General features: G+C 55.9%; 53 protein-coding genes and 5 pseudogenes. 21 read left to right on the top strand and 37 right to left on the bottom strand.

What is annotated here, in order from left to right; all coding sequences use genetic code 11:
• The first annotated feature begins 81 nt into the window (after positions 1-81).
• Both RQI55_RS20990 and RQI55_RS20985 read left to right on the top strand, forming a co-directional pair.
• Positions 82-1,183, top strand: a pseudogene (locus RQI55_RS20990) (RHE_PE00001 family protein).
• 214 nt (positions 1,184-1,397) lie between these two features.
• Positions 1,398-2,090 (top strand): hypothetical protein, encoded by a 693-nt coding sequence (locus tag RQI55_RS20985; RefSeq protein WP_311273485.1) that lies wholly within the window; start codon positions 1,398-1,400, stop codon positions 2,088-2,090.
• Here RQI55_RS20985 and RQI55_RS20980 read toward each other — a convergent pair.
• The 6 genes from RQI55_RS20980 to RQI55_RS20955 form a co-directional block, all read right to left on the bottom strand.
• Positions 2,087-4,360, bottom strand: coding sequence for a Mov34/MPN/PAD-1 family protein (locus RQI55_RS20980; protein WP_311273486.1), 2,274 nt, complete (start codon positions 4,358-4,360; stop codon positions 2,087-2,089). The two genes, RQI55_RS20985 and RQI55_RS20980, sit on opposite strands and share 4 nt — an antisense overlap.
• Entirely contained in the window at positions 4,360-5,586 is a 1,227-nt protein-coding gene (locus RQI55_RS20975; RefSeq protein ID WP_311273487.1) for a metallohydrolase, read from the bottom strand. The genes RQI55_RS20980 and RQI55_RS20975 overlap by 1 nt, the downstream gene beginning before the upstream one ends.
• 883 nt (positions 5,587-6,469) lie before the next feature.
• Positions 6,470-10,039: an ATP-binding protein gene (locus RQI55_RS20970; protein WP_311273488.1), complete on the bottom strand. Its 3,570-nt coding sequence runs from the start codon at positions 10,037-10,039 to the stop codon at positions 6,470-6,472.
• A 780-nt stretch (positions 10,040-10,819) separates the two neighbouring features.
• Entirely contained in the window at positions 10,820-11,296 is a 477-nt protein-coding gene (locus RQI55_RS20965) for a helix-turn-helix transcriptional regulator (RefSeq protein ID WP_311273489.1), read from the bottom strand.
• A gap of 611 nt (positions 11,297-11,907) precedes the next feature.
• Positions 11,908-12,387 carry a hypothetical protein gene (locus RQI55_RS20960; protein ID WP_311273490.1) on the bottom strand — a complete coding sequence of 160 codons (480 nt, stop codon included), beginning with the start codon at positions 12,385-12,387 and terminating at the stop codon, positions 11,908-11,910.
• Between the two features lie 4 nt (positions 12,388-12,391).
• On the bottom strand, positions 12,392-13,081 hold the full coding sequence (locus RQI55_RS20955) for a ParA family protein (protein WP_407026706.1): 690 nt from the start codon (positions 13,079-13,081) through the stop codon (positions 12,392-12,394).
• Positions 13,082-13,789: 708 nt separating this feature from the next.
• Between RQI55_RS20955 and RQI55_RS20950 the strand changes: the two genes are divergently transcribed.
• On the top strand, positions 13,790-14,191 hold the full coding sequence (locus RQI55_RS20950) for a plasmid mobilization protein (RefSeq protein ID WP_311273506.1): 402 nt from the start codon (positions 13,790-13,792) through the stop codon (positions 14,189-14,191).
• Position 14,192: 1 nt separating this feature from the next.
• Positions 14,193-16,724 (top strand): conjugal transfer protein TraA, encoded by a 2,532-nt coding sequence (locus RQI55_RS20945; RefSeq protein ID WP_311273491.1) that lies wholly within the window; start codon positions 14,193-14,195, stop codon positions 16,722-16,724.
• Positions 16,725-16,996: 272 nt separating this feature from the next.
• Here RQI55_RS20945 and RQI55_RS20940 read toward each other — a convergent pair whose 3' ends face one another.
• Genes RQI55_RS20940 through RQI55_RS20880 form a run of 13 tightly spaced genes read right to left on the bottom strand, consistent with a single transcriptional unit; the run spans position 16,997 to position 29,995 of the window.
• Positions 16,997-19,093: a type IV secretory system conjugative DNA transfer family protein gene (locus tag RQI55_RS20940; protein ID WP_311273492.1), complete on the bottom strand. Its 2,097-nt coding sequence runs from the start codon at positions 19,091-19,093 to the stop codon at positions 16,997-16,999.
• Positions 19,090-20,112, bottom strand: a complete 1,023-nt coding sequence (gene virB11 / locus RQI55_RS20935; RefSeq protein WP_311273493.1) for a P-type DNA transfer ATPase VirB11 — start codon at positions 20,110-20,112, stop codon at positions 19,090-19,092. The genes RQI55_RS20940 and virB11 overlap by 4 nt, the downstream gene beginning before the upstream one ends.
• Complete coding sequence (gene virB10, locus RQI55_RS20930) at positions 20,093-21,310, bottom strand: type IV secretion system protein VirB10 (RefSeq protein ID WP_311273494.1); 1,218 nt, start codon at positions 21,308-21,310, stop codon at positions 20,093-20,095. Before virB10 ends, virB11 begins: the two co-directional genes overlap by 20 nt.
• The gene (locus tag RQI55_RS20925; protein ID WP_311273495.1) at positions 21,310-22,119 is read right to left on the bottom strand and encodes a TrbG/VirB9 family P-type conjugative transfer protein; all 810 of its coding nucleotides are present in this window, start codon (positions 22,117-22,119) and stop codon (positions 21,310-21,312) included. The genes virB10 and RQI55_RS20925 overlap by 1 nt, the downstream gene beginning before the upstream one ends.
• Entirely contained in the window at positions 22,116-22,808 is a 693-nt protein-coding gene (locus RQI55_RS20920) for a virB8 family protein (RefSeq protein ID WP_132665713.1), read from the bottom strand. The genes RQI55_RS20925 and RQI55_RS20920 overlap by 4 nt, the downstream gene beginning before the upstream one ends.
• A 35-nt stretch (positions 22,809-22,843) precedes the next feature.
• Entirely contained in the window at positions 22,844-23,872 is a 1,029-nt protein-coding gene (locus RQI55_RS20915) for a type IV secretion system protein (protein ID WP_174010459.1), read from the bottom strand.
• 12 nt (positions 23,873-23,884) lie between these two features.
• Positions 23,885-24,112, bottom strand: coding sequence for a hypothetical protein (locus RQI55_RS20910; protein ID WP_235678674.1), 228 nt, complete (start codon positions 24,110-24,112; stop codon positions 23,885-23,887).
• Positions 24,105-24,803, bottom strand: a complete 699-nt coding sequence (locus RQI55_RS20905) for a type IV secretion system protein (protein WP_311273496.1) — start codon at positions 24,801-24,803, stop codon at positions 24,105-24,107. Before RQI55_RS20905 ends, RQI55_RS20910 begins: the two co-directional genes overlap by 8 nt.
• 12 nt (positions 24,804-24,815) lie before the next feature.
• Complete coding sequence (locus tag RQI55_RS20900; protein WP_180575708.1) at positions 24,816-25,904, bottom strand: lytic transglycosylase domain-containing protein; 1,089 nt, start codon at positions 25,902-25,904, stop codon at positions 24,816-24,818.
• On the bottom strand, positions 25,901-28,360 hold the full coding sequence (locus tag RQI55_RS20895) for a VirB4 family type IV secretion/conjugal transfer ATPase (protein WP_311273497.1): 2,460 nt from the start codon (positions 28,358-28,360) through the stop codon (positions 25,901-25,903). The genes RQI55_RS20900 and RQI55_RS20895 overlap by 4 nt, the downstream gene beginning before the upstream one ends.
• A gap of 2 nt (positions 28,361-28,362) precedes the next feature.
• Positions 28,363-28,662: a type IV secretion system protein VirB3 gene (locus RQI55_RS20890; RefSeq protein WP_174025985.1), complete on the bottom strand. Its 300-nt coding sequence runs from the start codon at positions 28,660-28,662 to the stop codon at positions 28,363-28,365.
• Between the two features lies 1 nt (position 28,663).
• Positions 28,664-29,014, bottom strand: a complete 351-nt coding sequence (locus RQI55_RS20885) for a TrbC/VirB2 family protein (RefSeq protein WP_132665707.1) — start codon at positions 29,012-29,014, stop codon at positions 28,664-28,666.
• A 12-nt stretch (positions 29,015-29,026) separates the two neighbouring features.
• On the bottom strand, positions 29,027-29,995 hold the full coding sequence (locus tag RQI55_RS20880) for a lytic transglycosylase domain-containing protein (RefSeq protein WP_180575680.1): 969 nt from the start codon (positions 29,993-29,995) through the stop codon (positions 29,027-29,029).
• Positions 29,996-30,152: 157 nt separating this feature from the next.
• Between RQI55_RS20880 and RQI55_RS20875 the strand changes: the two genes are divergently transcribed.
• The 5 genes from RQI55_RS20875 (at position 30,153) to RQI55_RS20855 (ending at position 32,989) form a co-directional block, all read left to right on the top strand.
• Positions 30,153-30,761: a hypothetical protein gene (locus tag RQI55_RS20875; protein WP_174025987.1), complete on the top strand. Its 609-nt coding sequence runs from the start codon at positions 30,153-30,155 to the stop codon at positions 30,759-30,761.
• Entirely contained in the window at positions 30,758-31,297 is a 540-nt protein-coding gene (locus tag RQI55_RS20870; protein ID WP_174010445.1) for a thermonuclease family protein, read from the top strand. The genes RQI55_RS20875 and RQI55_RS20870 overlap by 4 nt, the downstream gene beginning before the upstream one ends.
• Positions 31,294-31,998, top strand: a complete 705-nt coding sequence (locus RQI55_RS20865; RefSeq protein WP_180575681.1) for a thermonuclease family protein — start codon at positions 31,294-31,296, stop codon at positions 31,996-31,998. Before RQI55_RS20870 ends, RQI55_RS20865 begins: the two co-directional genes overlap by 4 nt.
• Complete coding sequence (locus RQI55_RS20860) at positions 31,999-32,379, top strand: hypothetical protein (RefSeq protein WP_174010441.1); 381 nt, start codon at positions 31,999-32,001, stop codon at positions 32,377-32,379.
• 175 nt (positions 32,380-32,554) lie between these two features.
• Positions 32,555-32,989, top strand: a complete 435-nt coding sequence (locus RQI55_RS20855) for a hypothetical protein (protein WP_311273498.1) — start codon at positions 32,555-32,557, stop codon at positions 32,987-32,989.
• Between the two features lie 69 nt (positions 32,990-33,058).
• Here RQI55_RS20855 and RQI55_RS20850 read toward each other — a convergent pair.
• Positions 33,059-33,375: pseudogene (locus RQI55_RS20850) on the bottom strand (PRC-barrel domain containing protein).
• Positions 33,376-33,938: 563 nt separating this feature from the next.
• On the opposite strand from RQI55_RS20850, the gene RQI55_RS20845 reads away from it, so the two are divergent.
• Entirely contained in the window at positions 33,939-34,445 is a 507-nt protein-coding gene (locus RQI55_RS20845) for a copper chaperone PCu(A)C (RefSeq protein ID WP_180575684.1), read from the top strand.
• A 264-nt stretch (positions 34,446-34,709) separates the two neighbouring features.
• Here the strand turns inward: RQI55_RS20845 and RQI55_RS20840 are convergent, their stop codons facing one another.
• Positions 34,710-36,470, bottom strand: coding sequence for a penicillin-binding protein 2 (locus tag RQI55_RS20840; protein WP_180575685.1), 1,761 nt, complete (start codon positions 36,468-36,470; stop codon positions 34,710-34,712).
• Between the two features lie 424 nt (positions 36,471-36,894).
• Between RQI55_RS20840 and RQI55_RS20835 the strand changes: the two genes are divergently transcribed.
• Entirely contained in the window at positions 36,895-38,220 is a 1,326-nt protein-coding gene (locus RQI55_RS20835) for an Nramp family divalent metal transporter (protein WP_180575686.1), read from the top strand.
• Between the two features lie 71 nt (positions 38,221-38,291).
• Here RQI55_RS20835 and RQI55_RS20830 read toward each other — a convergent pair whose 3' ends face one another.
• The gene (locus RQI55_RS20830; protein ID WP_113493521.1) at positions 38,292-38,708 is read right to left on the bottom strand and encodes a helix-turn-helix domain-containing protein; all 417 of its coding nucleotides are present in this window, start codon (positions 38,706-38,708) and stop codon (positions 38,292-38,294) included.
• A gap of 129 nt (positions 38,709-38,837) precedes the next feature.
• Positions 38,838-39,062, bottom strand: coding sequence for a hypothetical protein (locus RQI55_RS20825; protein ID WP_311273499.1), 225 nt, complete (start codon positions 39,060-39,062; stop codon positions 38,838-38,840).
• Between the two features lie 278 nt (positions 39,063-39,340).
• Here RQI55_RS20825 and RQI55_RS20820 point away from each other — a divergent pair, with 278 nt between their 5' ends.
• Genes RQI55_RS20820 through RQI55_RS20810 form a run of 3 tightly spaced genes read left to right on the top strand, consistent with a single transcriptional unit; the run spans position 39,341 to position 41,685 of the window.
• Positions 39,341-40,423, top strand: coding sequence for a murein L,D-transpeptidase family protein (locus tag RQI55_RS20820; protein WP_311273507.1), 1,083 nt, complete (start codon positions 39,341-39,343; stop codon positions 40,421-40,423).
• 2 nt (positions 40,424-40,425) lie between these two features.
• Positions 40,426-40,590 carry a hypothetical protein gene (locus tag RQI55_RS20815; protein WP_311273500.1) on the top strand — a complete coding sequence of 55 codons (165 nt, stop codon included), beginning with the start codon at positions 40,426-40,428 and terminating at the stop codon, positions 40,588-40,590.
• Between the two features lie 18 nt (positions 40,591-40,608).
• Positions 40,609-41,685 carry an NAD(P)/FAD-dependent oxidoreductase gene (locus RQI55_RS20810; RefSeq protein ID WP_311273501.1) on the top strand — a complete coding sequence of 359 codons (1,077 nt, stop codon included), beginning with the start codon at positions 40,609-40,611 and terminating at the stop codon, positions 41,683-41,685.
• A 6-nt stretch (positions 41,686-41,691) separates the two neighbouring features.
• On the opposite strand, the gene RQI55_RS20805 is transcribed toward RQI55_RS20810, so the two are convergent.
• From RQI55_RS20805 to RQI55_RS20795, 3 genes are read right to left on the bottom strand one after another with little or no spacing between them, the layout of a single operon-like run.
• On the bottom strand, positions 41,692-42,615 hold the full coding sequence (locus RQI55_RS20805; protein ID WP_311273502.1) for a cation diffusion facilitator family transporter: 924 nt from the start codon (positions 42,613-42,615) through the stop codon (positions 41,692-41,694).
• Positions 42,616-42,646: 31 nt separating this feature from the next.
• Complete coding sequence (locus tag RQI55_RS20800; protein WP_174010515.1) at positions 42,647-43,315, bottom strand: thioredoxin domain-containing protein; 669 nt, start codon at positions 43,313-43,315, stop codon at positions 42,647-42,649.
• Positions 43,312-43,752, bottom strand: coding sequence for a disulfide bond formation protein B (locus RQI55_RS20795; RefSeq protein ID WP_173994588.1), 441 nt, complete (start codon positions 43,750-43,752; stop codon positions 43,312-43,314). Before RQI55_RS20795 ends, RQI55_RS20800 begins: the two co-directional genes overlap by 4 nt.
• Before the next feature lie 231 nt (positions 43,753-43,983).
• Between RQI55_RS20795 and RQI55_RS20790 the strand changes: the two genes are divergently transcribed.
• From RQI55_RS20790 to RQI55_RS20770, 5 genes are all read left to right on the top strand, one after another.
• Positions 43,984-44,604 carry an SCO family protein gene (locus RQI55_RS20790; RefSeq protein ID WP_174010513.1) on the top strand — a complete coding sequence of 207 codons (621 nt, stop codon included), beginning with the start codon at positions 43,984-43,986 and terminating at the stop codon, positions 44,602-44,604.
• A gap of 83 nt (positions 44,605-44,687) precedes the next feature.
• The gene (locus tag RQI55_RS20785; RefSeq protein ID WP_173994586.1) at positions 44,688-45,356 is read left to right on the top strand and encodes a L,D-transpeptidase; all 669 of its coding nucleotides are present in this window, start codon (positions 44,688-44,690) and stop codon (positions 45,354-45,356) included.
• Positions 45,357-45,458: 102 nt separating this feature from the next.
• Complete coding sequence (locus RQI55_RS20780; protein WP_173994623.1) at positions 45,459-45,839, top strand: helix-turn-helix transcriptional regulator; 381 nt, start codon at positions 45,459-45,461, stop codon at positions 45,837-45,839.
• Positions 45,840-45,843: 4 nt separating this feature from the next.
• Positions 45,844-46,818 (top strand): arsenic resistance protein, encoded by a 975-nt coding sequence (locus tag RQI55_RS20775; RefSeq protein ID WP_173994585.1) that lies wholly within the window; start codon positions 45,844-45,846, stop codon positions 46,816-46,818.
• 3 nt (positions 46,819-46,821) lie between these two features.
• Complete coding sequence (locus RQI55_RS20770; protein ID WP_256438158.1) at positions 46,822-46,944, top strand: hypothetical protein; 123 nt, start codon at positions 46,822-46,824, stop codon at positions 46,942-46,944.
• Between the two features lie 52 nt (positions 46,945-46,996).
• Here the strand turns inward: RQI55_RS20770 and arsK are convergent.
• From arsK to RQI55_RS20725, 9 genes and pseudogenes are all read right to left on the bottom strand, one after another.
• A pseudogene (arsK, locus tag RQI55_RS20765) lies at positions 46,997-48,199 on the bottom strand (arsenite efflux MFS transporter ArsK).
• On the bottom strand, positions 48,196-48,957 hold the full coding sequence (arsH, locus tag RQI55_RS20760) for an arsenical resistance protein ArsH (protein WP_173994583.1): 762 nt from the start codon (positions 48,955-48,957) through the stop codon (positions 48,196-48,198). Before arsH ends, arsK begins: the two are co-directional and overlap by 4 nt.
• Entirely contained in the window at positions 48,896-49,324 is a 429-nt protein-coding gene (arsC, locus tag RQI55_RS20755) for an arsenate reductase (glutaredoxin) (protein WP_173994622.1), read from the bottom strand. Before arsC ends, arsH begins: the two co-directional genes overlap by 62 nt.
• A complete protein-coding gene (arsB, locus tag RQI55_RS20750) occupies positions 49,321-50,394 on the bottom strand; it encodes an ACR3 family arsenite efflux transporter (protein ID WP_173994582.1) in 1,074 nt (357 codons plus the stop codon). The genes arsC and arsB overlap by 4 nt, the downstream gene beginning before the upstream one ends.
• Before the next feature lie 5 nt (positions 50,395-50,399).
• Positions 50,400-50,789: pseudogene (gene arsN2, locus RQI55_RS20745) on the bottom strand (arsenic resistance N-acetyltransferase ArsN2); the annotation flags it as partial.
• A 42-nt stretch (positions 50,790-50,831) separates the two neighbouring features.
• Positions 50,832-51,341 (bottom strand): annotated as a pseudogene (locus RQI55_RS20740) (arsenate reductase ArsC); the annotation flags it as partial.
• Positions 51,338-51,694: a helix-turn-helix transcriptional regulator gene (locus RQI55_RS20735; protein ID WP_173994581.1), complete on the bottom strand. Its 357-nt coding sequence runs from the start codon at positions 51,692-51,694 to the stop codon at positions 51,338-51,340. The gene RQI55_RS20735 and the pseudogene RQI55_RS20740, both read right to left, overlap by 4 nt.
• 82 nt (positions 51,695-51,776) lie before the next feature.
• Positions 51,777-52,523, bottom strand: coding sequence for a hypothetical protein (locus RQI55_RS20730; RefSeq protein ID WP_311273508.1), 747 nt, complete (start codon positions 52,521-52,523; stop codon positions 51,777-51,779).
• Positions 52,510-54,729 (bottom strand): N-6 DNA methylase, encoded by a 2,220-nt coding sequence (locus RQI55_RS20725; protein WP_311273503.1) that lies wholly within the window; start codon positions 54,727-54,729, stop codon positions 52,510-52,512. The genes RQI55_RS20730 and RQI55_RS20725 overlap by 14 nt, the downstream gene beginning before the upstream one ends.
• 101 nt (positions 54,730-54,830) lie before the next feature.
• Here RQI55_RS20725 and RQI55_RS20720 point away from each other — a divergent pair, with 101 nt between their 5' ends.
• Positions 54,831-55,163: a hypothetical protein gene (locus tag RQI55_RS20720; RefSeq protein WP_071207509.1), complete on the top strand. Its 333-nt coding sequence runs from the start codon at positions 54,831-54,833 to the stop codon at positions 55,161-55,163.
• 63 nt (positions 55,164-55,226) lie between these two features.
• Entirely contained in the window at positions 55,227-55,607 is a 381-nt protein-coding gene (locus RQI55_RS20715; protein WP_234689410.1) for a hypothetical protein, read from the top strand.
• On the opposite strand, the gene RQI55_RS20710 is transcribed toward RQI55_RS20715, so the two are convergent.
• Positions 55,526-56,875 (bottom strand): adenylate/guanylate cyclase domain-containing protein, encoded by a 1,350-nt coding sequence (locus RQI55_RS20710; protein ID WP_012653038.1) that lies wholly within the window; start codon positions 56,873-56,875, stop codon positions 55,526-55,528. The two genes, RQI55_RS20715 and RQI55_RS20710, sit on opposite strands and share 82 nt — an antisense overlap.
• Before the next feature lie 85 nt (positions 56,876-56,960).
• Positions 56,961-57,106 (bottom strand): copper-binding protein (locus RQI55_RS20705; protein ID WP_311276928.1); only part of this gene is annotated, 146 nt, incomplete at its 5' end.

Below are 57,106 nucleotides of genomic sequence, written 5' to 3'. Positions count from 1 at the left end.
CTCGCTGAAATCCTTAGCGAAAAATCTACTGAAATTTATCGCCTAACCCTTACGTCCGTATGACAATTTCCGAGTTGAAAAATTAAACTAAAACCCACAGCCGGCATCGCTTTGGCCCGTCTCGATGAGCGTATCGCCCGCTCGCCGGTGGGAAGCGGGTGGATCGAACGCCAAAATTTTGCCGATGCCTGCGCCTCGCTTTGGATCGACGGCGAACTCGTCCATCTCGAAGACCTCGTCCTTCATGATGCCACCCGCGACATTCGCACCCCAACCCACGAACTCACCATCGCCTGCGACGTGCTGCGCACCCGCCGACGCATTGCCGCGCAGTTGCCGGATTGGGCTTTGTCCACAGAGGGTATCCGAAATCTACGACAGATGTCGGACATTAACTCGGTGGGCGTCGAGGCGGCGGAACCGGCCGGCGCTATTCGGCCCGCAGGCACCGTCGAGCGGGAAGGGGAGGGGAACGATGGTGATCATGCGGACAATCTACCCGGTGTCGACTATGCCGCCATCGATGCGCTGCTGGCCCGATCCGAAGCGGCGATTGAACAAGCCAGGAAGCCGGGTCGCGTCACGGGCAGCCTTTGGGGCCGAAAAAGATCCGATGATCTATGATCTCGATTGGGACGAGGACGCGCGGCTCGACGAATGGCGCGGGGTGCTACGGCGGGCGGAAAATCTGCCGGCGGTGCTGCAGGCGATCGTCGCTCTCGATGCCTGGAATGAGCTCTCGGTCCTTCAGCACGCCCCTTGGCTTGGCCGGCTGTTGACCGCGTCGATCCTGCGGGAAGCCGGCGTCACGACCGGCACCCATCTCGCTGCCATCAACCTCGGCCTCAAAACCATTCCGGTCGATCGGCGCCGACATCGCGACCGGGAAACCCGGTTGCTCGCGATTGCTAACGGCTTGATCGCGACCGCCGAGATCGGGCTAAAAGAACATGACCGGCTGGTGCTGGCGCGCACCCTGTTCGAGCGGAAGCTGGAAGGGCGCCGGGCGTCGTCGAAACTGCCGGAACTGGTCGAGCTGGTGATGGCGAAGCCGCTGGTATCGGCAGGGATGGTGGCGAAGACGCTGGATGTGACGCCGCAGGCGGCGCGGCGAATTGTTCTGGAGCTGGGGCTGCGCGAGATGACGGGGAGAGGGAGGTTTCGGGCATGGGGATTGATGTGAGTACCACCGCGACAATTTTAGTTGTAGCGTTTGCCGTCAACTGACACAACGGTTTGGTCGGATGATCATCCATGGGCGTTGCAAAAGACCAAAATTACTGCAAATTATTGCTGATATCCTTAAGCTGCCTCGCCATAAGAGTTAACTAGCTATATGAATAATACCTTGAAGGGCTCGTCGTTCTTACCTGTGTGTGCTGGTCTGGATGCTGAAAATGCGTGACTGGTTCCCGCTCACCAACTATGAGTTCTACGCCTTCGTGGCGTCAGGTATGCTGTTGGTAGCCAGTATCGACTATTGCTTTGCTGATGCAGTCTTGGTCAACAGGACTGAGTGGACCGTAGTTCAGATTATTTTCTGGACTGTCGTCTCATACGTTGCCGGCCAGATCTGCGCCGCTCCATCATCAGGTCTCATTGAATTCTTGTTTGCCCGCGTAATCTTCCATTCGCCCACAGAAATCGCTCTTGGTTTGGGGAAACGCCGTTGGCGCGAGCATGTGGCGGCCTGGGTCTTCGCCAATCGCGAATACAGTCCGCTTGCGCCGAAGGTTCGAGACCGTATTAAGGCGGGAGCGGCCGACAAGCTCGGTCTCGCTGTGGCAAACCTGGACGGTGAGCATATCTTCCAAGTTGCTTTCCCAGCCGCGCGGGCGAGTGCTGACACCGTGGCAAGACTCGAGAGCTTTCAGAACAATTACGGCTTTTGTCGAAATATCTGTTTCGTAGCCCTACTGGCTGCCGGCATGCTGACTTATAAATACTGGCAAGGGTCTGCGCAAAAGGACGGATGGCTGGCCCTCGGTGCTTCGGCTGTCGCTATCGGGATGTACGGTCGCTTCCTCAAGTATTACGCCGCTTATGGCCGTCAGGTGCTTACAAGTTATCACCACTCGTTGCCCTCCTAAACATTCGGGTTGACTAGAGCGTGATAACGGTTCGGAGTAATGATTAGCAACACGCTGGGAGGGGGGCGTTCGGCTGCCAGTTGCGCCGCGGTCTTTCTGTCGAGGCTAGAGGGACCCATATCAGCAAGGTGGCTGTGCCACGTTCCAACGTCAAACAGGCTTCCGCCACTGGCACGATGACGGGACCTAATCGCGGTTTTCAAGCCTTTAGTCCCAAGTTCGAATAGGCCTACTTTGCGTCGGCTGTCTTCAGGCGCGGGAAGAATGTCGACCACTGTAATCGTTTGGCAACGGGCGCTTGTCGTCCCGATGAGAAGTCCGCCCGTTTCGACATGCGGGTATGTGGCGACCTCTTCACGGATCCGACGGTCTACCGATGGAGATATCCTTACTTGCCAACCGTCACTGCCTTCGACCGCAACCTCAACGAACGGCTCCACCTCGACGGTACGCCAGTGCGTACTGGGATCATCGGCAAGTCGGTGACCAATCGCGTAGGTTCCCGACGATTGACCCGGCTTTTGGTCTAGAAGGATCTCGGTGGCCGCGGCTGTCATCGTGGACAACCGCGCGTCTGTCATGATCATTGTTAGAGAGCCGCATCCTTGCCCGATCTGGACTTCGGTCAACCCGTGTTCAGGGTTGAAAAGCAGGTTGCGCTCGGCGGGTGTTGCGTGCGCGCTCATCTCGGTCAGAAGATCAGCGAGGGTAGGGTTCCTAGCAGCGCCTTCTTGAAGCAAGAACGCTCCTCGTCCCCGCCCGAACAGCGCGATTTCTGAGATCCGCGGCGGGAATGCATCCTTGGGCACGATTGATAATGCCTCGCGCACCAGCAAAGAGGCAGTGGAGTTAAGTACACGTTCAGTATTTTCAGGTGCGAGTGCCAGCCGACCGTCAGGAGTGCGTAGTTGTTCAACTGCGTCCTCAAAACACACAGCCGGTGTCTGGCCCAATCCTTTGAGTTCGGTCGCGAGCTCTTCCGCTTTGCCCGATGTTAAAGCGGGCCTCACCAAGGCATGGCGGGCCATATTATGGGGCATTAGAACCAGAGTGTCCGTGATCGCGGTGACAGACACGCCTGCTCGCGCAAGATGAAGCGCAACCTTCGATCCAACACTCCCGGCCCCGATCAGTGCCGTCGGCGCCGGGGATGTAATGGGCGATAGCTTGCTAAGAAGTTTAGGGGTTGCCTTGGAGAGCAGACGAGTGGGTTTGACGATATCATCTCCCGGTTCGTCCCAAAGAGTCTTCCGGCCGGGTCGCGGGTAGATTTCGAAGAGATACGGCAAATGCTCGAAGTTTGAGACTGAGCCTATAAGATGGAAAGGTCGGCGAGCAGCGAAGATCACCATGATTGGGACTGAGGTCTCGTATCGATAGTTTGTCCAATTCTTCACCAGCGTTTCCATAAACTCGCGGAAGTGGCGGCCGCAACCAAGCGCTTTAGCGCGAGCATGCAGCTGAGTTAGATTGGTCACGGTCTCGGGCAAATATCGATTGTTAATCCGAGCGGTGCCGTCGTCATTGGGGTCGGGTGTGATAAATGCCATAACCGAAGTACCCGAAATGCCGTTGATTTCCTGCAGCCGTCGACCCTGAAACAGCGTCTTATCGGTTTTCGAAGAGAGGCTCGCGAGCTCTGTACCAGCTTCCAGAAACGTCGATACGCCGGGTCCTTTTTTTGAACCAAATGAGCGGAGAAAATAGGTGCGGTAGCTCGTCCAGGCACCGTCCGCGGAGGTATTTTCCTCAAGAAATTCACTGTCCACGATGAGCGTGTCGGAGAGACCACCTCGAAGGGCCGGCTCCCAACCCTGGGCAGGATTGATAAGGGAGTCCACTGCGGCATTCGCGAGCCAGGACGCAAGCTGTTCGAGCAAGCCTATGATCCCTGATTCGATCAGGGCGAAATGGCTAAAGAACTCATCCTGTGACCCATCGACCAAGCAAGGACGGGGCAATGTATCCGCTGAGGACGGCTGAAGATGCGGAAGATCCCGCGGGAAATCCTGACGGAGATAAATCGTCGGACTTCTCCATGGGTAACCCGCACGGATGACAATCTCGACGGCCTCGAAAGCGCAAACGCCCGTCGCAGAAAGACCCCGCGCTTTCACGTCAAATGGCATTTCCACTTCGAACACGACGGCAACGCGACACTCATCCGCTTCGGAAACCGCAAGCTCCGCGCCGCGGACCTGAGGGTGTAGTCGAACCACGCGCAGCAGATGCTCTGCGTGTTGCACAAGCTCCAACTTACCAGCTGACATTAACCGTGTCCGCGGGCACTCGAAGCTACTGCTGATACCCCTACAGTTGCTGCCGCCGCTGCTGCTGCCCGCAGTTTTTTGGACACGCCTGAGAAAGTTATATTAAACTCAAGAGCTCGGTCATTGGCGTTTGTGTATTCTGATGTGCATATGAACTCACCTTTGACAGCGTCGGGCTTGAGAATCGAGACGTATTCCCGTTTCGCACGCTCGTGCGGAGGGTCACTGTCGTCCTTGAGAATCGGTTTGCAGCTGGCCACAATAGTCGCGCCAAACTTGCCTTGCCCAAGAGCACTGCGAGCGTCTTCACAGACTTTTACCTTCTCGCCCATCTCTGACCAGCGATCATAACTCAAGGTACGCCATGAGCAATGGTGCGGCGCCTGCATAATATGGTATGTAAACCAATCGGGATCACTGTCTTTATGGTTCTGCCAGAGCCTCTCCCAAATTGCGACACCAGCGTCACCGCCCGTCAGAAACCGGCATTTGTCGGCATTTCCTCCACCAGTGAGTGAGAAATTGATGATGACTGAGGAGTTGTTTTTCTCGAGCAAGGCGACCAACTCATCGTCTTCAGCCACCAACATGGGTGCGAGCAGGCGGCCGGTGAACTGACCGGAGCTGCAACGATTCGCGGCTGTTAGCAGCTCTCCCTGCTCAACCACGATGTCCATGATCTCGTCAGTCTTGCCGTCTTTGTCCTTACCCATAATCAGGATGCGATCACCATCTATGGTATCGAATTTGTCGTCCTTGAACCTTTGGACCCGGCGGCGGGCCTCTTTCGCCCAGGCTTTGGCATCCGCGCACAGGACGTGCTGCGTGCTGGCGCGGCGGAAAACAAGTGGGGATGACCACATTTCCCGAATGAAAATTAGGCCGCTGTCTTTGGGATAGTCAGCCGGCGGTCCGAGATAGAAGTGGTTTTCAAGGCCGGTGATGTGATCCTGATCCGGGTGAGAGAGCAAGAACGAGTCAACGTAGGGGCGCCCGTCGTTGTCCGTCTTTAGACGATCCTTAAGGTCAGAAGCGACATCATAGGTATCGTCGTCTTCGTCGTCGGCCGCAGCGCGGATTTTGATGTCGATCAGGATCGTCTGACCGTTGTCTAAAGTCATCAATGTCATATCCCCGTTTGCCACGGGAAAGAATACAAGCGATGCGGCCATGACGATCTCCACTTCAATCAGCGGTGATATTGGGGCGTAGTCGGAAATATTCAAGGACATTCGAATGAATAAATTAAAGTATTAACAAAATTTTGTAGTTTATCGCATGCTTGAACTTTTTGACCACTCTAGCATTTGGCGGACTGATCGTTAGCCAGCAACAGCTAGCCCAATGAGCGTCAGGAACATGGTTAGTTGTTAGTGGCGATCAACAGAAATACTCGTTGGGTCAGAAGATAGTTTTGAACTTAGCCTTGTAGATAATCATCATCGAATAACGGCTGCTTGCTGATGAGTTACGTGTCAGAGCGTTTCTGAAGAAGATTAGTATGCGCAGTATCAAAGCCGCTGTCATGCTAGATGGGCAGGAAGGGCCCATTGCCGGGTCGATAAAAGGCGCGAGATCATTTCTGATTTAGGATGAGGCGTCAAAGTGAATGTCAACTGGCGTCGCCGGGGGACGGTCGAGTCTGCAGATTTAACTATTCAGCGCCCATAGGACTGCTCGTTCACATCCCTTGTTATCTGTCCGGGCTCGCATGTACCCACCAAAACGTCATGAACATCCTACGTGGTCGGCAAGGCACTGGCTAATTAGCTTGTGGACTGGGATTTCTAACTCTTTGACGTCCCTAACCGTTCGGATGAGATCGATGCGAAACAACAGCGCGGTGGTGCGTTCGATTGCGCTCAAGGCGAAGTACGCCAATGACAAGGCTGACAAAGATAGTTTTCCCAGTGTGCGATCAAGTACACTTCCGTCCATATAGCAAAATAACCGAGGGAGCGGCTGACGACTGTGGAACAACTCTGTCAGAATTAAAACAATATTCGCGGAATACTATACTGATGATGCCTTCCCAGATGGCGGAGACCAGCCGGGGGTTATCCACACACGATATCGCTCTCACGCACTGACCTGGTAGTATTCTAGTTTTTAATTTTCCTTCTTGAACGTGTTGATCTGAATGAGGTCGCCTAACACGGTGGCTTTGAACGAGGAGATCAAATTTCGCTCCTTGAGCCAAGAGGCGAAGTGCGCGTTCGTTTCACTTTTTTCGATTTTCGGGTAGCGCCCCAGGATGCCTACGTCGCCGTATGGAGAGGGGAGCGCTCGGATTATTGCGCGCACTTGTATTACTGAAAGTTCTCCATGCAGTTTGTTGAGCAACGATATCTGCGGTTCACCGGACCGCGAGTTCAGAATTACGGCCTTGATGAAATCCGCTCCATAGTTGCTGGGCGTGATCGGCACGCGGTTCAAAATTGGTGCGATAGAGGCCGCCACTGGCGGGTTGCTGGAGACGAATAATGGATCTATATCGGAGATAAGTTTAAGTTTTTGCGCATCGGAAATGCTGGTATTTAAAAGCTTTCCGCGAAATGCGTTGTCGATCACATACTCTTCTCGTTTGCTCCAATAGGTTTCGAAATTTGTCGCGATGAAAAGCACTTGGAGACTTTCGTGCTCGATCTTCTCATAATTCTCTTTAGAGAAAATGACCTTCTGCTCTTTGATCAATATTTCAATTTTGCCGAGGCTTAATGTTGGGAGAGAAGTAAAGGGCCTGGGGAGGTTGCGGACGTAAGACCTGTAGACGTTGTCCCCGAGGTCATCATTTTCTATCAAAAACTGACGAAGGTTAAACCAGTCTTTTCCGTCCGGTATTTGAGTTTTGGAAAGGATGTCAGCTGATTCGCCTCCCTGTAAGTAGGTGGTAAGGACCTCCGTGTCGAACACTTCGCTCGACAAGTAGGTCATGCAGTTATGCCAATTGCCTTCGATCTTCTGGTCTTTCAGCAGCAACGCATGAAACGCGGTCGGAATGCCTTCGAAGGACTGGAAAGTCGCAGACTGCATCGCAAGAAATTCGGCGCGGCGCTCGAAGTCCACCTCTTCGTGGCACAACACACTAATTATCGCGGACGTCTCCTCCTCCGTATTCGAAGCTAATAGTAGCAGAACGTTGTTCACATACGTTTCGAAGTTGGCATCGACGTAACTGAGCAGGACCTTATCGTCTGATTCTCTAAGCGAAGTGAAGTGACGGGTTCGAAGGTTGTCGATCGCAGGGTAGCGGACAACGTGCTCCATTAAGTGTCGAATATTGTCGATGGAAATATCAAAAAGACGTTCGGCTGCAATGAATGACACGACTTCCCTAAAGTTGGCGATAGTCGAAATCTCGGCAACTCGAAGCTCAATTTTCTTCAGCCGCTTCAAATCGAAATCGACACTCTCATGAAGAACTAGACCCAGATTTGTAGAAATGTACCGCGACAACACGAGAGCGGACGGGTTCTTTGTAACAAAAAATGCGTCAGGGGCATGTGCAAGGATACGCGCCGCGTGCGGCGCACCGTGCGCGGATTTTAGCGCTGTAATGGGAAAGGAAGACCATTTGGCGATCAACGTCGGAACTAGGAGCTCGATATGACTGCCTCTTAAATAATAGCTCGAGAAGAAATCGTCACAGTCGCTGAAATGAGTGGAAATGAATTCTACCGCCGCCGCGATGCGCGTGAAGTTCTCATGCGCGTCTTGAAACAGGTGATCAATGATGTGACGGTTCAGCACGTATTTGCGCCCGAAATCGTCCTCGCGCATTGAGGCGATCACTTCAGAAACGTTGTCTAATGGGAAGTCCGGATCGGGATTGTTGTAGCTGCGGATCTGGATAAGGAACTTGTTGTCGTTCGGAGATAGACGTTCTCCGTGGAAAAGCGAAATGTACTGGTAATAGGTGTCGTCAAGGTAGCCTTCCAGAATCAGAAATTTAAGAAGATCCTTGTTTTCCCCAACCTCCGCAAAAACCTCCTCTATGAGCTCCGCACTTTCTCTGACAACCTCGTTGAACTTTCTCGCTCGCAAAGAAGACAGTTCCCGCTTCAGCAATTGAGTTTCCTTCGAAAACTTCTCTCTGCCTTCGATAGACTTACGCTCGATTGCAGATTTACGTGCGGCGAATGTCATCGTGGGATCTACAGCAGCCTCCACCCCATTGATCTGTACTCCGTCTTGATAACCGTGTCGGTCGCTGACTGTCGCCGAACTCATTGAAAGGATTTTCTCGAATTCGGGGTGCGCTGCTATTTCTCCGAGTGTGACCCGGCCAAACTCAGTTCTCAGATTTGTAAAGTTCGCGGGAACGCGTTCTATTATAGCCATCGCGTAAATTCTGCGCAGATCGATGACATCCCTTATGGACTGCGCTTCGGCATTTTCGAGGTCGGCCTGTAGGATAGCAAGTTGTGACTCGATGTTGCCTACTGCCTTTGCCACGAATTCGTCATAACGGCCCAGGATCTTGGTTAGAGCTCCTTCTTGCCGATGAAGTGCAGCGAAGTCTTTTGGCATGACGTTCTTGTAGATCAAGATGGCGAACAGCTTGTTCGGATCGAGGATGCCGTCCCCATCTGAATTTAAATTGGACGAATAGATTACGTACTCATTGAAGATGTTTCCAATGAGCCTCAAATCGCTGAGATATCGGGAGACATCACGCACGAAGCCACGGTCAAGCCGGTCGTCAAGTTTAATACGTTGTATATGGGCTAGAACTTTGTCGACCGAATTCGAGTGATTGATTATTGGAATAACCGGAATGATGAACTCGAAAAATTTGGTCCGGTCGGTATTGACGAAGATGTCGTCTCGCAGTGCGTACAGGAATCGAATACGCCGATGTATCCCACCGTTGGCGTTCAACAATCCATTTATCTCTCTCAGGGTTACAAAGATATCCGGGTTTTCGAATCGATCCAGATCCTCGATCACCACGAGATCGTATTTCGTTGATTGGAAAAAATAGATGATTTCGTCGAGGTGCCTGTTGAGAATGGACTCCTGGTCGGCCACGGTAGGCGCGATTTGGATGTCCTTGAGAGATACGCTCTTCAAAGAAACGCCGAAGCTTTTCACATAGACGCTATAGACCAAGCGCCATACGCAAATCGTTCCCACCAAAAATGCGAGAAGGTTGGCCCAGTTAGATACCTCAAGAGGTTTGAAGAATTCTCCCGACAACACGTCGGATTGCTTCGTAAAAAGATACCAAACGCAAAATATTCCAATGCAGATCGCTAAGGAATTGAAAGCGGACCACCTGCTTGGTGTCTGTATCCTTTTAAAGCGCGAGTGCGGCAACCTGTCAGCATCGGCACCGTATAAAATCTGCTGGAGTATGCTCCTTTCAATTTCCTGCTTGCTTACGGGCTTTCCTGATGCCTCGCCCTCTGGGAGGAAGGATGCCAGTGATAGTTGGAGTGGCGTGCCGCGATATTTCAGAAGGAAGGACTTTATGACACTGCTTTTTCCCGATCCGTAAGGCCCAGTCAGCGCGATGTTTAGGACGCTGTCTTTGCCCATAGCGGCATTAAGTGCTGCTGAATAAATTCCGGTCTCATCCGCGTCGCTTGTTGGAGCCAGATCAACGAACCGGTTGTCTGGTTGAATTGGGGATGTTGAGCAGAAAATCTCGGCCCATGCTGTTTTAAAAAAACTCAATGGAAGTACATCCGTGCTAGATAGCCTGACCTCTTCGTTCGATGCGCGTTTCACTATCGATTAAGGGAAGGCGATTGGATAATTGAGTTATATACTAGCTAACCCATAAAGTGCTTCAATACCGAGACACTACGTTATCCCGCACTATTATATAGATTGGTCTGAATTCGTTTTGTCTATCTATTGCGCATTAGTTTAATCGACTTTTGCGTCTGGCACTGACCCAGTACGAAATATTTGGTATGTCGAAGTCGTCCGGAGAGCTTTCGAGGGGGTAACAGCTCCACTCCGCAATCGCCGATCGTGAATGGATGCGACACCATCCAGAATTTACCTGAACGGGTATTCTCCTGCGCGTTAAAAGGGCAGATAGATCGTGTTGGCAATCTCGGTTTCGAGCGCTCCTTCGGCAACCTGCTCATCGAGCCGCCGCTAGTTACCTGCTCGTCCGACGCATGGATCTCGCTTGACCTTAAGTTGCCCGGCTTCCGCATCCCTAAGACGCGCCTAAACCCATGCACGGATTGTGTGCGGAATGGCGAGCAGAGCATTTGTACGATGAGCGCTGCTCTGCGCGTGATTTGCGTTATGCTCCCAATCCGATTGGCGGAGTCCGCTGAAGCGCAAATGCTGGTGATTGGGCCTCGCTGATTGCGGCGGGAAAAATTGTGCTGGTGTCGGCGGGATCGGATTTTAACAAAGTTAGAGTCATATCGATTTGATTTCAGGTGGTTATGTTAAATTTTGGGTGAGCCGAAGGTTCACATCCCATCAAGGCGATCACTTTTTTTCCGGCCGGTCTTCTGGGGTCATCCGCGCGACGATTGCGATTAGGTTTTTCACCGCTTCGTGCGGAAGACCTCGCGTGAGGTGCGAGAGCTCGAGGTGATCCTTCGCTTCCTCAGGTGTTCGTCCATAAAGATGAGGAGCGACTGCAAAAAGCACGTCGATCGGTTGGAAACCTAAAAGCTCGCAGAGGTGAATCATCCGCGTAACGGTCATCCGCGAAAACGCGCGCTCGTAGCGACCGTACACGGCTGTCGAAAGACCGACGATTGAGGCGAAGTCCGCCCTGGTCAGCTTTTCGTCTTCGCGAGCCTTGCGCAAGAACGCGGCAAGTCTCTCGTCCATTTCTTTGAAAGACACGATGCCTTCGAAGCCTGGGCGGCGATGAAGCGGCCGGTCTACTTCATCGTCGGTCGTCTCAACGAGGCCCTTCGAACTCTTGTATTTGATTAGGTCCCGCGTTTCCGACATCACCCTCAGCCTCAATCCGCTCTTCGCGCGGTATTATGTACCAAGCTGAACCAACTTGGTACCAGTCTGTTCATATGAATCAACAAACCGTGCTTCTACCAATTTGGGGATAAGATGCACAATCGGCGAAAAGTTGCAAAGTTAGCCAAACTGGCGAACTAGATTTTGGTCCCTTCACCGTAGTCAATAAGCGGAATAGCGCTTCTTTAGGAATATAGAGCTATTCTGTTCTAACCGAAACTAGAAACCAGGTCCCATCTTTTCGTTCGAAAATCCCTTCCAACTGGGTATCTTCTTTGATCCATCCCAGTTTCGCAGTCATCTCGCACGCAACAGCGTTTCGATTTAAACTAATACAGCGATCAACGTGAACTGACGACTGAGTGCCGAAGTTTTTTATATCCCATTTGGATAAGATGAACAGTTGCTCCTTGGCCGCTTGGTCAGTGGGCCAGTCGCCCTTATCGGTTACATCGGTATCATTCAGGATTCTCGCCAAGATGGACTGTTTGAGTGCGGGAAGATCTATACCGAGCAATGCCGCTTGCGGCGCGAGGATAACTCCGGCACCCCGCCCAAAGCAACTCCAACAAGGAATTTGAGGTCTAGGATCAATATCCGTTGTCCCGCAAATACTGGTCTATAGCCGTCTTGATAATGACGGTCATTTTTATTTCATTCTCAACAGCGGCGCGGGCAAGTCGCTGCTTCGTGTCGAAGTCCAAGGGGCAGTTCACGAAGTGCTTGCTTTCCCTCGCCTTCGTCTGCTTCAGGTCCTGCAGGCGGACACGCGATGCCTCCTGACGGAGCGCCCGCGTCGTGGTGCGCTCCCGGCGAACCTCCTCATCGGGCGAAATCAAATTTCCGGCGCGTTGTACCGGCGCCGACTTGATCTGTGCCCGATCGGGGGCATGGATGGCTTCCCTGCCTGCCGGGACGGTGTTGGTGGCTACTTCTGTTGACGGAGGCTCGGATGTGGCAGGCGCGTCCTGTAGGGCTTGTGGCGGCATAGCCTGAGCGGCTGGTAACTCCTGACGCGGCTTGCGAGGAGCCACCGCGAAATCTGTAACGCTTGTATCGCGTTTCACCATTGCATTAACTCCTTGCGTTGGTCTGCAGGAAGCCTTCGACTTCCTGCTTAAGGGCAAGAACCTCTGCCCTGGCCTTTTTTACGGGTCCCGTCAGCTCGAGCATCTGGAGGGTGCCATAGCCAGTTCGTATCTCTCGATAGGGATTGCGTTCGACAAGTTCAGTTTCGAGCAGATGCGAATTGTAGCCGCCCGAGCGAAGGTTGGCGACGAACGGGCGGATCAATCGATATTCCTCGAGGGCGCGGTTCGGCATGCTTATCCGCGTCCGGTAAATGAGGTGGGGAATGTCTCGGCCTACCCGATCACTCATTTCCGCCACGTCGTTTGCGGCTTGCCCTGCGGCAAGAATCTCGTCCTGCGATGGCTGGACCGGCGTAACCACAACATGGGAGCCCGCGATGATCGTATCCCTCGTGACGGTGTCTTGACCGGGGGAGTCCATGATCACCACATCATATTTTTCGGCGTCCCGGTTGAGTATATGCCGAATACCAGCGTCCTGGGCTGCCGTAACAAGAGTTATGCCGTCTGGCTGGTAGTCCTTATCAATCGACCGCTGGAACCACGTCGAGAGATTCTGCCTACCGTCTGCATCAATGAGGAGGACAGTCTTGCCTTCCAGAGCAAATTCTCCGGCCAGCAGGATGACAGCAGTCGTTTTTCCTGCGCCGCCTTTGCCGCTCACTGCGGACATACAAATCGCCATAGCTATCCCTTTGTCTTCCCGAAGAGAATGGTGGCCTTGAGCCTCGAAGAAGTCGGAGCACCCCTTCTGTCTCGCGTTCTTTTGAATGAGCCCAGGCAACACGCACGGTTGTTGTGATCTAAACAACGGCAGTGAAACACGGTGCTTTCTTACAACGGATAAGTGAACCACGAACCTATTATGGAAAAATAGGGTGCTGACGTGCAGTTCGTCAACACACTTGTTGAGATTTGAACCACGCTACATCCACATGACATGCGATAGCGCAGTGCCTTTGACGCACGACTTACTCATGTTGCGAGAGGTATGGAAAAGGCCAACTGGGCAACCACACGACCTATCGTGTGGTTTTCTCGTGTGACCTGTTGGATTGGTGAACCCCGGAGCCGCGTGAAGGCCGACTTTGGCAGCCGTACTCATCCGCAAGGGCGTAGAGCGGAGCGTCCCTTGCGGATGAGTACGGCTGCCATACCAAGGGCTTCTTAGCGGTTTTGGCGGTGAACCCTGGTGAGCGTTCAATGCTTTGAAGCCGATGCGTAAGCGTCGGTATCAGTGGGGCGGAGTTGGGTGGAGGAGTTTAGTATTTTTCTATTCTTAAGGGTGGCAGGATACGCAAAAATGTTTTACATTTTGATTGCTGCTATCGAGGGACTGGCCCTCGATGTCTTCGCCTTGCTCTGGAAAGGCCTTCGGCTGATGAGTGAAAACAGTTTGGTGACGTCTGCGACTAAGGCCCGTAAAGACCGGCTTGTAAACGTGCGCTTGACGGATGCCGAACATGGAAAGATCGAAGAGGCGGCCAAAGCGGCTAATATGAGCGTGTCCGCATTTTTCCGTTCGCTGTTGCTTGAGGGCGCGGGCGTCCGGCCGATCTTGACGCGTGATGACCGGCTTATCATGGCGGCATTGCTGGAAGATATGCGCAAGATCGGTGTGAACTTGAATCAGGTCGCGCGAGCCCTGAACAGCGGGAAGGCTGTTCATCCGAGCGAACTGGATATCAACCTTGCTAACGTTCAGTCGATTCAGGCCGCTGTCATGCTTGAACTCCGATCGCTTTCAAGACGCGCTGGCTACCAGCGCCGGGGGGAGGAATAGGGTGGAGTTCTTCTTTGGAGCGTTCACAAGTGAGTGGGAGCAGAAGCGCGCAGCGCTACTGCATGAGATGTCACTTGGGGGGAAGGCGCAGCAATCTGAGGAAAACCTCTTCAAGTACGTCCATCAGATTAAGGAGGTCAGGCGTGGGGGAAGTGGACCCAAGGCTAAGCCTATGCGGATTCCCCGCATGCAGTTTCCCCGGATCTCAATGCCCTCTGGAAGCGCGACGGCTTCCAGCCGCCCGATGGAGGCGCGTCTTGCGAGCGTCGCGAAGGGTAGTCAGCCAGCTGTTGTGAAAATGGCCTCCTATGGCGGCGGCGCACGCGTGGGATCGATGCTCAACTACGTCTCCCGTGGTGGGGAATTGAAGGTCGAGAATGAGAACGGCGAGAAGCTTGAAGGCCGTGAAGATCTTGCTCGTGTTCGGGGCGACTGGAACCACCTCTTTCATAACCGGACTGAGAGCCGTGATATTGGAAGCTTCTCGGTTGAGATCGCAGCAAGTGCGGACCGAGAGGATTTGCACGGGCGAGTGCGAGATATCCTATCGAGCGGTTTTGGCGATCGCCGCTTTGCTTACTCCGTTGCAGAGCGCGGTGATGGCTCATTGAGGATTGATGGCCTTGTCGTTCTTCGAAGCGGGCAGGGTGAGAGACTTACAGCCGACGCCAAGGCAGCCGGGATCGTGCAGCAACGTTTTGACGCTAGCGCGGTCGCAGGTCAGGGCGCTGCAAGGTTTTCCTTCGGCGGCTATGGAAACGGTGTCGAATACGGCACCACGAAGGTTCGGGAGCTGATAGAGGACAGTGCTGAGGTTCGGGACGATCGCGGTCGCTTCATAGCAGACGGTAAGGCGGCCGGGGATCTCGTTCAAAAAGAATGGCGCGAAGAGATTCATAGCCGCAAAAGCCGTGATTTGATGCATGTCATCATGTCGGCCCGTGCCGGAACCGATGCGGGAGCCTTTGAAGGCGCTGTTCGAGATTTCCTCGCCGACCAGTTTGCTGGACATCGGTACGTCTTTGCGATGCACGACCCAGAAACCGACACCAAGGAAGCAGGGGAGGGGGGCAAGCGTCCGCATGTCCATGCTCATGCTATCGTCACGATGCGATCAGAAGCCGGGGACCGCATCGAGACAACGCCGGCAACCTTCCGCCAATGGCGTGAAGTGATGGCCGAGAAGGCGCGCGATCACGGCATCAATATGGAAATGACAGATCGACGGGAGTTTGCCTCAGCGCCTGCGTATACGCGTAACCAGGTCAGGGCCGTAAACCGCGACGGTAGGACCGAGCACGTTGGAACAAGTGAGCCCGCTCAGGCTCGTTACGATGCCAAGCGATCAGGGCGACGCACCGTCGCGTCAAGTGATCGCAGCCGGCAGTACACGGTCAAGGCCCAAGAGACGTGGCAAAAGATAGCTGCTGTTTCCGGTGATAGGCGGACTGTAGCATTTGCAGCTGAACATCGTGATGTCATTGAGACCGGGCTCAGGGAGCTCGAATCTGCAAACAACTCAACAGTCGTTCACTCGGATTTCGGCGGCGATTTCCGTACAAATATGATATCATTGCAGAAGATGCTTTTGGAGGTAGAGGACATGCGCGAGCAGACACGCCAGGAGTTTGAATCATACGAAAAGACTGTCGAAACGGCTCTGTTCAGACTTGAGCGAAGCGCTGGAGCTGATGACAGGGCCGGTTTCGATGAGGTTGCAACTACGGCCCGTGAAATCGTGGATCTCCGCCGTGAAATGCTCGAGCTCACCGAGCGCGTTGGTGACAGACAGATTGGCATCGACGCCGATCGGGAACCGCCTGCTGACGCCACGGATCAGCGTGGGGGAGCAGAGGAACGAGGTGAAGCCATCGCCACGGACGCTGTCCGCGATGACGCCCAACGCCTCGCCAACGAGGCCAACGAGGCTGACGAGGTCAGCAAGAAGTGGGATGAGGCTGTCGCCAAGCATGGCGAAGCCGTTGTTGAGGCTGGCAATGACGCGATGATCGATGTCGAGCATTTCAGAGAAGGTATCGCGCTGGTACAGTCGGGCGAGTTTTCTGAAGAAGACCTCGAAATGTACGAGACTGGGCTTAGGTCAGCGCTTCGGCGTGCCGCCGAGCTCGCCGCCGACGGAAACGCCTACCTTCGCGATGTCGCTGTCGAGGATCCCGAGCTTCGCAGCGAAGTCGAGAAAATCGACCGCGAAGACGGTCGGACAGACGAAAGCACGACCAACAAAACCGCATCCACGTCGGATGTTTCTGACGATCGTCAGCGCGACCTTCAGCTTGATGCGGAAGAGGAGCGGGGCCAATTGCCAAACGAGCGCGAGACGCACGAGCTGGCCGACACAATCGAGGCTACAAACAGGCAACAAGATCGTGTAAAACAGGAGCGTGAGGCTGGACAGAAAGCAGGAGAAACTACGCGAACTGACCCTGCGCAGCAGCACGTGCCTCGTCTTGAAGAACTTGAGCGGGAGCAAAACGAACAGAGGGACCGCGATCGAGACGATCGTGAGCGGTGATAGGCCATGACAAACCGATACGTAATTCAGACTGAGAACAGAAAATCGGACGAAGCCGTAGGAAAAGGCATCGTCGCGATCTTTGGCTTTGTTGCTGCTCTTGCTGCTATCGGCTTTGCGTATCAGACAGTCGTCGGATGGTATGACGCTACCGCGATCTGGCTTGGAGACATTGGCCAGTATCTCGCTAGCTTTTGGCCATTTTAGGCCTTCTACCCGAGTAAGTAGATTCTTACCGGCCCTAGAGCGAAACTCTTAGGGCCGTTTCATATTCAAGCTGTCTCTGGATCTGGAACGGTCGCAGCGAACACGTCCATGATATTCTTTCGTTTCGTCGGATTCTTTCCGACGCTATTTTTCTCGACCTGTTCGCAAAGCCTCTGTGTTGCAAGGGAATGCAGTGCTTCAATCTCGTCTCGCCGTGCGATGTCATCCGACGCTGCGCTATTGCGTTTCCGGGGGGCTTTGGGTCGGGCTGCGGGTGTGGATTTGGCTTTCGAGGTCAATGCTGCTGGATTGATGATACGCTTCGCTGGAATGGCGACCGGCGCTGTTACTTCCGCGAGCTTTAGCGGCTCCGTTGCAGGAATCTGTTTTTCCGGCTCTTTTTGAGCGGGACCGGCTTCCGGCATGTTCGTTTGGACTGCAGCCGAAGGCTCAGCTACCGGGGCTGTGTTTCCAGCATATTCTGCAGTCGTCGCCGGGACCGGCTTCGATGGAAGGTACTCGATATCCGGGACACTTGGGATGTGAGCCTGGGCATAGGCCTCAACTGCCTTGAACGGCTGGGTATTAAAGAACCGAAGCTTTTCAGCAAAAATTGGACGCTGGCCCTCTACCAACAGGATCATTCTGTTTTCTGGCATTTGCCGGACTTCCTGAGACATCATGAGGTCCCGCTCCCGAATTTGCTCGACCTTCGTCCGCCGTGGAAGTCCCATGATCTCGATTGTGCGAGACTCCGACGAGTAGCGAATGGTCCTCTTGCCGAGAGCTCGTGACGCATAGTCGGCCGTCGCTTGATCATTTGCACCAAGGATCAACTGGTAGCCGCAATTCCCCAAGAGTGAGTGCCGGGAGGTTTCTCCATATATCTCATCGAGGTTTTTCAGGTCCTGGATGATGAATGCGAGCTTGATCTTGTAACCGGCCACGTAAGGCAGCTTCGTCATGATCTCATCCATGCGTTTCAGCTGGCGAAATTCATCGAGCAGGAAATAGACAGGAAGGGAGTTTGGATCGTGCTCGAGCGTGAGAATATCCATGACCTGTTGTACAAACAGGGTCAGCAAGGGCCTGAGAAGCGTGATGTCAGTGATGTTGGGAGCGAGGTAGATTGTTATAGGCCGCCGCTTCATGGATCGAAGATCCATGTCCGTGAAGTTCGTTGCGGCGACAACACGTTCGTTCTTGAAAGGCCGCATAGCCTTCTGGATATCGAGAAGGGCTGATGCAGCGGCTCGATCAGACAGTGAAAGATATGAGTTGAAACTCTCGACGGTAAATTTCGAGAGGTAGGGCTCTTTCTCCTTGATGTGCTTCATCAAGGCCTGGAGGTCTACGCCGCTGTTAAAGAAGGAGTTGATTTCGCCGAGATTGCGGCGGTCCCGGTAGAAGGGGCTTTCGAGAATGTAGCTTATCGCCCCGGCGAGGACCTGCTGCGCGGTGGCCTGCCATACAGAATTCTCAGACTCCGTGTTCTCCGGAACAAGAATGCTGGCAATGTTCTGAATGTCGGTGGTTCGATTGCCCCGTTCCGGTCGCACAAAATCGAGAGGATTATAGCTGTTCGTGCGCTCGGAACCCGGTGCAAAAATGAAAACCTGGCTGCCATTCTTCTTCCGATAGCCGGCCGTCGCCTTGAAGACCTCTCCCTTTAGGTCGGTAACAATCATCGAGCCTTCATGCATGAGAGCATTCGGAATGACGTAACCGGCACCTTTACCGGACCTTGTCGGCCCGATGATCAGGTGATGGCGATCGTCCTGCGCCCGGAGGACCTTGCCTCCAAAACGTCCGAAAATATGCCCCTTCTTGCCGAACCATTTCCCCGTCCGCAAACCCGCGATGTCCTGAAAAGCGGCGTCCCCTAATGGGCTTGTGCCCGGTCTAAGGCCAAGATAGGCAGTAATTGCGGCGATCATGAACGCAGGCACCAAAGACCCCAGGGCGACCTTCTGCAGGGTAGGATTATCGCTGTAAGCCCAGAACTGTTGGATTGGCGCGAAAGGGCTGCTTCGTATCGTTGTATCGAGGATTCTGCCGTCGCCGTAAAACAGGTGGAGGCCAGCGCCATATCCAAGCATCCAAGCCGCAAAGGCAACCGCGAGGCAAAACGCTAGATAGACGACTTTGAAGCCTTTCGTCATGCTTCATCTCTTGCAAAGAAGATCTCCGAAACGCCGCGCTTGCCTCCTTCGCGGCGGAGCTGGATGACGATCGGGATCACCATTTGAATGTAGGACATTAAGTCCTGCTTTGAGTAGCCCGCCGACATTCCAGATTGCTGCATCATCATGGCAAGTTGCTCATATGCCCCCATAGGGGTGTCCGCATGAACTGTGGACATGCTACCCGGATGACCGGTGTTGATGGCGCGCAGGAAAGAGAAAGCTTCAGCGCCTCTGATCTCGCCCACGAAAAGGCGGTCAGGACGCATGCGCAGTGCCGACTCGAGCAGGTTTTGAATGGTCACATTGGACGTGCCTTGCCCACCTTTGGAAGCAACCAAGTGGACTGCGTTTTTCTGTGGCGGAAAAAGTTCCCGCGTGTCTTCGAGCGTCAAGATGCGCTCGTTCAGGTCAACTGAGTTGAGGCAGGCATTTAAGAATGTCGTTTTGCCCGAGGACGTGCCGCCGCTGATAAGGATCGAAACCCGCTTCGTGATTGCAGTATGGATGAAGTCGTAGATCTTTTCTTCGCGCAGATATCGAATGAGCTCGCGATCGACGTCGCTCAATCCCCCCACGGCAACCGACACCTTATCCAGCGATCCGTTATCCCTGTAGTCTTCGAGGGAGAAATTCTGGACGACCTGCTTTCGGATCGTAATGGATCCTCCGTCAGGAGCTGCGGGGGGTAAAACGACCTGAATGCGCTCACCAGTCGGCAACGCCGCGCTCAGGATTGGATTGGCCTGATTCAAGAACTGCTTTGTTGAGGCGGCGACGCGCTCTCCGATGTTCTCTATCTCTTGCGCGGTCAGAACATCGATAAGATGATGCTCCATATGGTCCGCGCCAAACCGTTCCACGTACACGTGGCCCGGCTTGTTGATCGCGATTTCGACAACCTTTGGATCATCTAGAAATGGCCTGATGGGCTCCAACGAACGAGTCAGGAAATAGTGGGGATCATGAACCAGTGGATTACCTGCCGGAGCGTTCACGTTTGATCTCCTTCATCGCTTCTGTAACCGGATCGTCGTACATGTCGCTGAAATCGAGGTCTTGGCGCACGAAGATGAAGATGCGTTCGCCCTGTGGGACGCTGATCGTCGGGGGGATGCGAAGATTTTCCGAAAGCACGGTGTTTGCCATGTCGCTAAACGTCTGTGCGATCGTCTCGCGAGCGAGATCCGCCCCACGCTGCGCATCGTCATTGTTGGAACCTGAACTCTGTTCGCTTCCATATCCCGTCAGATAGCTTGCGCCGCCACCAACGATCGAAAGAAGGATGGAAGCGCCGAAACGCTCCCGGAACTTGTTATCAACGTGACCTGTCAATCCGGATCTACCGAGGCTATCGGCTCCGATGGAGTTCAGCCTCACGCTGGCACCATCGTCACGGATCAGGCGTGTCCACACGACGAAAATACGCTTCTGTCCACGCGTAACCTCCGACTGGTATTCGCCGATCAAGCGGGTGCCTGTAGGGATGATCACGCGCCGACCGTCGAACGAGTAGACATCCTGGGAGGTAATAGCGCGGATCTGCCCGGGAAGATCGCTGACGATCGCTGTTTCCAGAATTCCTGGAATGAGCGTGCCCTCTGGTACTAAAGCGTCGAGGCGCTTCAGCTGTCGGGCCTTGGCGCTACGATCGCCGATCGCGCTCGCGGACGAGAGATACTGGCTATTCTTGTCCTCGCCGGCAACCGTCAACGGCGGGACGCCGGCCGATCCGTCCAGCGACCCGTTCGCGTTGCCCCCCAGATTCTGGTCCATAGTAATCAGCTTTGACCGGAAGCGCTCGGGAAACTCCTCCACTTTAGGCACCTCAACAGTGGGAGGCGGGGCCACTGGTGGCGGCGGCACGTTGAACGTTGTCGTATCAGCTGGCGGTTCGGGTGGCGGCGGAGGAGGCGGAGGTGGCGGTAGGACGACGACTGGCTGCTCCGGAGCGGGTTGCGGCTCCCCATCGCGTACGAAGCCGGGCGGCCGGAACGTTGTGGTCCGAAACTCCTCATCCGACTGAGAATTGTCCCGCGGCTCATCTTTCGAGGTCGCAAGGACCATGTATGCAGCGATAACACCGAAAATCACCAAAGCAGCCATGCCTGCCGTCTGGTTTCGTTTCGCGTTCTTGTTGCTGACATCCGTTTCGTCAGCCTGCGCCATAGCTTCAAGTTCGGGGCTGCGCCTCATTAGTTGCTGCTCCTTCTGCGCTTGCTTGCGTCCGGATCAGGTTTTGGAGCCATGATGTCAGGGTCAGGGGCTGCAAAATCGGGCTTGCGTAGATTGAAAATGCAGGTCCATTGGTTGCCGTCTCTCAGCGTGTATTGTGTCGCCGTGCCATCAACGACGATGTATTCGCCCTCTTTTCTGAAATTCCGAAGGGTCTCAGAGAAGTCAGACTGGACCGCAAAAATAGCAGGTACGCGTCCCTTGAACTTAAAGAACGTCTTCTTCCCATCATCGAAGACCATCGACGGCTTCAAAGCGGAGTCACCCGAGAATGAGTAGTCGATATTGACGTTTGCCTTGTCGATATTGCTGATGTTCGGGTTTACCGCCCGAAACTCTGCTTCTTTCCGCAGAGATGCGTTCAAATCCTTCTCGGGATACACAAAACGGATACCGAAAACCTTCCGTTCGTCTGTCGGCGCGTAGTCATTCAGCTCCAAGAAGTAAATCCGCTTGGATGTCACGACATTCATGTTCGTAGAAACACCTTTCGCAATTGGTTTTACGAATAGGATGTTGCCTTTCTCAGACGGTGCGACCTGCCAGCTATCGGTGTCGCCAAGCGAGATCGTCTCGAACTTTTCATCTTCATCAAAAATGATCATCGTTGAGATGCCGTAGGTCGCAGAGACCTTCACCACGTTATTGGGCTGGTAGACAACACTCGTAACGCGTGAATCCAACGTGCCAGGTCTAGGCTGCTGTGCGCCGAAGGCGTGACTCATCGTCACGGCCATGAAGGCCGCAGTGACAAATAGTCTGACTTTCATCCTGCTGCTCCCGGCGTAACCGTTTCCTGATCGCGTCGGTAGTTGTACACCTGGAAGCCAAGCGGATTTTCAAAACGCCAATCGTTGCGCTCCGGCGTATCCGTGTATCGGAAGCGGACCACAGAGATGTAGTGCCGTGTGATGTTATCGCTCTCAGAGCTTTCGGTGGTCGAGAAGCGGACCAGCGCGGTGCTAGCGTTCGAGAACGTGACCGACTTAACGTCCACGGTGATTTTCTTGTTTCTGCCTAAGCGCCTGCCTGGGTTGTTCGGATTGGCCGCGCTCCATTCGTCTTGGAGCTCCTTAGCGGCGTCTGCCGTTGAAAGGAGGGCGGCAATTCCGAAGTTTTGCTGTATAGCAAACGGGTCATAACCCTCGCGCGAGCGGATGTAACGGACCACATTGGCCTGAGTAACGGCCTGCTGGTCGGTGAGGTTTGCAGAGCGCGTGAGCCCGGTTTTCACCTCAATGTAGCCGGTGTTTTTGTCGACCTCGACGATGTAAGGTTCGAAACTCTTGAGCGGCACCAACATCACCAATGTCCCGAGCGACATAAGTGTGATGGCGCTCATTATCATGGCAACGAACCAAGCAAATGTCCTTGAGCGATTTGCCTTCTTTACGATCTCCTGTTCCCATTTATCGCCATCTTGAAAATAGCTCCTGAGAGCTTCGTTTGAATCTGCCATGGTCTAGCCCTTAAACCCCTCTGAACAGCCTGCGTTTAGCGCGGCACGCTGTTGCTACTGATGCGATTTTGCATCGCACTCGCACTTGCATTTCGAATATTTTCCCGCATGCCGGCTTGTGTCCGCTCGCGTGCCTCCATGCCGAGTCGGCCAGCTGTGCCGGAGGCACTACGCGCGCCGGTTAGCATTGCAGCTGGAGCACTGAAGCCTGTCAGGCCCCCGACAGTTCGCGCCACTTGACCGATTCCGGCCGCGACGCCGCCCGTGATCCCCTGGGCAAGCGTCTGAATGTTGAAGAGGACAAAGGCACCGGCAGCACATAAAAGAAGGAAAGCCGCGACATCATCGAGTTGAAGTCTGCGCTGGTCGGCCGCCGCAGTGACCTTCGTCAACTCTGGATCCATTGCGGAGATCAGGAACGCAGCAACCACGTAAACGAACAACGGAATAAGCGCGTACATCAGTACACTTTGGAACCATGCCATTCCGTAGCTTCGGGTGGATTGAAACAACAAACATGCGATGAAAATCGGCGCGGTTCCTAGCAGCACCCACATCATGACTTTAGCGAGCAGAAGGATCGCGAGAGCGACGGCAATAAACACGCCGACGAAAAACATGATGAGGAAACCGACCATTGCCGGGAGAACGGAAAAATATCCGGCCTGCTCGGCAAAGGCCCCCGCCGCTTTATTGGCCGTTTCCCAGATCATCGACAGGCCGTTCGTCGGCTCCGTGATGCCTGTGTTGCTGACAGCTAGAATGGCGCGGCCAACATCTTCGGGCGTATCGCTCAGCCAAGTGTAGAAGAATGTGTTGAAGTTACCCCATGAGTTTATGAAAGCAACGATCAGCGTCATCCTGACCACGCGGCTGATGACCTCGCCGACACTGACCCGAGCCGTCCCCATGATCAGTTGAAGACCGTAGTAGGCGACGTAGGCGATCAATAGCACGGTTAGAAGCGGCGCGACTTCGCTGCCAACTACCCCATAGGCGCTTTGCGTGAAGCTAGCGCCTGTCTGTTCAATCCGATCCAAAAGCCCACCGAGGAAATCCTCCATCGCCCAACGCCCCTATTCAGTTGCTAATTTGTCGATGGCCGCGAGAGCGGCTGATGGATCACCGTTGACGTTCGTCATCGGGCCACAGTCGTGACGCGGATCCTCAACGAAAGACGTCATGTTGGCCGGTCTTTTGCAGGGTGCTGTTTTCTCTTTCGCAGCCGTTCCACAGCCGGCAAGCCCGGCCGTGAACGTCGCGATTAGAAGCACTTTTCCAGCTGTTTCGAATGCCTTAATCACCGTAGGTCATCGCCTTTTTCGAGTTCGACATATCGACAAGACGCTGCTGATTTTGGGCATTAAGCGACTGAACGGTGCCATTCATGACGCCAATCATTTCGTTCAGCACCAGCCCCGATTGAACTTGGAGCTGCGTGTTCTGATCGATCGAGCCCTTGATATCCTCAGCCTTGCCGATCTGCTGACCCGCTTGCTGGAAGGATTGCGTACGCTGCTGCACAGCCTGATTTGATCCAGTCACCAGAGCAGCTACGCCAAGGACCGTATTCATCACTTCCTCATACGACTTATCGCCTGAGAACGTGCTATCGGCCTTTCCCGAAAGGTTTTTCACCAGCTGCAGCCCGTTGATGAATGTGGAGGCTACTTTGCCGATATCGCCGCCCATGCCTCCGAAATTCGGTACGCCACCGCTCATCAAGCTGTCGAATGACGGCATCTGGGAAACACTGAAGCCATTGCCGATAGCAAGGTTCTGCATAGGGCTTTGCACGCTTCCACGGTCACCCGTTACGGCTTGAAGTGTTTCTTCGACCGTCTTAAGAACCTCCTTGTTGGTATCGAGGATGTCGGTCGTTGTTTTCGATGTTTCCTGAGCAACCTTCAGGTTAGCATTGTCGATTGTGGGGACCTGAGCGTACGCTGTCGAAGCTAGAGCCAGCGAAAACGCCGTTGCGATCGTCTTTTTCATGGCAGTTCTCCTTTATTGTGTACTCAACATCAGTTTCATTTCGGACGCCCGTTCCCTCTTCTGGACGCAAGCTTGTTCCGTTTCATTCCATTCTACGTTCAGTGCCGGGTCGCAGAGCTTCACCGTTTCGGGGTCTTTATCGTCTTTTTTCTTCACCGAGCTCGTGCGAGAGGAGCCGGACCTTTCACCGAGATCCAGCGCGTTCTTCGAGTTCATGAGTTCAGCCATTGTCGCTCCAAGACGAATGACCTGATTCATCATTTCGAGATTCGCGTTTCGCGCCCCTGAGTTCTGGTCCCAGCTGTCTTGGATCGTGCCCGTCTGCATCTGCCCGAGCTGCTGCAACCACGAACTGACATTGCCACTGCTTTCAGTGATGGACTGGCTCGTCGCCATAGCGTTCATCGAGCTGTCACGAGCACCCGAGAAGGCTGTGCTGCCTCCTCCATAGTTCATCGGAATGTTGGAGGTATCCGACCCGCCAAACTGCGGCATCCATTGTTTCGTGATGCTCGCAACGTATCCTTGGGTTTCTTTAAACGGAGGTATGCCGCCGTACTTCTGGACGTTCCCAGGGCCAGCATTATAAGCCGCCAGAGCTAGGTTCGTATTCCCGTTGAAACGCTTGAGCTGTTGCTTCAGATAGCGCGCGCCGCCCCGAAGGTTGCCTTCGATGTTGTTTGGATCAACGCCGAGGTCCTTCGCGGTTCCCGGCATAAGCTGCGATAGCCCTGTCGCACCTACAGGAGATTTCGCGCAGGGGTTAAAGCGGCTCTCTTGATAAACAAGCGACATGAATAGCGTTTCGTCTACGCCCTCTTCCTGAGCAACACGCTTTACGAGGCCGACGATTTCCGGATTAGCCTGCGCAGCGGACGGCGCATCGCCTCCCTTGCCCTTTTTGTACATGGAGCACGTCACGCTGGTGCTGACAGTGTGACGCTTCTTGTCAGTTTCCTTGATGTCGTCGGTTGTTTTCTCCCTTACCGTATCGTCGCCCGTCAGCGCGGCGTCAGTAATCGGAACCTGTGTAAAGGCGGCGCTCGGAGCGCCAATCGACATAGCTGCAGCGAGCAGCACCAGAGTGGGACTTTTCCTCATTCAGCATTCTCCCATCCGCAAAATTTCGCCAACCAGTTTTCCGGCTCGTCTCCGTGTTGCTCGCGGAGCGCGGCGCACTCCTCGATCGTCTCCTTTCGCCCGGACAGGACTTTCACCAGATCAGGCATGCTCGACAGGTCGAGCCTGGCAATGACGGAGTCATTGCCGTGCTTGATCAGGAAGGTCCGCTTCTCCGGCGGGGTGTTCTTGATGAAGTTGAATTCCTTCACCGTGAGACCAAAGCGCTTGATGTAGCTCTCCTCGTCTGCACGCGGATTTGGGAAGTGAATGTTCGTGGCAGACTGCTCAATAAGCGTATGAGAGACCTTCGATTTGGCAATATCGGCGGCCGACTGTGTGCCAAAGCCCACGATGCCGTTGAGCTTACGAATGGTCTTCATTTTGTCGACAATGAACGCGCTGAAGGTGTCGTCCAGGAGCAACTGCCAGCCCTCGTCCATGAAGAACATGACCGGGTTGCCATCCAGCAGTTCATCAAGCCGATGGTAGAGATACATAAGCGCGGGGGTTCGCAGCTCCTCGTTTCCGAGAATGTTGGTCATGTCGAAGCCGAATACGGTCCTGCCGGAGAAGGACAGCACATCGTGCGGTGCGTTGAAGAGCCACGCTTTCTCGCCTTCGATCCAAGGACGAAGGCGGGAATAGAGATCGTTTGCGTCCGCCCGGGCACGGCCCATTAGCAGGTTGCCGAGGTTGGTGAGATTTCGCTGTTGTGCCGGTTCCTCCATGAGGCGGACTACAGCGCGCTCGATAATATCTTCATCTTCCTGGGTGAACTCGCGGCGATCACGCCCACCGAGCATCGCCTTGAGAAGGCGCTGAAGAAATTCTCTGTTTGGTCCGGTGTTCTCCAACTGGAGCGGATTGAATCCCGTTGGAGTACCGGGTGAAAGGACCTCATAAGATCCGCCAATGGCTCGAACGAAGATTTCTGCTCCCCGGTCTTTGTCAAAAAAGACGGCGCGCGGTGTTGGCGAAACTCGCATGGCCTGCGCAAGGAGAAAGCTCAAACCGACAGTTTTACCAGAGCCGGTCGGTCCTGTGACGGTAAAATGCCCGATATCGCGGCGGTGGAAATTGAACCAGTAGGGCGTCTGCGATGTCGTCTCAAGGATCGTGATGGGAAGGCCCCAATGCGTACGTTCCGCCTGACCACTGGCGAAATTGTGCATTGATGACAGGCCCGAAAAGTTCGAGCTGGAGAGCATCGCCTTTCTAGCAATATAGGAGTGGTTACCGGGCAACTGCGCCCAAAACGCTGCCTCAAGATTGAGATCTTCACGCAGCCAGTTGATGTTCATGTCCGTGAGGCATGCACCAAGTTCCGAGACGCAGCGGCTCAAGCCTTCGAGGTCCCGGGAAATGCAAAGTAGCGAAAAATGGTGGAAGCCAAATACGGCTTCCTGATTCAGCATACTGTCGAGAGCAAAATTGATGTCAGATTCTACAGACGTCCCAGCTTCATCCGAGGCACGGATTTGCCTCTGAAGGCGCGTTATGCGCTCCTGTGCAATTGGCTTGTCCGCAAGGGTAAACGACTGCGTCAGGATGAACTCATGGTTCACCTGTAACAGTCCGTCCAACATGCCAGGTCCAGTGAAAGGAGGGTATTCCTTGATGGACAGCAGCGCGCCATACCGCGAATCTTCGTCCACGGCGGCTTGCGCGTGAAAGGCGCGCTTGGCGAAGTGGAGACGAGATGTTCCAATGAAGTTGCGAATGCCCATGCGCGGCAGTCGCATCTTTCGAGACACACTCCCCGAGAGGATAGAATTGAAGAATTCGCAGGGCTCGGAATACGGTTCGCCCTTGGTCTCTTCCTCCTGCCCCTCGATCTTTGCGGTATCGTCGGACTTCTTCCGGTAGGTTATGCCGAGCGAACGGGCTCCGTATTTACTCAGTTCACGGACGATATTCCCGATCAGTTCCTCCAGGTCCGTTACCTCTTCGCGAGTGGCCTGTGTTTTAGCGTCCTTGTTTGACTGCGTAAAAATTCGCTTGAGAGAGTCGCCAACACCAAGCGCGCCGCGCATGCCCGAACGGACAATCGTCAAGTAGATCTCGTTTGTGAACATGCGCTTCTTGCGAAGCTGGTCCATGTATCGCGTATTGAGGATGTCGCAGAATGATTGGTCGAACTTTCCACCGATCTCGGTTTCGACCTCGCGACGGATCACGGTTGACCACAGGGAAAACCGGCTTGAGCCGAGCGCGCGGATCATCGTGTTCTGAACGACCGATCGCATATTCAATTCGGCCTGATCTTCGGTCTGGAAAAACAAGCCGTCGAGCTTGATAACACTGGCGAGCGATCCATTCTCAAGACCTATCACCGTGTCCGAGACATGCCGCATGTAGGGAATATGAACGGACATAGGCCGCTCGTTTCCGGCGACCTTCCCAAATCCTAGCTCTTCTTTGACGACTTTCAGCATAATTATGGTCCGTACGAGTTGGTGCCCCAAAAGCGCTTATTGGGAGTGCGGGGGGTCTTGCGTGACGAAACCTGAAGCACGTCGAGAATTTTCGCGTCCCATGTGCAAAGCGAGAACAGGACCAGGTAGCCCACAGGCGCGAGCAGAAGCGCGGCAAGATGGTTCGACGCAAGCCAACCGATGATGGTTATGCCGATGATCAGCACAACCGCCATGTATGGCACGCCCCAAAGGGTAGGTGACCGGGTCAGACCGATCACCAAAGGCGTAAGCGCCGGCTTCTCATCCGAGAACTCGCTCAACTTACTGCCCGCCCACCGAAGAGATCATCTGATCAACAATGGCGGGAGCGCCGAACACGAGCCCGATACCAATGACGACCGCGCCGGCTGTAAACCAAGACAACCGACCGGCAAATGCCATGAAGCCCAAGGCGATTACGGCGATGATCGCCAACAACCGGCCAAATGGGCCAGTGATGAAATCCACGATCATCTGCACGGCGGTCTGAATAGGGCCGAAAGCACCACTGCCGCCGCCACCTGCCCCTTGCGCAAACGCCAGCTCAGCACCGACGATCTGTACCGCCGCGACCACGCCAAGAAGCGCGATCACCTTAACCGCTTGGGATTGACCCAACTTCACACTTTTCATCTGATTCTCTCCTTAGAAGTGCATTACGCCACCGACAAACTTGCCGGTCTTCTCCACGGCAATTACCCCGCTACCGTTGGCCGTATTCGTCGCCGCTGCTTCGCGGACGACATTTCCGGCCTTCCGTTTGCCGGTAGGCATCGGAAGGCCAAGCTGAAAATTGAGGACCTTTGCGACGTACCCGACCGTCTCCTGAAAGGGCGGTACTCCGCCATATTCGTAGATCCGGTTTTCGCCGCTGTTGTATGCGGCGGCTACGAGCAGAGGATTTTGAAACTCGTCGAGGAGGAAGCGGAGATACTTGATGCCGCCTTCGATGTTCTGAGCAGGATCGCAGATATCCACGACGCCGAACCGCGTAGCGGTGTCAGGGATAAGCTGCATGGGGCCACGCGCACCTTTGGGCGAGTTGCGAACCACATCAAACCGGCTTTCGGCCCATGTAATCGCCACAGCAAACGCCTCGTCTACCTGATGGCGGCGCGCGGTCTCTACAACCAAGGCTTTGATCTCGTCAGGCGTCATCGGAGACGCCCCACACTCCTTTGCCCCCACCACGGGCGAAGCTAACACGTTTTCTGCGCCAATTTGGATAACTGAACCGGTGGCACGAGGAGTAATCGGGGAGTCGGCTTCTGATCCTGTCACATCCACATACGAGGTGTTTCCTGCGCCAATTTTAGTAATTGGCAAACCGGCCGCTTTGGTCGCGTCTTTCTGCTGGTTCGCGTCCTTCACTACGCCATCAGCGCCCAAGACAAATTCTTTAGCTGCGACAGGCTCCCCAGCCCATCTTTCCGCGAAGTTGGTAGCTAGTGACGGTAGTTCAGACGTTGTTGTATCATTGTATGCGCTGGCTATTCTGGTATTTTTTACAGCATCTTGGGCATATGCGCAGTTGGCCGACCACAGCGTAGCGAGAGCTGTCCCAAAAAGGACGGTGGTGCCTAAAAAGCCTGCCATGCTAGCCCTTTTTTCCATCGTCTCCGCCTGCCAAACGGTGTTGTGATTAGGAAGAAAACCGATTAAGTTGATGCTTGTATGATACCGATTTGGCTCAGACTTACAAGTTTTTGTGCCAGTGTTAAACCCCCTTTCTCAAGGGAATCCGTTGTACCAAGATGGTTAGGGCTAGAAAATGATACGGACCATCATTACCGCACTCACAAGTTGCGCAATGGCAACACAAGCTTTTGCCGCGCCGGCAATTAACAAGGATTACGTCAAATCACTCGTAGCCCCCGGTAAAACGGCTTTGGTGGTCGAGTATTATGACGGCAATGGAAAGGTCGTTGACCGGAAGGGCTATGCAACAGCCTCAGGGTTCAAGGCGGTCTCCGGAACCGACTTCAAGATCGATGATAAGACAACAGTACATCTGTACGGTCTGCAGCCGTGTAAGGGCGATTTGGTCAACCGGACGGAAGACTATGCGGGAACGTGCGATGACTACGCTCTTAAGCAGCTTCAGGTCATGTTGCAGAGCCCAAAGGTCGTTTTCTGCCGCGCCTTCGTCAGCGAGAAGGGGGCGCCGATGCAGAATGCGACGTGCTACGGGTACTACAATTACCCTGGTGCCATGGACTCGGTCGATAATTTTGAGGAACAGCTTCTTTCTCTAGGCGCTCTTCGTCTCGCCAAAAAACCTGATGGATCAGTGGAGCGGCCTGATCTTCAGGAAGCCGAGAATCTCGGCAAAAAGGGCGATTTCGGCATGTGGGCCGATCCGCGGGTAAAGTCGCAATGAAGCGGATAGCCCTTCTCATGGCGGCACTGATGCCTACCTGGGCTCTCGCAGCCTCGGAGGGCTATTTCGATTTAAGGCCGGACGGAATAACGCTCGAGACCGGGGACACATGGGTATCCAATGGAGAGCGGTTCCGTCTCTATGGAATACAGTCATGTTTGCGCGGTACCAACTATACCGATGCGCACGGTAACACTCGCGATTGCGGCGAGGCGTCCCTCGCTGTTCTTGCCGCGTATATCATGGACACGCAGCCGATTTGCGCACCAGTCGCTAAGGCAAACGACATTTCGTATGTCATTTGTTACGCGACCGTTGGGAGCCAGCGGCTGGATCTAGGGCAGGTTCTCGTCAGCAGTGGGTACGCGTTTGCTGCATTGAAGAGCGACGGACTTCCATATCATGTCCCCTACTCTGTGGCCGAACAGATGGCCCAGCAGAAAAAGGCGGGTCTCTGGCAGTTCAAAGACGTCCAGCACCCGTCGATCACCCTCAGCCGAGAAGCCAATCAGCGCGCCAGGAAGGCGGAGCAATGAAACATATTCCACTGCTCGGCGTCATTATCGCTGCGATTGCCACACCTTCAATGGCCGCCGACCTACAATACTATACCCCGCGCTACTCGGGGCGCGTGGCACCACCCGTCGATTCCGCGCCCGTCAGGTTGCCGGTCTTCAAAGGCGTTGTAACCGTTTTAGACGGCCGCACTCTTTGGTATGACTCTCTCGGACGTGGCTATAAGGTCCGCCTCGCGAGTATCGATGCATGCGAGCTCCCGCAATGGGCTCTCCACCCCAAGTGGGTAGACCGGACAAAGAACCAAGCGCCTATGCCGGTTCCCTGTGGCCCGCTTGCAAAAGCTTGGTTGAAGCGAACCATTGGCAACAAGGTGACGGTCTGCACGACGCTTGGGTATGGAAATGATGGCATTCCTCTCGCTCAATGCACGGTCAAAGGCCGAGACGTGGCGACGGAAATGCTGCGCGTAGGTTGGGCGCGAGTGGATTCCCCCTACGCCAACCAACAGTACCTTTCCTATCAGCACGATGCCATGGCCGCCCGTTATGGAATGTGGGGCACCTACGTGCTCGACATGAACGAATGGCGGCGCAAAGCGGTTGATAAGACCCTTGAGCGGCGACCGCTGGCGGACTTCAACCTTTTGGCAGAACGAAAAAGCGAAATCTCGCCGCCGTTTGCTGACGCACGCAACAAACCTAAGAGGACAGATCGATAGTTGCCGGATATCGCACATATCGCGACATCGTTCGCTATCGATCCGATGGCGGCGCTATTGGTTGCCATTCCACTTTCGCTCGCCCTGATCGTGCCCTGCGAACGTTTGTGGTCGATCCACGCCCCCTGCGCTCTGGTCCTCCTCGTGGTCTCAGCATTATTCCAGGCCGAGCGTCATCTCGCTTTCGACAGCTATCTTGTCGGCTTTTTTGCATTTGCGGCGGTTTGCCGGGATATCCCAAACCGCCCCCTCCTCTACCGCGTCGGTATCCTCTGGTTTGCAGCATTCTCGTTGATCGCCGCCGTCATTTATGCGGCCTCCGACCGAACAGACCCCCACGCGATAGAAGCCAAGATCTCACACCGGCCAATTCCGCAGTGAACGAATGAGAGAGGGAAAGCTAATGAAAGCTCTGTATTTTATCGCCGCAGGTGTTGCGGCTCTCGCCATGACACCTGCCGCAAGGGCGCAAGATGCGTCTTGGGGGTGCCAGATCCTCCTTTGCGCAGCGTCCAAGAACCCTTCATGGCAGGGGGTTGGGTACTGCGTGCCGCCCATGCAGAAATTGATTTCGGCGATGAAAAAGCCCGGCTTCTCGTGGCCGATCTGCGAAGAAGCTAAGGCCGGCAAACCGGGCAACGAGCCTTTCGAGGATTGCCCTGCCGGTTTTCAAGCCGGGCGGTCATCTTCTGGTCGCGACAACGAGTCCCTCTTCGGCGGTGGCGAGGCAAATGTTTGCACAAAGACAGTCAACCAGTGCAGCAACCGCGGCGCTTTTCGGACGCTCTATGGGAACGACCGCGCAAACAAGCAGGCGGGCATCACAATGCGCGAACTCAATTCAAACAGTAACGACAATGGCTTTGGCGGTGGCAATAGCTGCCAAGTAGTCATCACACAGCCAAGGCCAATGAGGGCTGACCCGTATTACTTCGACATTCCGAACGATAAAGGCGTGAAAGAACGCCATTGGTTCAACCTCAATCTGTAGGCGTCTCTATGAACCAGAAAATTATACTCGTAATAGCTGCCAGCTCCCATATCGCATTTGCGTCCAATGTCAGGATCGGAGCCATTGTAGCAATTCGGGTCCGAGAAGCCGCGCGTTCAATTGTTCGTCTGAGAGTTCAACGAAACTGTCAAGGTCACGTAAATCCATGAGAGGCACGCTGACTGGCTTCGCTCCAATCCCAAGGCCGCCCCCACGTCTATAACCGCTTTCCCTGTGGGCCCCGAACCGTGAATATGGTCAAGCTTACCCACCTAACGGTCGTCAGCGCCGTAAATTGTGGCACCTTCTAGCACAGCGGGGGTCAGCTCCGTGCTGTCAAGGCGAAGATGTTTGGTATGGTCCCTTGTAAATCCTCTATTTGGCATTGAATGAAAGTGCGGAGATCGTAACTTTGTTCCCTCCTAGCGTTCCCGAGACGATGTTGTCGTTGTGGGGAAGCGTTTGTTAAGCCGCAGCACCAGTCCCTTGATAACCTCAATCGATGCCAGCGTATGTCAGATCATGAAGGTTTCGCCTTGGCCAAGAAGCCGAAGCCTTACGAGCCATCGAAGGTAAGATTCGGGCAGCTATGTCCCCGATTTGCTGCACCTGGGCACATGCTCGCTGATCGCGAACGGTACTCCAGTGTGTCACTCGAGATAACTGGCAGTCGAGAAGTCATCGGCGTGCGGATGGGCAGGCAGTCTTTCTGGTCACGACCATCATTGGTGTCACCGGGCTGTGGCCAGCAGTTCTTGCCGACACTGGAGCGACGGTGCTCGTCACCATGAACGCGCTGCGCCTGCTGCGCCCATTTCCATTGAGTAAGAGGGTTTTCAGACGATATTTGCCGGGATATACCGCTCAGAGCCAGCGCCAAGGGTCTTTGGCACCAGGTGGAACTGTTTTAGCAAGAGCGCGGGTAGGCTCGCGAGAACGGAGTATACTTATGAATCTAAGGGTCGCTGCTTCTGGCGTGTTCGTGGCTCTCATTGCCGCGACAGGCGTTCCCGTCTCCTCCGACGCACATGACTTCAAGGCGGGCAGCCTTGAACTTAAACACCCTTGGTCGGCCAAGGCACCTCCGGTGGCGCCCGTACTTGGCGCATATCTCGTGATCGTCAACACCGGAGAGGAAGCCGATCGGCTTGTTGGCGGCAGCACGCCCGCCGCCGAACGTCTGGAGCTACACGAGTCGACACTGGTCGATGGGGTCGCGCGCATGCGACCCGCGAAGCAGGGCATCGAGATCCAAGCTGGGGAGACCGTGAAACTGCAACTGGGCGGAGCACACATCATGCTTGTGAACCCCAGGCAGCGCCCAGGCGAAGGAGAGAAATTCAAGGCTACTCTGCAGTTCGAGAAGGCGGGTCCCGTCGAGGTCGAGTTCGTGGTTCAGTCAAAGGCGGAGGCCCCGTCGGCTTCCCAAGACCATGGTGCCCACACCAAGCCGTGAATTCGCGCGAAAGCGGAGGTCGTCCGGGTCTGAATGTCTGAAGGTGTCTGCTGGGAACAGGACGGGCGCCTTCGTCAATTTCAAGATGGCGTTCATCGCGTGACCGATCCGCGGACAGGTGGCAGCGGCACACCCAAGGCCAGAGCCATAGCCTGTTTTTCACTTCACGGCGTATCTGAGCAAACTGGCGTTTGTCCGATGGCGGTGATGAGATAGCTTCCCGCTCGTCGCCGAACAATTCATGGACGATGATCCCATGACCAATCAGTAGTTGACCAGCATCTGAGGGCCGGTTTCACCTCCGAACCGGGGCTTCACATCAAGCAAGGCTGCTGTTCTCTCGATGATCTCCTTGGTCATCGGAGCCGCGGTGGAAGCCGCGGTCCTTCCTCCGTTCACACCTGTTTTCGGCGCATCGATGATTGTCAGCACGACGTATCGCGGCTTGTCCATCGGAAAGCCTGCGACAAATGCGTTGAAGTTGATGTCGCTGGCATACCTGCCATTTATGACCTTGTCGGCAGTTCCGGTCTTTCCGCCCACATGAAAGCCTTCGACCTGGGCGCCTCGGCCAGAACCCTTGAGGCCGTTCCAGTTGTAGAGGAACCGCATATCCGCACTGGTCTTCTCTTTGATGACGGCGCGGGAAACCAATGCTGCATCGTCTTTCGAACGTGGAAGGAAGGTGGGGTTGATGAGGTTGCCGCCGTTGATCAGGGCTGCGGCAGCAACGGCGGTCTGCAGTGGGGTGGTAGCTACGCCGTGGCCGAACGAGATCGTGACGGAATTGATCTTTTTCCACGTTCGGGGTTGGGTAGGGGTCGCTACGCCGGGCATCTCCGTGTCCATCTTGGAAAGCAGCCCCAGTCTCGTAAGAAACTCCTTATGCCCCTCTATCCCGACCCTGTCGGCAACAGCCGCCGTTCCGATGTTCGATGAATACTGAAAAACCTCCGGGATCGATAAAGGTCGGTTCTTTCCCTTGAAGTCCCTGATCGTAAATCCGCCCATACGGATGGGGCGGGACGCATCCACAACGGAATTCAAGGTGATCTTCTCTGCGTCCAGACCCATGGCAAGCGTAAAGCTTTTGAATGTGGACCCCATCTCGAATGTGGCGTTGCTGATCCGATTGAACCAGCCTTTTTCGTATTCCTTGTCGACCGAGCCATCGGGGAGGGCGCGCGAAGGCTGGTTCGGATCGTAGTCAGGAACGGAAGCCATAGCGATGACCTCGCCAGTTTCCACGTCGAGAATGACGGCACCAGCAGCTTCTGCCTGATAGTTCGTCATCGCGCGCGCCGCGATTTCGCGAACGATATGCTGGACGCGGACGTCGATCGAAAGCCTCACAGGCTCGAGCCTGGTATCGTTCGTCAGGCCCGTCGCTCGAAGGTCGGCATAACCTTGCTGATCGATGTACCTCTCCATACCCGCAAGACCGAGGTTGTCGACATTGACATGGCCGACAATATGGGAGGCGGTGGCAGCACCCGGATAGAAGCGTCGCTTCTCCGGACGGAAACCTATGCCGGGAATCCCAAGCGCAAGAATATCAGACTGCTGCCGGGGCGTGAGCTGGCGGCGCAACCACTGAAAGCCGGAACCGGATCGGAGCTTCCTGTGCGTGTCGCTCCAGTCAAGGTTTGGCAGCACGGTTGCAAGTTTCTCCACAACCTCGTCAGCGTCGACAATACGTCGCGGTTCCGCATAGAGCGACACGGTGTTGATATCGGTCGCTAGAAGCTCGCCATTACGATCGAGAATGTCCGGGCGCGTTGCGACGGCATTGGCGCTGGGATGAATGGATCCCGTCACCACCGGGTCGTTCAGGCCATACTGAACGAGACGTGCGCCAACGACAATGTACATCACCGCAAAGCCTGCAATCAGGAAGCTCAGCCTTTGTCGACTATCACGCTTGCGGCGTTCGGATGTGCCGACAAAGGCTTTAGTAACAGGCTTGACCCTGGACTCCACACTGAAATGGGCGCGGCGGTTAAGCCGTACGATAAAGCCTATCATATCTAACCGTCATCTCCGAAAGCATTGACCATGAGCAGCCCAGACCGTCCGCCGATGTGTAGTTTGCACCTGGCGGGTCTGAAACCAATCGAGGATTTGGTACGACACCAACCGCAATGAAGTTTGCATTAATATACACTTAAAATTGCATAAAACTGATTAACGTTTCGTTATCCTCGCCCGTCGTGGATGTTGATACGCAGCCCGTCGCGGAGCGGGAGAGACTGACAAACGCAACACGATGTTTTCTGAAGGACTACCAAATCCGGTCTTCGATCTGACCGGGGAAGTGGATCATCATCAGCGAATTCAGGAAAATATCAGCGCTGAAGGCACCAAAGGATATCGTCTTGCCAACGCCATCGATTAATGCGAATGATTTGCAGTTGCAATATAGCAAGGGCTATGAAGGCGAGGCGGGGCTGTGGACAAACCGATCAAAGGCTGGCGGCGGACCGTGGGTGAGGCATCTCTATCGGATGTTCACCGTTCCATCGGAGTTGCTGCGGGATCAGGCACCTTCCGCAGGGCAATGGCCTTTTTCGGCCCCGGCTATCTTGTTGCGGTCGGATACATGGATCCGGGAAACTGGGCGACCTCGCTGGCTGGCGGATCGAGATTTGGATATGCGCTGCTCACTGTGGCACTTGTCTCGAACATCATGGCGATCGTCCTGCAGTCGCTCTGTGCGCGGCTTGCTATCGGCTCCGGGCGGGATCTGGCGCAGGCGTGTCGGGACGCTTTCCCAAAGCCAGTGGCTATGGTTTTGTGGCTGCTGGCCGAGATCGCCATCATCGCGACAGACATCGCCGAGGTGATCGGCACCGCGATCGGCCTCAACCTTATCTTCGGCATCCCGCTGGAACTAGGTGTGATCATCACCGCGCTGGACGTTTTTCTGATCCTGTACCTTCAGAAGCTGGGCTTCCGTTGGGTCGAAGCGCTCGTCATAACGCTGCTCGGCGTGATCGCTGTCTGCTTCACCATCCAGATCGTGCTTGCCGATCCGGACTGGGGTCAGGTGATTCTCGGATTCGCGCCCACCACTGAGATCATCACCAACCCAGACATGCTCTATCTTGCGCTGGGCATCCTCGGCGCGACCGTCATGCCGCACAACCTCTATCTCCATTCAGGGATCGTGCAGACCCGCAACTACGGCCACACGCTGCCCGAGAAGCGCGAAGCTCTGAAGTTCGCGACGATCGACTCCACCGTCGCACTGATGTTCGCTTTGCTCGTCAACGCCTCCATCCTCATCCTTGCCGCGGCGACTTTCCACAAGACCGGACAGACGTCCGTTGCGGAACTGGGCGAAGCCCATAATCTGCTTGCCCCACTGCTGGGCCTTGCCATAGCTCCGACGCTGTTCGGGATCGCGCTTTTGTGCTGCGGCATCAATTCGACCGTGACCGCGACCCTTGCTGGCCAGATCGTCATGGAAGGGTTCCTCAAGATACAGCTAGCGCCGTGGCTTCGCCGCCTGATCACACGGGGAATAGCCATCATTCCCGCCGCGGGTGTCACCATCGCATTCGGAGACAGCGGCACCGGACAGCTACTGATCCTCACTCAGGTCGTTCTCAGTCTCCAGCTTTCTTTCGCAGTGTTCCCGCTCGTGATGTTCACTTCTGATCGCGCGAAGATGGGGGAACTCAAGGCACCGCTTTGGCTCACATCGTTTGCCTGGCTCATCGCCGTGGTGATCGCCTTACTGAACATCAAGCTGCTGTACGACTTCGTCGCGTAGTCGGCATGAGTGGCGACCGCGCGATCATCTCACCGTGAGTAAGTGGACGCTGTCCATCATCGTTTCGGTTTTTAATCGTGATCCGTGGTGCACATGTCATGATTGGCCAGCGCCCGGATCACGTAGCAGTCGCGCACCTGGTTGGAGTGGCAGTGTGTCGAAATCCGCTCGAGTTCTGCCTCTAGCTTCCTCAGCCGTTCGATCTTCTGTCGGACGGCGATGAGCTGTTTTGCCGCGATCCTGTCAGCCTCTTCGCATGGTTTTTCCGGATGCTGGCTGAGATCGATCAGTTCACGGATCGCTTCTATTGTCAGACCGAGATCGCGTGCATGCCGGATGAACGAGAGGCGTTCTTGCTCGGTTCTGGAATAGCGGCGTTGGTTGCCTTCCGAGCGCTCCGGGGGCGACAGAAGCCCCATCTGCTCGTAATATCTGATGGTTGGCACTTTCACACCGGTCGTCTTCGACAGGTCTCCAATAGTGAGCATCGATCCTCCAAGCGGCACGAACAGGGCCGCGATATTGCAAAATGAGGATTCCCCCATGGTAAATCAAGTGAGTCCTTCGTGTCCGGCATAGCATGGTCCACCGTTATCATCGGTAGGTCCCAACAATCATCATGTCGAGGGAGAATCCGGCTTCCTCGCACGCCAGTCTCTGAGCCATAGGAACGTCTCGATCCCGATCGCCATACCAAGTGCGATCGACGCGACCGAACCAACGATCGCTTCCAGTAGGTCGTGGCCCGTCACCCAGCAGACAACCGCGAGCGTGAGCTTCACAACGGTATAGCCCGCTACCGAGAAGACCGCGATCCAGGATGCGGCACAGGCGAATTTCATGATCCGGTTTCTCATCGAGCAAAAATAGAACCCGGCGCACTGGATGGAAAATCAAGTTGTTGTGCAGGTCGCCGCCGAAGCGATGCATTTTCGAGAGGCAGACCTCTTGCACCTCAAGCAGCTAGAGGTCCTATGATTGCGGCGAATCGGTCGGTGGATGGGTGCTCGCGCATTCCCACTCGATAATGGAGTCGTATTTAACCGGGAACACCGTCCTCGAACACGCTTGCCGGACGCAGTTCCCATGAACCAGGGCATAGAAACGCCGCATGACTTCGATGTCCAAGATGATCCGGGTACCTGGAACATGTCTCATCCGGGCCGTTCTCCGCCGAGTGGCTGTGATAGCCGTCGTCGGCGCTGCCCTGTCGGGTTGCGTCGTCTCCGACATGGCTCTCGACGACCTCTCTCAGGCGGCACCTCAGATTTCCGGGAAGCTCCTGACGGAGATGTCGAAGAAGGGAATGAGACCTGAAAGCCCTGTGCTCGTCAGGATATTCAAGCAGGAGAGTGAGCTTGAGGTCTGGAAGATCAACGGGACCGGTCGCTATGCTCTGCTCAAGACCTACCCGATGTGCAGATGGTCCGGAAAGCTGGGACCAAAGACGGCCAACGGAGACCGTCAGGCACCGGAAGGCTTCTACCATGTGTCCAGAGGTATGCTGAACCCCAAGTCCCAGTACTATGTGTCTTTCAATCTCGGCTACCCGAACAGGCTGGAATCCGCACTCGGCTACACGGGTGAAGCGCTCATGGTCCATGGTGCGTGCTCTTCGTCCGGTTGCTATGCGTTGACCGATCAGGGCGTTGGCGAGATCTACGCAGTCGTCTCCAAGGCTCTCTCGTCCGGACAGGATCGTTTCCAGGTCCAGGCCTATCCTTATCGCATGACTGCTGAAAACATGGCGCTGCACAAGGATGACGAGAACCTGCCGTTCTGGCGGACGCTCAAGGAGGGCTACGATGCCTTCGAGCTGACGAAGCAGCAGCCTAAGGTTTCCGTGTGCGGCCACCGCTACATGTTCAACACCGAGTTCGCCGGGGGAGAGCCTCGTGACCCTCTGGCCGCATGCCCCGCTGTCTCGAGTCCGCAGGACCCGCAGCTCGTAGCGCAAATGGCTGCTGAGAATAAGAAGGTTGATGCCGCAATGGCGGAGCGAGGATCCCCGGTATCCGCGTATGTCGACGGCGGAATGCATCCCAGCTTCCGCGCGCTTCTCAAGAAGGACGGTGCTGAAAAGCTTGCGGCCCGCATCTCGGGGATAAAGTATCCGGTCAGCAGGCCAGACGCAGCGCTTGCCGATCCCTTCAAGGAAATGCGGAAGCGCTCCGAGGCCGTGGTGGAGAAGGGTGGAGATTGAACATGGCCAAGTCCGATGATCGGATGCGCAGGGTGAGACGCAACAACTGGATCATGGTCGCGCTCCTGGCGACGTTCGTCGTGGCGGTTTTCTCCTACAGCTTCCTCCACATAGGTCGTGAGGCAAGGTCGGACGCCGCAGGCGCCGCAACCTCCGTCCGACCATGACCGGGCGTTGCGATGTCCATGGATAGCAGCAACGGGCTGCGAGCCAACATTCTGATCATCGGCGCAGGGCAGGCCGGGCTTGCCGCCGCCAATGCTCTGAAGACGGCAGGGCTGAGCTTTCTAATTGTCGATGCTGGACAAGCGATCGGCGATAGCTGGAGGAACCGATATGACACCCTCACACTCTTTACGCCGCGCCGCATCAGCAGTCTCCTTGGCATCCCGCTTATCGGTGATCCCGATGGCTATGCCACCAAGGATGAATTTTCGGACTATCTTGAGCGGTACGCCGCGAGCAACGGCTACCCGATTATCATGTCGGCGAAGGTCGTCAGGCTCGAAAAGGTGGACGGGTTATTCCTCGCTTATCTGGAGGGCGGCGGCCGCTTGATTAGTCAAGCGGTGATCGTCGCCACAGGTGCGTTTTCCACGCCCCGAAGACCCGAGATGTCTTATTCGCTCCCATCCGACATTCAACAGATGCACGTCGCGGACTTCCGCAATGCGGGCTCGATCACGAGTGGCCCCGTTCTGGTCGTTGGAGACGGCGCAAGCGGGAGGGATGTGGCGATGGAACTGGCGGCTTCGCATCGGACGCTTCTGGCACGCGGAAGACAGCGGAATCTGCTACCGGAGAATGTTCTCGGGCGCAGCATTTGGTGGTGGCTTGAGCGGCTCGGTCTTCTGCGGGCATCCGCGCACGGGCCGATCGGAAGACGCATGCGAAAGGCAGATCCATTCCCCACGCGCGGCAACGATGATGCTTCTCTCATCCGTAGCGGCATTAGCCTCAACTCCAGGCTCGTCGCCCTCGACGGTAGGCGGGCTGAATTCGAGGATGGGTCGAGCGAGGACATCGGTTCGATCATATGGGCGACAGGATACGACGAGGATTTTCGCTGGATCGATATCGGAGGGGCGGTCGGCAGCCGACATGAAGCGATTCACCGCGAAGGCATTTCCCCCGTCGCGGGCCTCTACTACGTCGGACGACCATGGCAGCGAAACCGTGCATCCGGTCTTATCGCTGGTGTTGCAGATGATGCGGCATTCGCCGTCGAACATCTTCGCCGATTGCGTGCCCGCAGGACGTAAAAAGGGTTAGGTTTCGTCGACCACGTGGCCGATGACCTTCACCGCCGCTTCGCGACTATCCTCGACGGTCTCAATCTCCAGGGTGCAGTGACCGATCCCGTGCTTGTCCAACAGCATCTTGCGCACGACGCGCTTGACTCCGGCGATTTCTGCGAGAGACAGGTCCTTGATTACGAGATGGGCCTCGAGAGCATTGTGTTCTTCGTCGATAGGCCAGACGTGGACGTGGTGCACGTCATTCACCCCGTCGACGGAGCGCAAGTCCGCGACGACCTTCTTCACATCGATCCCCTCTGGTGTCGCCATCATCAGGACGCGTATCGATCCACCCATCTCTGTGAAAGCCTGCCATAAGATGTAGCCTGCGATCATGAGGGTGATCGCCGGGTCGATCCATGTCCAGCCATAGAGGAGAACGAGTGTGCCAGCGATGATGACACCCACGGATCCGAGCGCGTCCGAGACATTGTGCAGGAACGCTGCGCGGATGTTCATGCTGGTCTTCGAAAGGGCGTAGGTAAGCATGGCCGTGACCACGTCGATCACGAGTGCGATGCTCGCGATGATGACGACAGTCCATCCCTCGATCGGTTCCGGTGTAATGAACCGCATCACCGCCTCGTAGACGAGATAGATGCCGATGACGATCAGCGTCGTGTAGTTGATCAGCGCCGCGACGATCTCGGCCCGGACGTAGCCGAACGTCATCGTATCATCGGCAGGACGGCGTGCGATCCTGCGCGCGCCGTAGGCGATCACGAGGGACGCAGCGTCGCTGAAATTGTGGATTGCATCCGCTATCAAAGACAGACTGCCGGAGACGATGCCTCCGGCTATCTGGGCAAACGTGAGAAGCACGTTGACGAGGATCGCCCACCAGATGCGCTTGTCGCCAGCGTCGGCTCCGTGATCGTGGTGATGTCCGCTCATGCGCTCAGGCTCCGATATCTCAAGTCAGAATTCAGGAACCTGTCTTGCTCGCATCGATTTCGGCCTTGACGAGGTTCAGGAGACCCTGGGCGCTGAATTCGGTAAGAGGCTTGCCGTTGACGAAGAATGTCGGTGTCTGTTTGACGTTGTTGGCTTTAACATCGGCCATGTCCTGAGCGAGAACTTTTTCGACCGACGGCGATGCCGCGTCCTTGCGTCCCTGTTCGATATCCAGCCCCGCCGATGCAGCGATCTGCCACGCCTTCTCCAGATCCGGCTTTCCGTGATCAGCCCAGACAGGCTGCTGCTCCAGTATGGCCTCGAGAATAGGCTGGAAGCGGTTCTGCTTGCGGGCGGCTTCGAGTATCCGAACGGCATCGTCGGATCCCTCATGGAACGCAGTGTAGCGCAACACGAGGCGGACGTCGGATCCCGTCTGCGCCATCATCTGCTTGACGATCGGATAGAAGGCCCGGCATGCCTCGCAGGACGGATCGAAGAACTCGACGATGGTGACGGGAGCGGACATCGGCCCCATGACAGGCGAATGCATCCTGACAAGGGTGTCGTTCCCCGACACGGGGACTGGTGCAGGTGCAGGTGTCGGCTCGGTGGTGTTGTTGCTATAAAGAGCAGCGCCTCCGGCGAATACGACGATAGCGGCCGAGGCCGATGCGAGGACGAGGGTGCGTCTGTTCATGCTGATGTTCTCCGGCGCACGATAAGAAGTAGGATGATGATTGCGGTGAATGCTGCAAGTGAGAGAAGGGGTATGGGAAGCGCTCCGAACAGGATCATCCCGTCGCCCGAGCAGGAGGGGCCTTGACCGCATGGTTTGATGGCGGTGGGGATGACCTTGAAATAGAGGAGATTGTGGAACGCAGCGATAAGCCATCCGATGGCGGCCAGCGGCGCTGCATAGAACCACGCCCGGCCATCCGACCGGAACGCGGCCACAGCCAGCAGGACAGCCAATGGAAACATGAAGGCGCGCTGGTGCCAGCAGAGGTCGCAAGGAGCCTGGCCCATGACTTCCCCGATGAAAAGCGCGCCCAAAGTTGAAGTCAGAGCGACCATCCAAGCCCCGAAGGTCGGTAGCCACGCCCTGTCTTCCGATTGCACTGTCGCCTCACGCATTCTCTGCCCTCAATGGATTCGCTCCCATTGTGAGACCTCTAGTAGCTTGAGGGTCAAGACCAGTTGCGGAAGAAACAGGTGTCCCGGCAAAAATCGAAACCTGGCTCGGTGCGTCACTTCAGCGCAGAACCGACAAAGGATGTCAAAAGGGTCTTGAACCTCAGGCTACTAGAGGGATTACGGCTTTCCCACGAATGATTCCCGGTTACATGGGCAGTGGTGGGAGGTTGGATGAAAGGTGTGAGGATTTTCCGGATCGTGATCTGGTGCCTAGTCGCGGTGGTGGCAACAGGGCTGTTTATACTAGGCCGTGATCTGAATGTACGTCCGGGTGATGTGGCGGATACGTCGAACGCATCTTCCCCCGCCATCGGCAAGCCATTTCGCCTCGTTTCGCATAAGGGCCAGACAGTCGATAACGGTGTCCTGGATGGCAAACCGTATCTGGCATTCTTCGGTTTCACGCACTGCCCGGACATCTGCCCCACGACGCTCTTCGAGCTGACCGACCTCATGGCAGAGCTCGGCTCTACTGCGGACAAGTTCAATGTCATCTTCATCAGCGTGGATCCCGAGCGTGACACCGAGACGATGCTGAATGGCTACATGACTTCTTTCGATCCGCGGATCATGGCGCTCAGGGGTACGCCCGAACAGACGGCCACCGCAGTGAAGGCATTCGCAGCCTACTCCCGCAAAGTGCCGACCGATGGCGGGAACTACACCATGGACCATACCGCGGGCGTCTATCTCATGGACGCAGACGGCAGCTTCAAAGGGACACTCGACATGCATGAGCCCCGCGAAGTCCGGTTGCAGAAGATCCGCAAACTCGTAGCGGGATCAGCGTGATCAGCCCGGATGTTCACCGGGCTTAATTTCAATACTCAAGAGGATATAAAGTGCAGCCAGGAAGTTTGACACGACGCGGATTCATGATGGGCGGGGTAGGGGTCGCAACGGTAGCTCTGACAGGCTGTTCCGCGACGACAGCCGAAAAGGAGCGACCCGCATCCATTCCGGTCGAAAGTCCCGCTCTCGCCACGATATACGGGCCGATGCCAGAAGAGCAATTCCCGCTTCCTGCGATCCCCTACCAGAAGATCAGCAAGCGCTTCCACCGCCAGATGGTGAGCGATCCCACGGGTGAGCGGCCCGGCACACTGGTCGTCGATACGGCGAACTATTTCCTGTACCTCACATACGAGGGCGGACAGGCGATGCGTTACGGTGTTGGTCTTGGTCGGCAGGGATTCGAATGGTCAGGACAGGGTGTCATCCAGTACAAGCGCCAGTGGCCGCGCTGGACGCCGCCTGACGAGATGGTCGCCCGGCAGCCTGAACTGGTGCCGTACAGCATCGCAAACGGCGGCATGGCCCCCGGCCTGAAGAATCCGCTCGGTGCGCGGGCGCTCTACATTTTCCAGAACGGCGAGGACACGCTGTACCGGATTCATGGTTCCCCAGAATGGAATAGCATCGGAAAATCCGTGTCGTCGGGTTGTGTGCGGATGATTAATCAGGATGTGGTAGACCTCTATGGCCGGGTACCGGACAAGGCTCCGATCGTCGTCACCAGTCTACCTCGATTATCGGCGGTGTAGGTACCGTCGAGCGGGTTCCGCACAGTCCTTATTTGACATGGCGACACCATCGCACCCGACACATGCCTTGACATTTAAATGGTTATGGAATTGTTTAAATGTATGGAAGAAAAACTAGCCCTTGATGCGTTTGCCGCCATCGCACAGGAAACACGGCTGCGGATTATTCGCCTGCTCGTTACCGCGGGCGCTGATGGAATGGCAGCGGGTGCGATAACGCAAGCCCTGGAGACCGCGTCGGCTCCCAGGGTTTCATTCCATCTCAACCACCTTGAACACGCCGGTCTGATTGAAAGCCGCCGTGAAGGGCGCAGTATCATCTACAGTGCGATCTTCCCGGCGCTCTCCGACCTCGTCGCATTCCTGATGAAGGACTGCTGTTCAGGTCATTGCAAAGTCTGTGATCGGGCGATCGATCTCTTCGCGAAATGCACCGGGCGACCGCAGAAGGTTGTCGAGCCCAAACCCATCGTATGCGAGTGAGAGAATGAGCGAACTGCGTGACATTCTGGAGACCCGGCAGGTCGCCATCTATTTTGCGGCCGTGGTTCTCGCCGCCACCGCCGCAGGCATCGTGTCCGGAACGACGTCACTGGAAGTGGCGATCAATCCCGCACTGGCCTTCATGCTCTTTGTCACCTTCCTCCAGGTTCCGCTCGCCGATCTCGGGAGGGCATTCCTACAGATACGGTTTCTCGGTGCTCTGCTCGTTACGAACTTCGTTGCCGTTCCGATCCTCGTGTTCGGTCTCATGCATCTTCTCCCGGCTGACCCGATGATCCGTATCGGGGTCCTTCTGGTGCTCCTAACACCATGCATCGACTACGTCGTGACTTTCGCGCATCTGGGCCGGGCTGATGCCAAACTCCTTCTCGCATCGACCCCGGTGCTCCTGATTGCGCAGATGGTCCTGCTTCCGTTTTATCTCAAGGTTTTTCTCGGCGACGAGGCTGGCAATCTCGTGCAGATCGAACCGTTCATCCACGCCTTCGTCTGGCTGATCGTGTTTCCACTGCTTGGGGCCGCGCTGATACAGTTCTCTGCTGCACGGCTCGGCTTCATGTCCAGGATTTCGAGCGCGCTCGGACTTCTTCCCGTCCCAGCGACGGCTGCCGTGCTCTTCATCGTTGTTGCTGCAGTCGTTCCGCAGCTTGGTCTCGCTCTCGATGGAGCGTTGCAAACATTGCCAGTCTACATAGCTTTCGCGGTCATCGCCCCCTTCATCGGCTGGATGGTCGCTAGGAGTTTTCGCATAGCCGTACCGGGTTCCAGGGCCATCGCTTTCAGTGCGTCCACCCGCAATTCGTTGGTGGTGCTTCCTCTGGCATTTGCGGTGCCGAATGCGATGCCGCTTCTGCCTGCGATCATCGTGACGCAGACCCTCGTCGAACTGGTTAGCGAGATGATCTATATCCGCGTGATCTCAAGGTTCGGATCGCAGAAGACCGAGATACAAGCCTAGAAGTTGACAGACACCAGTCGCCTGATGAGCGGTTATTTCAAGCTTGCCGCTGTCGTCGCCAAGGCACATGCCGAGAACGAGCAATTCGCAAGCGACATCGCACTTTATCTCGCTGACCTCGAATGAGGTAATATGATATGGGAGGGCCCCCCAGTTTTAAAACCCCTCGGGCTACACCTCAACCAAGGTCGTCTCGTCGGTCATGCATCAGCCGACCGATCCCAGCGAACGCCAGAACCGCTAGGGCGCCAAGCCCCGTTGTGGTCGCGAGCGATCAGGTCGCACCGATATGGGCCATGGCAAATGCCAAAGCGAACGGTGCAGTCGCAGAAACGATCAACCTCGCGGCCATGACCTTGCCCTGAAGCCTGCCGTATCCCTCGCTGCCAAACAGCATCAACGGCAGAGTGCCGGTGACAATGCTGAACAGGCCATTGCCCAGACCGAACACAACGGCAAAAGCCATCGCTCCGGTCACAGAGGGCGCCGTGACGATCAAAATCAGCACGCCACCGGGGATCAGCACGGCGGCGATCGTCGCCAGAACCAGTGGCGGCAGATTGCCGCCAAGCACCATATTGGTGAAGCGGCTCAACACCTGGGACGGACCGAACAGCGTGCCGACGATGGCCGCCGTGGCACCTAGACCAAGCCCGGATAGCAGCGGCACCATATGGACCAACACTGCCGCGCTGACGAGGGACTGCAACGAGAAGCCAGCCACCATCAGTATGAATCCCACGCGCCTGACGTTTGGGTCAAGAACCCCTTCTACCACGTGCCCCGACCCGGTCTGTTCCTGTCGACGACCCTTGGAAAGGCCGTACGACAGCCAGGCGTGAAGAGGCAGACAGATCAGGAGATTGAGTCCTGCGAACACGAGATAGATGTTTTGCCATGAGAGGTGGACATGCAGCGCTGTGGTAATCGGCCAGAAGATTGTCGAAGCGAACCCCGCAATCAGCGTCAGATAGGTAATGCTCCGTTGAGCGGTCTGCGGCCGGATTTGTACGAGCAGCGCGAAGGCGGCGCCATATTGCACCAGGTTCGCCGCGACTTCGATGACGATCAACGCTACGACGAACGCAGTCTTGCCGGGAGCGAAGGCGCAAGCAACAAGTGCTGCGGCGGCGATCGCCGAGCCGGCCGTCATGACGCGACCCGCGCCAAAATGGTCAATTGCCCTTCCGAGCCATGGTGCGCTCAGTCCGCCCAGGAGAAGTGCCGCCGAAAGCGCACCGAAGATCCATTCCGTCGACCAGTTCAGATCCCGTGCCATGTCTGGCGCGAGAATGCTGAAGCTGTAATAGAGGGTCCCGTAGCCGATGATCTGCGTGAGGCCCAGGGCGAGGATGGCGGCAATCGGCGGTCGTTCGATCATATGGATTTCAGGCTCACGCGCTGCTCAAGCTTTTCGGCCTCTTCCCTCCGCTCACTGTAGCGATCGGTGAGATAGGAGGACGCATCCCTCGTCAGCAGGGTGAACTTCACCAGTTCCTCACAGACATCGACGAGCCGATCGTAATACGAAGATGGCTTCATCCGCCCGTCCGCATCGAACTCCTGGAAGGCTTTGGCCACCGACGACTGGTTCGGAATGGTGATCATCCGCATCCAGCGGCCGAGAACGCGAAGCTGGTTGATGGCATTGAACGACTGCGATCCACCAGACACCTGCATCACCGCCAAAGTCTTGCCCTGGGTCGGACGGACAGATCCGATCGACAAAGGAATCCAGTCAATCTGCGCCTTCATGATCCCGGTCATCGCACCATGGCGTTCCGGGCTGACCCAGACCTGACCCTCCGACCAGGCCGATAGCTCGCGCAGTTCTTGCACCTTCGGATGGCTCATCGGTTCGGCGTCAGGTAGAGGCAGACCGTCCGGATTGAAGATCCTTACTTCGCAACCGAAGTGTTCGAGCAACCGACCCGCCTCGAGCGCCAGGAACCGGCTATAGGAGATGGTCCGTAGGGAGCCGTAGAGGATCAGGATGCGCGGCTTGTGGGCAGAGAATGTTGGACGCAATGCGGCCTGATCCGGCAGTTGCAAGTGCTCCAGCGATGCAGCAGGTAGATCAGACAATGCGCTTGCCCTCGCTGTCGAGTACCTTTTCGCCGTCCTCTTTGGTGAAGGCATCCTGATGCGTCTCGGGAAGGATTTCCAGGACCACCTCCGACGGACGCGCGAGCCTTGTGCCAAGCGGCGTAACGACGAACGGCCTGTTGATCAGGATCGGGTCCTTCAGCATGGCGTCGAGCAGCTGATCGTCGGTCAAGGACATGTCGTCCAGGCCCAATTCCGTATAGGGCGTTCCCTTTTCACGGATCGCCTCGCGCACCGTCAGACCGGCCTGATTGATCATCTTCGCAAGCTGGTCGCGTGAGGGCGGGTTGTTCAGGTACTCGATCACCGTGGGTTCGATACCGGCGTTCTGGATCATCGCCAGCGTGTTGCGCGACGTGCCGCAATCCGGATTGTGATAGATGGTGGCGTCCATGGTCAGACCCTTTCAGTGGCTTCGGGTTTGGAATGAGAGCTTGCCTGCACGGCGGCGCCGCGCTCGTACCAGCCCTTGCTGCGGTTGACGATCCAGACGACTGACAGCATCACCGGAACCTCGATAAGGACGCCAACGACGGTCGCGAGTGCGGCGCCCGAGTTGAAGCCGAACAGGCTGATTGCTGCGGCGACCGCCAGTTCGAAGAAGTTCGAGGCGCCGATCAATGCCGATGGACCGGCCACGCAATGTTGCTCGCCCGATATCCGGTTGAGCAGATAGGCAAGGCCGGAGTTGAAGTAGACCTGGATCAGGATGGGTACCGCCAGCAAGGCGATGATGGTCGGCTGGGCGATGATCTGCTCGCCCTGGAAGCCAAACAGCAGCACCAGCGTGGCGAGGAGCGCGACCAAAGACAGTGGCTGGAGTGTTTTGAGCAGACGATCGAGAGCCGCCGACGATCCGGAAGCGAGCAGGCTGCGACGAAGGATCTGCGCTGCAATCACCGGCAGGATGATGTAGAGCACGACCGAGAACACCAGTGTCGCCCACGGCACGGTAATGGCGGAAAGACCGAGCAGCAGGCCGACGATCGGCGCGAATGCCACCACCATGATGGCGTCATTCAGTGCGACCTGGGACAGCGTGAAGAGCGGCTCGCCCTTGGTCAGGTTTGACCAGACGAACACCATCGCCGTGCAGGGCGCCGCGGCAAGGATGATCAATCCAGCGATATAGGAATCGATCTGCACCTCTGGCAGCATTGGACGGAACAGATAGCCGATGAACAGCCAGCCGAGCAGCGCCATCGAGAAGGGCTTGACCGCCCAGTTGATGAAGAGGGTCACGCCAATACCGCGCCAGTGACGACCGACCTGGCTCAGAGAAGCAAAGTCGATCTTGATCAGCATCGGGATAATCATCAGCCAGATCAGCACGGCGACAGGAATATTGACCTTGGCGATTTCAGCCGCGCCGATCACCTGGAAGACATCAGGCATCAGGTGGCCGAGGGCAATGCCGGCGAGGATGCACAAAAACACCCACACCGTCAGATAGCGTTCAAAAGCGGACATCGTTCTTATCCCTGCAGTGGTTTGGCGAGCAGTGCTGCCGAGGCCGGACAGAGACTGGCCGCCTGACGGGTCTGCAAGATCGCGGCCGGCGCCGTCGCACGGTCTATCGGCCTGAAGCCGAGGGTTTCGAAGAAGGGACCGGCATTCGTGGTCAGAAGGTAGCCGGTGCGTGCGCCCTCCGAATAAGCTCGTCGCAGGAGGAGGTCGGTCGCCCGGCGGCCGAGCCCCTTGTGACGGTTGGCAGGCGTGATCACCACAGACCGCAGCAGCGCGTTATCGCCATGCAGTTCGTAACCACCAAAGCCCACCCTATCGACGCCACGGGCAATCCGGAAGAATGTTCGCCCTGCCTCGGCAAGATCATCAGTTGGAAGGTCAGCGCTTTCCAGCGCGCTGCGGAGATCAGCTTCATGTCCGGTGATCGGAAGGAGCGCCAGCGAGGTGGCGCCTTCGGTCGCGCCGATCTGACGGAGCTGGGTTTCGAGCGCCAGCTTGTCGATCGAGGCGATCGGCAAGTTGATGAAGAGGGTAATGCGGTTCTTGAGATAACGTGCGGCCAGGGCAAAGGCACGGCCAACGTCAATATCGGAACCCTCTACCGCAGCAGGATCTTCAACTCCCCAATGCGCGGTCATCGGATGGCCGAGCCAGACTGGACAGGCTTCGCCCGCCGCGTTGTCACAAACGGTGAAGATGAAGTCCATCTGCGGAGCGCCGGCTTCGGCAAAGACATCCCAGCTTTTCGAGATGAATCCGGTCGCGGGATAGCCAAGCGCGTCCAGCGTTTTCAGCGCCCAGGGATGAACAAGTCCTTTCGGGTGACTACCAGCCGAGAAGGCGCGGAAGCGGCCTTTCCCCTCGGCATTGAGGATGGACTCCGCCAGGATCGAGCGCGCGGAATTGCCCGGGCAGAGAAAGAGCACATTATAAACGCGGTCGGCAGTCATTGCAGGTTCTCCTTGGCTGTTGGAGCGCAGCAGGCGGCAACCTCGGCGGCCGGCGCGCAGATTTCCGGGTGGCCGGAGCAGCAATCTTCCATCAGGAAGCGCACGAGGCCGCCCAGGGCTTCATAATTGGCGGTGTAGATGATCGAGCGGGATTGTCGCTGCGCGGCAATTAGCCCGGAATGCTCGAGCTCCTTCAGATGGAAGGAGATGTTCGACGGCGAGACCTCGACTTTCTCGGCCAACGCTCCGGCCGCCATCCCATCTGGGCCGGCAACCACAAGGATGCGGACGATCTGCAATCGTGTCTCCTGAGAGAGAGCGGAGAAGGCGCCGAGAGCTTGACGTTGGTCCATATTTCAATCATCCTTGAAGCGTTGAAACGAGGGTTACAGCAAGTGAACGCTATCGACAACAGCAAAATCTCATCTGAAGATATCAGCCTCGGGTTGCTTCTCGACACACTGGCCGGCGCCAAAGGTCTGCCGCTGGTGTTCCACTACGATGGGCGCCCGGTGAAGGCGGGCTACCATGTGACGGAGGTGCCGCGAGCGTCATGTCGACGAACACATGCTTCAGCCGGATAACGTGACTGCCTTTCTGTACCAGTGCTCCTTCAAGCACTGCCAACGCCAGGGAGTGTGAGGTTTCGGCCGTCAACCCAGCCGGCTCGCCGTAGGTCTTTCGGATGCGCGCATCTACGGCATCAACAATGGTCGAGGCGGGAAGGGCTAGCACATACCCAAGCATGAAGCCCCACTCGTGGCCAGCAGCGTACCGGCCTGTAGCAAATCGCTCGACGCCTTTCGCTACATAACTCGCATTTAGACCAGTATCACCAGAGTGTACACGTTTGCACTCAACAGCGACGTATGCATCTTCGTCGCCAAACTGGTGCAGAAATTGTAAAGTGATGTCGATACGACCCAAGATAGCTGGGTCGTCGGTTGCCATATTTTCCAGCTTATGCTCACCTCGTATCTGGAGGTTGGTCAGTCGGAGCGTTTTCTTGACTCGCCGCATCGCTTTTCGGACGACGATCGTGGTCGGTACTTCAAGCATACCGGGGGTAAGGTGCGCCTTCGCCTCGTCACAGCCCTTGCAAAGAAGGTCTAGAACGGTGGCAATCTGATCATCGGATAGTGCGAAAGCGGGGATTCCAAATGGAACGTCAGGCGTGAGCAACGGTGTTACCTCCCCGAAGCCAGTGATCGGCGAGGATGACATCGGCGTCGTTCAAGCCAACAGTCCGGGTCCAGTTTCGGACTTCGCTGGGCTTCAGAATGAACAGATCATCTGATCCATAAAGACGGATTTGCCGCCGTTCGTTCAGGTACGGCGGTATCGGAACATCAAACTGACCACGCAAAAGAGCGCTCAAGGCCTCGAGTTCGGCCGGATCGCCGTCTCTAACTACTGGTTCAGCTCCTGGTCCGCCTTTAGCCATGACGAACCGAACGGCTGTAATACCTGGTACACCGGTCGCAAGATCCGTTTTAGTCAAACGCGCCGGATAGATAACAGCTTCGAGATGGCGCTCGTTGCGGGCGCGAAGGTATGCGTCAACGGTCTGAGCGACCTGGCCCGCGTAAGCTCGCAACGTGCCTGCGTCTGGTGGGGTGATAAGACCACCGCGTTCGCTTCGGTTCTCGAAAACGAGATAACGTGCGCGCTCAACACTATCGCGGGCGACGGTCCGCTCGTCCGGGTCCAAGTCGTAGAGATCAAAAACTGATTTATCGAGCGCGTCGAGGTAGGTCGAGCTAGATGGGTCGGCCGCCGCGTTCTTCTCGGCTTCAATAAGTTCGGTGAGAAGGGCCGGATCTACCATGGTGAGGTTGGGAATGCGCAGCGAGAGCAGGTCATGAGGCTCCACGGTCGGGCGCTCAAGACCCCAGGTTGGTCCGCCGAGGGCCAGCTGAAAAGCAGTTAGGCTAGAGTTCAGGATTCCGCTGAGCGGGAAGGCGTATCTTACATCTGCACCTGCGAAAGACACACCGTAGAAGTTCTGTGTGTACAAAACGTCATGCGGACTGACGGCAGCGCTGTAGCGTCCACGCTCAACGCCCGAAGCATTACCCACTTTCGAGCACAGCAGGATTGGGCCGACAAAAATTGACTCGCGGCGCGGACGATGTAGCGTTTTGTGCGAGAAGTCATTGAGCGATGAATAGTCAAGACGGAACGCCGAGAACTTCTCGGGAGTGACGACTTTCATCTCTCGATAGCTGGCCGGTGGCATATTTAGATCGCCGCGGACCTGGAAACCTTGACCTCGATTGTTAGACGGATCGCGTTCAAGGGTCTGTAGTAATGCGTCAAACCGTGGGAAATCTTTCTCGAGTCGCTCGATCAGCCAGCCATCGCGAACGGTCCCGAATGTCGCTGCTTTCAGGAAAGGCGGCGTTGCAAGCACCCGCTTGAGCGGGACAGAACGAATCTCTCCCGGCCCGAGCCCAAAAACCCCTGTCCGTCGGAAGTCTGGCGTCCACGGAATTGAACCGACAAGCATGCGATCGGCTTGAGGACCGAGCCCGCAGCGAGCAAAAAATAGCAAAGCGGGGCCAAGCGCATCGGGGAAAAGCTCTTCGCGACGAAGATAGGACAGATTGATCAGCGCAACAGGTGCCAGGCGTTCCAAGAGATGGTTGCGCGCTGCGACTGCGTGAACATCTTTAGAGAAAAAAGGTGTTGCTTTCATCACCATCCCGACACGACCATATTGGCCGGCGAGCTCCGCGCCAAGCGAGAGAAATGCTTGGTCGGGACTTCGCCTAGGACGCAGAGTTGATGTATCGGAAGAGCGCCGCTTACCGCCCGCCTTCTTTACAAATGTCCACGGGGGATTGCCCACCACTGCATCGAAAGAGCGAGTAGTGAGCTGTTTAGGAAGATCCTCGCCGAGAGAATCAGCTTCGAAAAGCGTGGTATCGATCAATCGATCGAACCTGAGATCGCGGACGTCGCTGATTGGCTGCTCATCGAGTTCGAGTGCCGCGAGATATAGGCTAAACGCAGCGATACCAAGTGCCCCTCGATTGATATCGACACCGAAAAGCTGGGTGTAGAGGATACGCCGAACGAGTGCCCGGTTAACGGACTTCCCTTCGGCCGCGCGCCAGACTAGTCGACGAAAAGCTTCCACTAGGAAAGCTCCCGACCCACACGCCGGGTCGATGACGCTGGCATGCGGCGACAAACCTTCGAACACGGGATCGAGGGTGAGGTGTACAAGCTCAACGGGCGTGTAATGAAGCCCTTGAGACCGCGCCTCGTCCGCCGCGCTCGTTCGTGCAAACTGCTGGTAGATAGAACTGATGAGATCCACTGGGATTGCGTTGAATCGGAAGCGGAAGAGACGTCCTTGTCCAAGGCGTTCAAGATCTCGCATCGGCATCTTCGTACGGCGGCCTCATCCTCAAAAAAGGATGGAAAGCAAAACCTTGGAGCCGCGGATCGACCTACCTGCAGCAGTCCGCTTTTGTGACAGCAATGGTAGTTTCATACTCCCGTGCTTTTACCCGCAGTGATGGCTGGCCAAAGCTTCCAAAGGAACTGCTAGAGTTGTACAGCGAAGATGAGAGCCGAATACACCGACGTACCCTGGAACTGCGTCACAAGCTATACGCTCATTCCGATGCGGTAAATTACGGAGTCATCCCGTTTCAATCTGACTGGCATACAGATATTCAAATGCATCCTGTGTTTGAACTGCCCCACGAAGAAATATCAGCGATAAAGGCAATGTGTAGAAAGATGATCCTCGGCATTAAGCAGCGAATGATTGACATCAAACAAAGCTACTTGATTGATGGACATGATTAGAAACTTCATCGTCGGGGTCTCATTTTAACACGTGACCGATCAGGGCAGAGGGGCATTGTCGAAATGAGCGACACGACGCAAAGCCGGAGCCTTCAGATCAGTCCGAACCACACGGTCGCCTTCTGGCGCGGCCTCGAACTGAATCTGAACAATCCGAAACAGGAGGACGCTTCGGTCATTCAGGCCCAGTCAGCAGAACGGCCACCATTTCATGTCTCGCACTTCCGGGACAATATTACAGTCAATCTGACTGTGACCTCGCTGCTGACTTCGTTCGTCCGGGACTACGACTTCGATGTGACGATCGGCCTGACGGAATTTCATTGTGATAGCCCCGGCAAAGTCCTCGTCGGTGGTGTGGTTTACATTCCAACGAGCGGTATCCTTGGTCGCGACTGGAAAGAAGATCTTTTGAAATCGGTATGGATGTCCCCGGTTTCATAGCCCGCAGGCGATGCAAGATTGGCAGTGCGACGGATATAGGCAATGTTGACCGACGCCTTCCTGCCAGGGATACTGACGCCATTGGTGTACACCCAATCATTGGGCCCAAACATACCCGGGACTTCTTCGATTATGCGGTCCGAGACTACGAGTGGCGATTTCAAAAGGCTGGCCAGAGACTCCAGTCGTTGGGCGACATTGACGGCGTCACCGATCACGGTGAACTCGTCATGGAAACCGCTTTCAAGTACGCCGCCGAGAACCGTACCGTAGTGCAAGCCGATACCCGCATACAAACGGGGGCCGCCCTTCTCGATTTTCTTACCGCCCCATTCTTCGAGCGCCTCGGTCAAAGTCAACGCGCAGGCCAATGCCCGCCGCGCGTCGTCCGCCTTTGGCTTCGGCTGCCCAAACACAGCCATCACCCCATCGCCGATGAACTTGTCCACAGTCCCGCCATAGGCGAACACAGCGCCGGCGACGATGTGTCGATACTCACCGAGGACGCAGGCGAGCTCGCGTGAGGAAGCGGTTTCCGCATAGGACGTGAAGTCCCGGATATCGACAAACATGATCGCCGCGTCCCGCCGCTCGAGGTCAAGGCTGGCACTTGCAGTCTGAAGATCGGCGACGACCGTCGGCGAGAAGAAGCGTGACAGGTTCATGCGCTTTTCCTCGATTCTCAAGGCCTGCCTGACAGTGCGGTCGTGATCGCGCGCCAGCAGATATACCGCCATCGCGGTAAACGCGAAACTCACCGTAAGGCCGAGGTCCTGGTTGAAGAAGTTGGCCAATAGTGTTCCGGGCGAGCTGTCGTGATGACGGAACGCCATGATGGCAAGCATAAGGACCCATGCCGACACCACGATCGTCGAAAACACGACGATCAACCAGCGATCGAGCTTCAGGCCCACGTGGTTCAAAAGAATGAATGACACGACCAGGCTCGATGTCGTGAGGTTATGATCTTGGGTAATTGGGTTTGCCAGAATGTGTTCATAGAGAATGACCACGACCAAGGCGGCGTCGAGCATCACGAACAGCTGGCCGAGGTGTTTTTGTCTGGGGAAATAGACAGCTGCCGCGACGGATGCAACGCTGACGATCAGATACACCGAATTGACGATGACATGGGTGGTAAAGCTCGCGAGGCCGTCACCGAACACGAGGTTGGCGAATAGGATCGAAAGCACCACGAACCGCAGCGAAGCTGACCTTATTTCCCGCGTGGCTGCACTGTTGCCCAACGGCGATGATTTTTTATCCATGATCCAAGCCAGCATGATCGAGAATTTTCGATCCGGAGAATGAGGTCGGACGGGCCGAGCGTTTGGAAGGCTCGGCCCGATCGCTTTACTTGATTTCCGTGACCGTTAGCTTGCCCTCGACGCGCTCGGCGACGAACTCGATGCTTGCGCCTTCCTTGAGCTTCTCAAGCATTGCATCGTCCTTGACGCGGAACACCATGGTCATCGCCGGCATTTCCAGGTCCTTCAGTT

The sequence above is a fragment of the Rhizobium sp. WCS2018Hpa-16 genome, assembly GCF_031843705.1.
Classification (GTDB): domain Bacteria; phylum Pseudomonadota; class Alphaproteobacteria; order Rhizobiales; family Rhizobiaceae; genus Agrobacterium; species Agrobacterium tumefaciens_C.
Note: the sequence above shows the minus strand (reverse complement) of the source record. Positions and strands in the feature narration are given on the sequence as shown.

Bases quoted from the DNA above. Each gene is read 5' to 3' on its own strand.
- RQI55_RS20955 (WP_407026706.1), bottom strand. From the start codon at position 13,081: ATGTCCGCAGTGAGCGGCAAAGGCGGCGCAGGAAAAACGACTGCTGTC.
- RQI55_RS20725 (WP_311273503.1), bottom strand. From the start codon at position 54,729: ATGCGAGATCTTGAACGCCTTGGACAAGGACGTCTCTTCCGCTTCCGA.
- RQI55_RS20710 (WP_012653038.1), bottom strand. From the start codon at position 56,875: ATGGATAAAAAATCATCGCCGTTGGGCAACAGTGCAGCCACGCGGGAA.
- RQI55_RS20865 (WP_180575681.1), top strand. From the start codon at position 31,294: ATGAAACATATTCCACTGCTCGGCGTCATTATCGCTGCGATTGCCACA.
- RQI55_RS20855 (WP_311273498.1), top strand. From the start codon at position 32,555: ATGCAGAAATTGATTTCGGCGATGAAAAAGCCCGGCTTCTCGTGGCCG.
- RQI55_RS20825 (WP_311273499.1), bottom strand. From the start codon at position 39,062: ATGAAATTCGCCTGTGCCGCATCCTGGATCGCGGTCTTCTCGGTAGCG.
- RQI55_RS20925 (WP_311273495.1), bottom strand. From the start codon at position 22,119: ATGAAAGTCAGACTATTTGTCACTGCGGCCTTCATGGCCGTGACGATG.
- RQI55_RS20830 (WP_113493521.1), bottom strand. From the start codon at position 38,708: ATGCTCACTATTGGAGACCTGTCGAAGACGACCGGTGTGAAAGTGCCA.
- RQI55_RS20980 (WP_311273486.1), bottom strand. From the start codon at position 4,360: ATGTCAGCTGGTAAGTTGGAGCTTGTGCAACACGCAGAGCATCTGCTG.
- RQI55_RS20960 (WP_311273490.1), bottom strand. From the start codon at position 12,387: ATGGTGAAACGCGATACAAGCGTTACAGATTTCGCGGTGGCTCCTCGC.
- RQI55_RS20880 (WP_180575680.1), bottom strand. From the start codon at position 29,995: ATGGAAAAAAGGGCTAGCATGGCAGGCTTTTTAGGCACCACCGTCCTT.
- RQI55_RS20805 (WP_311273502.1), bottom strand. From the start codon at position 42,615: ATGAGCGGACATCACCACGATCACGGAGCCGACGCTGGCGACAAGCGC.
- RQI55_RS20820 (WP_311273507.1), top strand. From the start codon at position 39,341: ATGTCCAAGATGATCCGGGTACCTGGAACATGTCTCATCCGGGCCGTT.
- RQI55_RS20965 (WP_311273489.1), bottom strand. From the start codon at position 11,296: ATGTCGGAAACGCGGGACCTAATCAAATACAAGAGTTCGAAGGGCCTC.
- RQI55_RS20870 (WP_174010445.1), top strand. From the start codon at position 30,758: ATGAAGCGGATAGCCCTTCTCATGGCGGCACTGATGCCTACCTGGGCT.
- RQI55_RS20790 (WP_174010513.1), top strand. From the start codon at position 43,984: ATGAAAGGTGTGAGGATTTTCCGGATCGTGATCTGGTGCCTAGTCGCG.
- RQI55_RS20840 (WP_180575685.1), bottom strand. From the start codon at position 36,470: ATGATAGGCTTTATCGTACGGCTTAACCGCCGCGCCCATTTCAGTGTG.
- RQI55_RS20915 (WP_174010459.1), bottom strand. From the start codon at position 23,872: ATGGAGGATTTCCTCGGTGGGCTTTTGGATCGGATTGAACAGACAGGC.
- RQI55_RS20885 (WP_132665707.1), bottom strand. From the start codon at position 29,014: ATGAAAAGTGTGAAGTTGGGTCAATCCCAAGCGGTTAAGGTGATCGCG.
- RQI55_RS20940 (WP_311273492.1), bottom strand. From the start codon at position 19,093: ATGACGAAAGGCTTCAAAGTCGTCTATCTAGCGTTTTGCCTCGCGGTT.
- RQI55_RS20900 (WP_180575708.1), bottom strand. From the start codon at position 25,904: ATGAGGAAAAGTCCCACTCTGGTGCTGCTCGCTGCAGCTATGTCGATT.
- RQI55_RS20920 (WP_132665713.1), bottom strand. From the start codon at position 22,808: ATGGCAGATTCAAACGAAGCTCTCAGGAGCTATTTTCAAGATGGCGAT.
- arsB (WP_173994582.1), bottom strand. From the start codon at position 50,394: ATGTCCGCTTTTGAACGCTATCTGACGGTGTGGGTGTTTTTGTGCATC.
- RQI55_RS20735 (WP_173994581.1), bottom strand. From the start codon at position 51,694: ATGGACCAACGTCAAGCTCTCGGCGCCTTCTCCGCTCTCTCTCAGGAG.
- virB10 (WP_311273494.1), bottom strand. From the start codon at position 21,310: ATGAGGCGCAGCCCCGAACTTGAAGCTATGGCGCAGGCTGACGAAACG.
- RQI55_RS20795 (WP_173994588.1), bottom strand. From the start codon at position 43,752: ATGCGTGAGGCGACAGTGCAATCGGAAGACAGGGCGTGGCTACCGACC.
- RQI55_RS20950 (WP_311273506.1), top strand. From the start codon at position 13,790: ATGAGTGAAAACAGTTTGGTGACGTCTGCGACTAAGGCCCGTAAAGAC.
- RQI55_RS20845 (WP_180575684.1), top strand. From the start codon at position 33,939: ATGAATCTAAGGGTCGCTGCTTCTGGCGTGTTCGTGGCTCTCATTGCC.
- RQI55_RS20720 (WP_071207509.1), top strand. From the start codon at position 54,831: ATGGTAGTTTCATACTCCCGTGCTTTTACCCGCAGTGATGGCTGGCCA.
- RQI55_RS20875 (WP_174025987.1), top strand. From the start codon at position 30,153: ATGATACGGACCATCATTACCGCACTCACAAGTTGCGCAATGGCAACA.
- RQI55_RS20895 (WP_311273497.1), bottom strand. From the start codon at position 28,360: ATGCTGAAAGTCGTCAAAGAAGAGCTAGGATTTGGGAAGGTCGCCGGA.
- RQI55_RS20785 (WP_173994586.1), top strand. From the start codon at position 44,688: ATGATGGGCGGGGTAGGGGTCGCAACGGTAGCTCTGACAGGCTGTTCC.
- RQI55_RS20800 (WP_174010515.1), bottom strand. From the start codon at position 43,315: ATGAACAGACGCACCCTCGTCCTCGCATCGGCCTCGGCCGCTATCGTC.
- arsH (WP_173994583.1), bottom strand. From the start codon at position 48,957: ATGCCTTCACCAAAGAGGACGGCGAAAAGGTACTCGACAGCGAGGGCA.
- RQI55_RS20715 (WP_234689410.1), top strand. From the start codon at position 55,227: ATGAGCGACACGACGCAAAGCCGGAGCCTTCAGATCAGTCCGAACCAC.
- RQI55_RS20775 (WP_173994585.1), top strand. From the start codon at position 45,844: ATGAGCGAACTGCGTGACATTCTGGAGACCCGGCAGGTCGCCATCTAT.
- RQI55_RS20780 (WP_173994623.1), top strand. From the start codon at position 45,459: ATGGAAGAAAAACTAGCCCTTGATGCGTTTGCCGCCATCGCACAGGAA.
- RQI55_RS20810 (WP_311273501.1), top strand. From the start codon at position 40,609: ATGGATAGCAGCAACGGGCTGCGAGCCAACATTCTGATCATCGGCGCA.
- RQI55_RS20985 (WP_311273485.1), top strand. From the start codon at position 1,398: ATGCGTGACTGGTTCCCGCTCACCAACTATGAGTTCTACGCCTTCGTG.
- RQI55_RS20905 (WP_311273496.1), bottom strand. From the start codon at position 24,803: ATGAAAAAGACGATCGCAACGGCGTTTTCGCTGGCTCTAGCTTCGACA.
- RQI55_RS20815 (WP_311273500.1), top strand. From the start codon at position 40,426: ATGGCCAAGTCCGATGATCGGATGCGCAGGGTGAGACGCAACAACTGG.